Raw genomic sequence first — 57,671 nt, 5'->3', positions numbered from 1 at the left:
CCTGGTGACACCATTGTTGCATAACCCCGTAATCAGGACGTATGCAAAAAGTGATTTTCAATGGCATGGCCTTGAAGCGAGAAAACTCGCGATTGATCTGAAACTGTCCTTATATCTTGTTCCACTTTTTGGGCATACATTGGGGCATTGTGGTGTTGCGATAGAATCACAGGAAGTAAAGTTGCTCTATGTGGCTGACGCGTATTACATGAGAGTTGAGTTGACAGACGAAACACATCCTGTAAATAGCTTAGCCAAAATGAGAGCGGAAGATAACCGTCAACGACTGGCTTCGATGGATAAAATTCGTGAATTTGTAGCTGATCATTCCGAAATAAAGGTATTTGGTTACCATGATATTGAAGAATTTAGCGAGTTTATGGATTGAAGTAGTCCAAAAAGTTGATAAACGGAAGTGATAAAAAGGATTGACAATATTTGAAATGTTGCCAATCCTTTTGATTAAGGGGTCGCCTTATCTCTACGTCAAATAATACGACCGATTATTTTGGTTCTGTGTGTGTGGTTGGTGTGTGTATAATATCGAAATAAACGGACTTATTGTCATTGTTTGGATAAATCCGGTACGTAAATTCCTCTTTTGTCAATACAGTAATATCAACGATACGTGTGAAAAGCGTTTCTCCAGCAGCGTTTTTAGCAACGATGGTCCGTGTCTTTCCATCCGCTGAAACCGACCAGTCGCCATGCATTTTGGGAGAGTCATCAAGATTGAACATGGTAAAGGTGCCATCAGATTTAAAATAGGCAAAACCTACAAAATTTGAAACGTTTGCATCTGTCAGGACCACATTTTCACCTTTGTTATTTTTGGCATTGGTAGTTTCCCAGGCTGTACTTGCTAATATTTCGCTGGGCGTCAGCTGAGGTTCGGGTGTTACCTCATCATCCTTACTGCAGCTACCAAGTAATAAAGTGCAAATGACCATGTAACATAGCATTGCAATCATTTTTAAGTTTTTCATGTTATTGAATTTATTGTCTCACAAAAATAATTGCATGATTGTGATTGCATTTGTCCCTTTTATTCCAAGGTTTGAAGTATTTATAACTGTGGCAATCGTTATGCATGAAATTGTAATGGATAGGGCGAAGATATCGGAGTCTCAATAGGGGGAGATCAAGTAGGAGTAGGAGTAGGAGTAGGAAAGTCCAAACTTAGCGGAAACGGTAATAGGTCAAAGATGTTGCTACCAAAAATAAGACAGGAGACCCTCGCGGTCCCCTGCCTCCCAGATATGTGATATAAAATTAGAAAAATTGCACTTTCGAAAATTAGTTATTGCTCCAGCCGCCACCTAAGGAGCGATAGAGATCTACTACAGCTGAAAGTTCGGCTTTTTTGACTTGCGCGAGCTCCAGTTCACTCTGCAATATATTGCTTTGCGCGGTGATTACTTCTAGGTAAGTAGCCATACCCGTCTCAAACAGTAGGTTGGCATGTTTTGTAGCCTCTTTCAAACGATTGGTTCGATCCAAAGTAATCTGTTGTTTTTCTTTTAGTTTTTGGATCGAGACCAAAGCATCGGAAACCTCGCCAGCCGCAGCAATGACCTTTTGTTTGAAAATCATCACATTTTTTTCTTGTTCTATACGAGCAAGTTCATATTGTGTTTTCAACTCTCTACGCTGAAAAATAGGCTGTGTAATACTTCCTGTAATAGCACCAAATAGCGAGCCTGGCAAATTAAACCAGTTACTTGCTTTGAATGCATTAACTCCAGCCTCGGCACTAATGACCAAGGACGGATACATTCTCGCTTTGGCGGATTTTTGATAGGCCTGAGAAGCTGTGACAGCAAGTTCAGCCTGTTTCACATCCGGACGGTGGCTTAATAAGTCTGCCGGTATCCCTGTAGCCAAATCTTCGGGAAAACGAACATTGACCAATTGCTCCTGTGTTTTGATTTCCGCAGGGAGTTTACCACTAAGGATTTGGATCGCATTCTCTTGAAGTCGGATCTGCTGCTCGAAATCAGGGATAAGTGCGGCCGCAGATAAACGCTGTGCATCGACTTGTTCTAAGGCGAGCAATGTAATATCACCAACTTCGTATTGTTGCTTAACGATGCGGAGTGTCGTATCGCTCAACTGTAAATTTTGCTGTGCGATATCCCGCAATTGGTAGAGCATCAAAAGTTGATAATAGCCTTGTGCTACCTGGGCAATCAATTGTGTTTGTATGACTTTTTTTGCTTCTTCCGTCTGTAAGTACGATGCTAAAGCAGCGGCGTTCTGGTTTTTGATTTTTCCCCATAGGTCAGCCTCCCAGGACACACCCACTGAAGCCGTATAGTCTTCAACATGGTGCTGTTTTAGAAATTGGCCCAAACTCAATCCGTTCATACTGTTATTGGAGGGGTTGGTGCTGTTTCCCCTGATCTGCAACTGTGCCGAAGGAAGATAATTTGCCTTTGCCTGCCTTAAGCTCAATTGAGATGCCTCGATATTTTTAAGAGCCAATTGCATATCCAGGTTATGTTGGATAGCACTGTCGATCAAACTTTGTAAAACCCGATCTTTAAAAAAGTCGCGCCAGGGAATAGAACCAATATTGTTTTCTTGTGACGCTTTTCCCTGATCACGATATTGCTCGGGCAGATTTGGCACAAGGTTTTTATTGCTGACCAATTTATCTGTTTTACAAGACCACGCTGCAAAAGATAAGATGAAAATAGTCAGTAGCTTTGCTTTTCTATTCATATATTTCGATGTTGTCATTGTTCACTAATTATTTGTGTGTACAGGAATTTCCAAAGCAATGGATTCATTTTCCCGTTGTTTTTCGCCTGGCGTGCCGCTTACTTTCTCCTGTATAAATTGGAAAACAATAAAGAGGATAGGAATAATAAACAGTCCTAATACAACGCCACTGAGCATTCCACCAGCTGCTGCAATACTTATTGAGTGGTTACCCTGTGCAGAGGGGCCTACTGCGCTCATCATAGGAATCATACCTACAATAAAGGCTAGGGAGGTCATGATGATAGGACGCAGACGTAAGCGTGCTGCTTTAAGCGCCGCACTAGGTATTGAGAGTCCCTGTTTCCGACCCTGAATAGCAAATTCGACAATTAAAATGGCATTCTTTGCCAACAAGCCAATCAACATGACCAGAGCTACCTGAACGTAAATATTATTGGCCGTATCGGTGAGACTAATTGCTGCAAAGACCCCGAATATCCCTGTTGGAATAGAGAGTATAACCGCTAATGGGATAATATAACTTTCATATTGTGCTGCAAGCAGGAAGTAAACAAAGATTAAACAAAGAATAAAAATAAGGGTCGACTGACCTCCCGAAACAATTTCTTCCTTGGTCATACCCGAAAATTCATAGGTAAATCCAGTAGGTAAATGTTGCTTCGCCACTTCTTCCACCGCACGGATCGCATCCCCAGAGCTATAGCCGGGTTTTGGGATTGCATTGATTCCGATCGAATTAAATAGATTGTAACGCGAAGCAGTCTCCGGTCCATATACACGTTGCAATTTGACCAACGTGTTGATCGGTACCATGTCACCTAATCTGTTTTTTACAAAGATTCCGTCCATGGAAGTTGGTTCGCTACGATCTTTTGCATCCGCTTGGACCATAACACGATAGTACTTTCCGAATCGATTAAAATCTGACGCCTGCGCACTACCAAAATAAGCTTGCATGGTTTGTAAGATACTTTTGGTACTTACACCAAGTTGTTCGGCTTTGATGTCATCCACTTGTAGCTCGTACTGCGGGTAGTCGGCTTTGAAGGTTGTAAAGGCCATCATGATTTCAGGACGCTTCATGAGTTCTCCTATGAACCCTTGACCTATTGTACTGAATTTACCAAGTTGTCCACCTGTCCGATCTTGAAGAACCATATCGAGACCATCCACGTTACTAAATCCAGGGACTGTAGGGAAGGTAAACACGAAGAAGTTGGCGCCCTTGATACTTGCTAAACGTTGGTTCACATCGGCCATAATAGCGTTGATGTCCTTGATACTGCCACGTTCTTCATGTGGTTTCAGCAAAATAAATGCTACACCTGCTGATGGACTGGTTGATTGCGTTAAAATATTAAAACCAGCCAAAACGTTTAGTGTCTTGGTGAAGTCAGCATGTTGAAGTTGTTTTTCAGCTTCAGCTAATGCTTCCGAAGTCCGATCCAAAGAGGCACCGGCTGGCATAGAAAATGATATAGCGATAAAACCTTGGTCTTCGGAAGGGATAAATCCTGTTGGTGTACGACGAATCATAAAAATTGTCAACAACAAGGTGATACCTAAGCCTGCAAAAGCTACCCATTTGTAACGGACCAGAAAACGTAAGCTGCCTAAATAGTTTTTGGTCAGGCGGTCAAAACCGACATTGAATCCTGTGAAGAAACGTTCTTTGAAATTAAGTTTCTTGGTCTCGTCGTGGTTATGGTGCGTAGGTTTTAAAAATAGGGCACAGAGCGCCGGACTTAATGTCAGTGCATTGATCGCCGAAATCACAATTGCTATGGCCAATGTAAAGGCAAATTGTCGATAGAAAACTCCTGTCGAACCTTCCATAAAACCAATAGGGAGGAAGACCGCAGACATGACCAGGGTAATGGAGATAATGGCTCCCGTAATCTCACTCATGGCAGAGGTCGTTGCTAATTTAGGTGGGAGATTATTATGCTCCATTTTGGCGTGTACGGCCTCGACCACCACGATCGCATCATCCACGACGATACCGATTGCCAGTACAAGCGCAAATAAGGTCAATAGATTGATGGAGAAGCCAAAAAGCTGCATAAAGAAAAATGTTCCCACAATTGCCACTGGTACAGCAATGGCCGGTATCAGTGTTGATCTAAAATCCTGAAGAAATAGGAAAACAACTAAAAAGACCAGAATAAATGCTTCGATCAATGTGTGTTTAACTTGATCAATGGATTGGTCGAGCGCATCTTTAGTGTTGTATAAAACGAGATATTTTACACCTTTTGGAAAGCTTAACGAAGCTTTTTTCATAAACTCCTGTATGGCAATCTGAATTTCATTCGCATTGGATCCCGCTAATTGCATTACACCGATGTTGAGACCAGCTTTTCCATTGATGCGGGTCTTACTGGCATAAGTATAAGATCCTAACTCAACACGAGCTACATCTTTCAGTTTTAATACAGAACCGTCTGTGTTTGAGCGGATAATGATATTTTCATAATCGCTCGGCTGATTAAGTTTACCTTTATACTTAATGACAAATTCAAAAGCTTCACGGCTACTTTCTCCAAATTTTCCGGGAGCGGCTTCTACGTTTTTATCCTGAATAGCTGCCATTACCTCCTCAGGGGTCAGTTTGTAAGCAGCCATTTGGTTTGGATTAAGCCATACGCGCATGGAATAATCTTTACTACCGCCAAAAACCGATGCTTGTCCCACTCCGGGGATACGTTTCAGCTCCGGAATAATATTGATCTGTGCATAGTTGGTAATAAACGTTTGGTCATATTTACCTTCATCCTCAGTATATAGATCCAATACCATGATCAAGCTATTTTGTTGCTTGGCTGTTGTAATTCCGGCCTGAACAACTTCGGCAGGAAGTTGACTGGTGGCCTGTGCAACACGATTCTGCACATTGACAGCAGCCTGATCCGGATCCGTACCAAGTTTAAAATATACGGTAATCATCAATGACCCGTCATTACTGGCGGTAGAGCTCATATAGCTCATGTTTTCGACCCCATTGATAGACTCTTCCAGCGAAGGAGCAACAGCACGAAGTACTGTTTCGGCATTTGCGCCTGGATATAATGCCGTGACCTGTACCGCAGGCGGGGCGATGTCTGGAAACTGCTGTAAGGGCAGCTTTAGGATACCGATTACTCCCAATATCACAAGTAATATGGAAATTACGGTGGCAAGTACAGGCCTTTCTATAAATTTCTTAAGCATAAGTTTGTCGTTATAATATTAATTGATGCTGTCTTTTGATAAAGGTTGTGGTGTAATTTTTTGGCCGTCTTGCAGTAAATCAATACCCTTATAAACAATGCGGTCTCCTGCATTGATTCCTTTACTTACAAGATAGTTTGAACCACTTTTTCCGATGACAGTAATAGGCTGCTGTACAACTTTATTTTCTTTTCCGACAGTATACACAAAGATCTTGTCTTGCATTTCAAGTGTAGCAAGTTGTGGCACCAATAGAGCCTGATCGTATTTCTTTTGTAGTCTGACACGGCCAGTATTTCCATTACGTAATACTCCTTCGGGATTACTGAAAGTCGCGCGTAACGTAATCGCGCCTGTGTTTTTGTCAAACTGACCATCCACCATATCTATTTTTCCTTTTTGATCATAAATAGTCTGATCAGAAAGCACCAAGCTGATCGGGGGAAGGTTGTTTAATTTTTGTTGCAGATTACTACCTTCCGTATTGTTTTTGAAGGCAATAAAATCATTTTCTCCCAATGAGAAATAGACGTGAAGATCTCTGATATTTGACAGTGCAGTTAAAGGTTGCGGATCTGCTGGCCCTACTAAACTTCCTTGTTTCCGTTGCAGCCTTCCGATATATCCATCGGCCGAAGCACGGATCAAGGTATAGCCCACATTGATTTTTGCGGTCTCTACAGCAGATATTGCCAATTGCACATTCGCCTTAGCAGCATTGCGCGCACTGATCGCTGTTTTTAATTGAAAATCAGTCAGGACTTTGGTGTTAACCAACTTTGTTTTCTTTTCAACTTCCAGTTCTGCGTTTTCCAATGCAGCTTTCGCAGCTAATAAGTTGGCCTTAGCTTGATTCAATTGTTCTTGGTATGGGCGGTCATTAATTTTAAAAAGTGCCTGACCTTTACTGACCTTCGCACCCTCATCGACATAGATCTGTTCCAAAATGCCCTCAACCTGAGGTCTGATTTCAATATTGGCAGAAGCTTCGATTGTTGCCGGATATTCCTGATAGACGATCTCGTTGCCATTTTCGATGCTGACAACAGGGAGGCTAACTGGTGGTGGATCATTAGGTTTGCTTGTTCCTGTCGAACAGCTGTACAACAAGATTGCACTAAGCACATATGCAGTCTTTACGATATTAATTCGTTTAACACTGTTAAGTGCAGGAACGTAAATCTTCTTAAGACTTGGTGATACATTTGTTTTCATGTGATATTAAAAATTGAAGTTTTGGTATATTTAACGGTGTTAGATTCTTTAACGTTGTATTTTTTGATGCAAAAAAAATTAGTCAGTAAGCGAACGGGTGATTCCGTAGATCGCATCTTTTAGTACCTCCTGGTTGGTATTATCTCCGTTGCCTTGATTAACTAAATTGATGGATATGAGTCCATGTATAATAGACCAGTACGTGAAATATTTTCTACAGATCAGGTCTTCTGACGGACTTTTATCCTTCATGATCTCACGAATTACGTCACTGATCAATCTGCCATGAGATTCAGCACACTTATAGGTTTTTTCAAACCCACAGCAAGCTGTACCTACCCCAAACATGAGTTGGTATAATTCGCGCTCTTCAAATGCAAAATCCCAATAACTGAACCACATTGCTTCCAATTGTTTCTCCAAGTCGGTTTGAGTTGATTTGGCTTGTCTGACTTTTTTGGCAAGTAAGAGATAACCTTGGTTGGCAAGTTCGTTTAAAATTGCATCTTTGTTTGCAAAATACTCATAAATCATGGGGGCGGTATATTCGATGATATCCGCAATTTTGCGCATACTCAATGCCTGCCATCCCTCTTCTTTTACGATTTGAAGAGCGGCATCGAGAATATTTGTTCTATTCTCATCTTTAAGGCGTTGTATGCGTTCTTTACTACCCATGCTTAATGCATAAATGATTTAACAGTGTTAAGCAAAATTCTAACTTTTTATTTTATTTAATGACATTTGAAAGTCATTAAATAAAAATGCCGCTCAAATGTTCTCAAATAGCCCCTTTTTTGAGCGTATTGTGGGGTATTAGGATCTGTTTTATCCGGCTTCTCTCTTTGTCCGACAATGGAATTGCCTTTTCTAGTATGGTCAGGATGTCTGTGCTTTTCTCTGTTTGTAGTAGGAGATCCAGGAAACCTAAATAGGTACGGATCAGGTCAGTTTTGACACCAAAGAAGATGCGCGGGTCTATGATGTAGATTTCTTGCAGCAATGCGAGCAATGTTTCTTTTCTTTTTTTGTCGTTGTCTGTTTGCCCGTAACCGGGTAGAAAACCTTTCTTTTCCAATTCACTGAGTTTGACAGCTACAGCATTTTCACGAACGTATTTTTTTTGTTTGCGATCCAGAAAATCGCGCAACTCAGCAAGCAGATTACGGTACACAACTTGTTTCTCTTTGCCAGTGAAGAGATTGACGTCCGTTGAAATGCTAATATCTTCTTTTTCAAAAGCGTCAAAAAAATCGGATGTTACATATACAGAGTGATGAAAATCTATCGCATTATTGTTAAAGCTGCTGAGTACTTTGGCAATTTCTCTTTTATCGCTATTGCGCAAATAATAGTAATATCGGTCCCCGATCTGTTGGTTCCAACGAATGTAATTGACCTGAAACGTGTAGGAGGGACCTTCTTCAGGGCTATATAAGGTCCATGACAGTAGATCCGTTTCTTGAATCAGATGATCATAGATTAATATGGCGCCGTTGATTCGTATGGTGTAATCTAAATCGCGGTTAAGGTATAGAAACCAGCCAAATTCCTGCGCCATGAAATCTATAAATTCTTTCGATTCCAAATAGGATGAATTTAGCCCGAAAACGCCCTCTAATCTCACTTGGGTCCCCGTCTTTTGATTTTCTATACGGGTACTTTCGCTAACGTCATATTGTTCTTTGCTGTCCCTATCGATCTGTATGCGGTATGTTTTTAAAACTCCTTCTTCTTTCACAATTGTATTCCAAATCGCTCTTGTCGCAAACAACGAAAAAGAAAACCTGCCTTTTCCTTTCTTTCCTCTTGTATAGGAACTTCGTCTGATGCTATTTTTCTTTACTGAATCCAGAAAATTACCAAATGAATAGGGGAGTGTATCGAAAACGATACCCTCTCCATTATCGTTGATGCCAATACTGTTTATATAACCGAGTTCATTGCTATCAATTACAATATCAACTTCAGTAGCTTTTGCGTCAAAGCCGTTCCATATATATTCAGCAATGACCAATTTTGGATCTTTAGGTAAACCAGCAGATTCTATACTTAGGTTGGTTATCTGTGTGTTTTTTTTCATAATGATAGCAATTCTAGCAAGTAAATTTAATCGGTAAGAACTTCATTTCCCAATTATATGTTGTTTAATTTGTACTGTTCGCGCTATTTTCTTTAATCTTTTATTTTCTGATTTTTTTTATTGAATAACTTAATAGACAGGCGATCCCAAAATAGACGACAAGGTTCAGAAGAAGATATATGCCGTTGAAATATGTTCTGTCCGGTGGTTCTGGGTAACGTTTCCCGCCTAAATAGGTATAAAAGGGAAAGGGAAAACCAAGGACATCATTGCCATCCGAAGGACTTTCGCATTTCGAAAATAGCAGGTTGATCGTCACTGTTAGTATGAAGAAGATGATCCAGGTCGTTCTTGGAAATTTTGGAAACATACGTATGTATTACTTTGTTGATACAAGTAAAAATACGATATCTTATGAATATTTAATGGATGTACTTTTCAAGAGGTTTAGATCTATCTGTTCAAAATTACAGTCAGTTGAGGCAATTTTTTCTTTTTCTTCTTCACATAAAGAACCAATTAATATTGTGAAATTGGTAGTTTTGATTAAGAAATGCTAATGGTATTATACTAAAAATTAGATTATGCTTGTAAAAACATTGAAAAGTCTTTTTTATAGAGATTTGAATAGATTGAAAACAGAAATTGCATCTTATGGACAAGAAGAGAATATCTGGATTGTTGATCATGGTATTGCGAATTCAGCGGGAAATTTATGTTTACATTTAATTGGCAATTTACAAACTTATATTGGAGCGGAGATCGGAAAGACAGGCTATATTAGAAATAGGGAGGCTGAGTTTACCCTGCGGGATATTCCAAGATCAGTACTTTTAGATGGTATAGACAATACCATTAGTGTCGTTGATCTAGCTTTGGATAAGCTTAATCAGGAGGACCTTGCCGCAATATACCCCATATTAGTGTTTGAGGAGAAGACAACAACGGAATATTTGTTGGTGCATTTAACGACACATTTAACCTACCATTTAGGGCAGATCAATTATCATCGTCGTCTGTTGGATCTATAATATTTAACGATGGAATCGGATTTAAAAAAGACATTAAATAAAAATCTTGTTGGCAAAGGGCTCCGAAATACGAGTGTAGACTTGTCTGTTTTAAAATACTATAAGCAATATGCCAAAACTTATGCCGAGATCCATAATGGCATTGTTGTACTAAGTGATTTGACGGCGAATTGGAGCTTTACCTTTATGGGGGCGATAGCTGAACGTCTGCACCTGTCTTCGCCTGATAGAAAATTGGAGATCAATAGTATTTGGGAAGACTTTCTCTTAGCACGCGTACATCCTGAAGATCTGGCTGTCAAACACAGGCTTGAACTGCAGTTTCTTGATATGGTTAAGAACATAGGTCCCAAAGAACGTTTTCAATATCAGGCAAATAGTGTGCTCCGTGTGGTAGGGAAAGATGGGAAGAATATGCTGATGTCACATCAGATCGTCTATTTGGATACCTCCGGCAAAGAGTTTCCCCAGTTGGCATTGTGCTGTTATACCTTATTGCCCGACAGAGAAGACCAACAAGGGAACAATAACTATATCTTTAATCAGGTAAGCGGTGAGGTCTATTTACTCCATAAACAAGATGTCAAGGATGTCATGAGTCAACGTGAGAAGGAGGTATTGAATTGCGTAAGAGGGGGGATGATCAGTAAGGACATTGCTGAAAAGTTAGGTCTGAGTGTCAATACCATTAACCGGCATCGGCAAAATATTTTACAAAAACTGCGGGTTCGAAATCTGCACGAAGCGATCAGTATATACGATAAAATGTATAAGCAAGAAGATGATTCACAATAATAACAAGTCTGTCAAAAGCAACTCTTTTGACAGACCTGATGATACTGATCAATTGGAACTATTTTCTTTTAACCATTTTGTTCGACGCTGGTCGGGAAGATGCTTGATGCTAAAGTGCTCAAAATTAGCCTGGAAGCCATCACCATCTGGTGATGCACCCATCAATCCAACTAATACGGGATGGTTGTCTTGTAACCATGCATTTCTCATCATCGTATATTGCTTATCATCAAAAGAATAAAAGAATTCTACGGCATCAAGTCTCCGGATAGCCTTTATCCATATAAAAGGGATTTCTTTGTCTACCGGTATAATGCTCCAGTCACTGGTCCGATGTGTGACAACAGTACTCAGGTTATACTTTCCATCGACAAATTCTATTCCTGCTTTTATATAATTTTCATGATCTATGCGTAGCATAAGACCTGCTTGATCAAAACGAGTTTTATAGTTAGCCGAAATCTTGACCTTCACTTCAAATTCACCACCGCGCTCTGTATAGAAGAAAGGTGCATCATCCACAGTAAATCCATAATGTGATATTCGCCAGTAGTCACTTTTAGGCGTAACAAACATGGACAGCGCGTTGTTGCTGATTGTCCACTCGGTAGGTTCATTAAACCAGATCATCTTGTCCAATTTCTGTGCTGTGACCTGCATGGTAAAGAAAGGAAGCAACGAGGTCGCAAAAAATGTTTTTATGTTTTTCATGATTTTCTTTTAGCAAAGGGTATATTCTTTTTTCTGACGACAAAGATATCGTTGACATACAGTAATTTTCAATACTGATATATAACCATGATTTGAGCCAAGATCTTTAAATGTAATTTATTTGCAATTTAATTGCATTTAAATCTATTGCTACATAGTTGCAATAGTAAAAAGACTTACCTTCGTTTATCTTTATTGTAATTACCAGATTATTGTTAGCTGAATTCAATAAATGCAAGATATTAAAATAAAAAGTCTAAAGACATGGAGTTTTGGGAACGTAATTTTGTGGAAAAAGGAGAGATGTGGGGCGGAAGTCCTGCTCATTCAGCTCAAATAGCAAAAGATTTCTTTCTGACGAAGAATATAAAAGAAATCTTAATTCCGGGATTTGGTTATGGCCGGAATGGTCATGTATTTCTAGAAAATGGAATAGGTATTACGGGAATAGAGTTGTCCAATACAGCAATTCGACTCGCGCGAAAACGTTTCGGATCTCAAACGATTATTTATCATGGGTCGGTTGTTGATATGCCTTTTGATACCAAAAAATACGGTGGAATATTTTGCCATGGGTTAATTTACCTACTCGCCGCTGACGAGCGGATCAAATTTATACATGACTGTTATGAACAATTATCCGACAATGGTTATATGATCTTTACGGCAGTATCAAAACAGGCAAGTATCTATGGACAGGGAACGGCCATAGGCGAAGACCGTTTTGAAATGTTTGGAGGAGTTAATATGTTCTTTTATGACTTGGAATCTATTCAAACAACATTTGAAAAATATGGATTAATTGAAGTCAGGGAAGTGGAAGAGAATTATCCCTTTTATTTTATTACTTGTAAAAAGTAAAACAAACGAAAACAATCCTTGATGAAATTATCCTGATTTATTCAGATGAATGGGTGGGCTAGGGAAATAAACATCAAACTTACGAACTAGCCTAATAAATCTGGTTGTATCATTAATATTTAAAATCAAATTTATAAAGATGGAAAACGATAAAAATTTTGACGCAATTATTATTGGCGGAAGTTATGCAGGGCTCTCAGCAGCCATGGCTTTGGGGCGTTCGTTACGTCAGGTATTGATTATAGATAGCGGTTTGCCGTGTAATAGGCAAACACCACATTCACATAATTTCATAACGCATGACGGCGAAAAACCATCGGTAATAACACAAAAGGCTAAGGAGCAGGTTTTAAGTTACCCAACAGTACGTTTCCTGCAAGGGCTCGCTATAAATGGAAAGAAAAACAATGATGGCTTTGAAATAAGCACAGCAGATGGCGAAGCTTTTAACGCGAAAAAAATAATTTTTGCAACTGGAATAGAAGATGTCATGCCCGACATTCAAGGTTTTTCAGCTTGTTGGGGTATTTCAGTTATCCATTGTCCATATTGTCATGGATATGAATTCAGCGGTAAGAAAACTGCAATTATGGCCAATGGAGAAAGAGCTTTACATTTGGCTTCTCTGGTCAATAACCTCTCAACAGATCTGACAATATTGACCTCGGGAAAAGCTAATTTTGAAGCTGAACAGGCTGCGAAATTGGAAAAGCATGGCATAGCTGTTATTGAAGAAGAGATTGTCAAAATACAACATAAGAATGGATGGCTGGAAAAAGTAGTTTTCGGGGATAACAGCACAAGGGCATTTGATGCGTTGTATGCAGCAACTCCTTTTAAGCAACACTCAGCTATTCCTGTCGAATTAGGCTGTGATCTAACAGAACAGGGGCATATTGTTGTCGACAATTTTCAAAAAACTTCGGTTAAGGGAGTTTTTGCTTGTGGCGATAATGCCAGTATGATGCGGTCTGTTTCCAATGCAGTCGCCGCAGGTAATCTAGCCGGAGCTATGGTCAATAAAGAATTGGTTGAAGAAAGCTTCTGATAAGATTTCTGCAGATAGCAGCTACAATCAATCTACTTCAGTTTTAATCGGGAAGCAAACTGAGATGGAAGCTTCCTGATTAAAAACGCTTTTGTCAGCCTATGTTACTTAGTCAAAATCGGCCGATTATTTTACCTGTTGAATCCCTGCAGTTCTAGTTGCAGTCTCTCTACCCCAAAGTGCAATGGATTCCAATAGAGGGATCAGCGTCTTTCCAAATTCTGTAAGCTCATAATCTACCCTTAAGGGAGCTTTATCGGTATGTACTGTGCGCTTAACCAAACCGTCAGCTTCTAATTCCTTCAGCTGTAGGCTCAATGTACGCTCTGTAATCAATGCACATTCTTTTCTCAGCTCATTATAACGTTTTTTTTCAATTAAATGGATAAGGATGACTGCCTTCCACTTGCCGCCTATATATTTCATTGTCAGGCTTGTACTGCAGGGGTATTGTTTGTTGTCTATCAAATACATCTGTTACTATCAAATTTGACCGTTATTGCAAATATATAACACTATATTTAGTTTTGTAACTATAAAAAATATAGTTAATTTAAAATTGTATGTTATGGCATTTTTAGAAACAGCAAAAGAACGTTATACAACAAAGAAGTATAATTCGACGGAAAGAATCTCAGCGGACAAGATCGCTGAACTAAAAGAAATACTTCGGTTGAGTCCTTCTTCCATCAATAGCCAGCCTTGGAGGTTTTTCTTTATTTCAGATGGGGAGACAAAAACGAAACTGGCTGAAGCATCTTATTGGAATGCGGAAAAAATTAATGAGGCGAGTCATCTGGTAGTCTTTAGTGCCCTTCATGATGTGGAACGATTTGAAGAGCAGATCAACGGTACACTACCCGAAGGTTCGATAAATTACTACCATCGTTTTTTGAAATCACAGGGAGAGCAGCATGTGCAATCCTGGATGAAACAGCAAGTGTATCTTTCTTTAGGATTTTTTCTCGCAGCATTTGCCGCGAGTCATATTGATGCTACTCCGATGGAAGGTATTGAAAATGATCGTTATGATCATATATTAGGACTTGAACAATATCATACTTTATTTGCTGTTGCTATTGGTTATCGAAATGCGGAGGACTCAAATCAGCCTAGCATAACAGCCAAGTCGCGTTTGAATATGGAGGATATTATTCGAGCAATATAACTTGTTTGATCGTGATAGGGATGCCCAAAAAGTGCAGTAGCACCAAAAGTTGAACGGATTAAAGCGGATTAATGGAAATAGATCTTTTGCAGAAGAGCTCGGTATTCTACCGGGCTCTTTCCGTCCGCGCTAATTCAATGTTATTGTACTAGCGAAATATTGCATATTTGAAATCCGGAAATATTAAACAGAGGGATATCTATAGACTAATTCACAATTAGGCTTTATACCTTGCATGTTCGCTTTGACTTTGGATAAATCATAGTTTTTTGCAAAAAAAAAATAATAATATGGCTCAAAACGTGTTGCTAGAGAGGATGTTGGGATGATTTTTGTTGTGTACGTAAATTATGAGGCAGGAATTGGCAGACAAGATAGCAATGTATAGTAAACGATACGGACTGTTTATGCATCCGGACTATATTAGTTTCGCGCGTGATACCACGAGGTTGTTGCTCCGCAATGAATGCCTACGTATAGGAGATATAAAAATTTATCAGGACTATGTCGCCTCCCACTATCCAGAAGATCTCCCTTGGGAGATGAAACAATATCAAGAAGCAGCCAAGGCACTGATAAGAATGGATAAGGTAGCTGCCATTGCCTGGGTCTCTGCGCATCAGATTAATCTTTTCGAGTCAGATATTTTTATTGATGATGAAGACGCAATTTTACGCCCTATCCAATTCAAGAACGATGATATGCTGCGCTACAACTTTAATACGTTGGAAGAGTTGATTTATAATCATCAGATACCTGAAGATCTATTCCGCAAAAATCAGGCTTATTTTTGGATAGATGCGCGTATTGATTTGCGATAACTTTTTGTTTTTTTTAAATTTTAATTCTGAGATACCTTGTGCGTAGTGAATTTGGTTATAATGGGTGCAAGTGAAATTGATAACGCTGATTTGTTTGAGTATCCGGGCCTTTTTTGAAAACTAACAATTATTTTGAATCTTCCAGTATCTTTCTTACGTAGTCCACCCATTCTGGATTTTGTATAGTTTGGTCAATATAATAATCTGGTTGTATCCCTTTATTGTCTATAGCCATATTGGGGATTCGGTAACTTTTGCTGAGTGCATAGCCTAATCTATATTCTTTACAAGGTGACTCTACAAAATACATATTCGATATATCCAGTACACCTGAAGTTGTTGTACCAAAGAGCTTTACTTTTTTACTTTGCTTAGCCTCAAGTAAAAATTGCTCCGCAGTACTTCCATTTCCACCATTAATGATGATAGCCACCTGCCTGGGATAGGGGAGTGTTGAATAGCCGGAATCAATACGGACCAATTTTCGGTCTGGCCTAAGATTGACAAATTCCCCCAAATGGTTATTTAAACTATCATATGCAGCCCTGTAGAAAGGGATTTCCATGGGATCAATACCATATTCTTTATAGTTTTTGCAAAAATCCAACATCCGTTGGTTGTTTAATTTTGTGGAGTAAAATGTTACTCCAATGGTACGAATGGGGTTTGTATATAGAAATGGGATAATTTCAGCATAGCTGCCGTCACTGCCACCACCGTTATTTCGGATATCAATAATTAAGTTCTCTATTTTTTCCAACTGCGGTCTATGGATGGAATAAGGCTATCAATCGTTTGTTTTTGCCTACCGTTAAAGCTAGGGATACGCAACAGAATTGTTTTTGCATTAATCTTTTGGAGATAAGGTTTACCTGTTGAATATGATTTTACAAAATCAGCCTCTAAAGGAGTGTTTTCTACTATTGGATATATTTTTGTATATAAATAATTGCCCAGTTGAAACATATTTTTGCCAATAGGTAGCGTAGACGATATTTTTTCCGGAGTTTTATCTCTAAGATAATAGATACCTTCTGATAATTCATTGTTTAGGGTGAATTTAACGTCACCTAACATCCAATTATCTGCGGTAGAGCTGACTATAATCCCCTTATACCCCTCAGGATACTTTTTGATAGCTACTTTGTAGGGAGGAGAATCCCATATCCCTTCTAGATTTTGTTCTTTTTTTATAGTAAGGTAATTCCTGAACTCGTCTTCCGATATGCTCACAGTAGGATGATCGTTCTTAGTGATAAAACCAGCATCAGAAACTAATGAATCAACATCTTTTCCGTCGATTCGGTTTATTGACAAATGCCCTTTGCGGATAAACTGTAGCCATTCTGACAAGAGCTTTGTGCAATCTAAGTTTGATTTAATTCCCGCTAATTTCTGCTCAATTTTCGCGTTATGCGCCTGATATGCATCCTGTCCTTTCTGATCTAAAGCATATTGAAAACCAGCATCATTTTCCTCAATAATTTTTTTGACCCATTTAAGATTTTCAGCACAATTGCAATTTTGCGCTTGTAGATTGCAGCTGAAAATTAAAATAAAAGCAAATGGCAGAATAAGCTTAAACATATTATTATAGTTTTAAATAACAGTGGAATTACAATTATTTAGCCAAATTCATAGTTTCTTTGTTATGAATTAGATACGTTTTTTATAAATTTTTGAAATGTCCGATGACGGGCATAACTGTTCATTTTCGAACAGTAAATGTAAAATTTTTCCAAGGTACCAGGTAAAATGATACCCAGTGTCGAAACTAAGAGTGATTGTAAATCGCGATGAAATCACTTGGACTTTATTCGTAATTTCTAATGTTCAGATAAGGGCTGAATAACCAAATAGTTTGGACGAATAGGCAATATAAGCCACAAAAAAGTCCTTCGTNNACGAAGGACTTTTTTGTGGCTTGCATTAGATACGTTACAGCTGTTTTATTTTTATATTTCTAAAGGATACACCTCTTGACCAGTCCTGAAGGGCAAGCTTTCCACTCGTATGTTTACCGAATTCTGGAAAATCTTTGAAGGTACTGTGTTTCACCATGTCTTTCCACTTTTGTGAATTGAAATCCATTTCTGCTGTAACTGCACCATTCAGATAGAATGTGATTTTACCATCTTTCTGTACAATGCTCGATTGGTTCCAATCATCTTTTGCTTTGGTATTGACAAAATTTTGCTGCGGTAAAAACATGTAGAGACAACCCGCGCGTTTCAACGGTTTATCAAAGTCGGGATGTGAGTCAGCAAGTAACTGATATTCTGGTCCTGAATGATAAGTTGCATTGATGTCAGGCCGCTCTTGTACGTTGACAAAAACACCACTATTGCCTTCTTTTTCAAGTTTCCATTCAAATTTAAACTCGTAATTTTTATAATCGCTGTTGGAAATAAGGTCATATTTTTGACTTTCGTTGTTTGGATCACAGTAGATTGTGCCGTTTCTTACCAGCCAAGCGGTCGGTGCTTTTTTTTCATTGTTGTACGTATGCCAATTGTTCAATGTTGTACCATCGAATAAAAGTTGCCAGCCCTCTTTTTGTTCTTTCTCAGTTAAGGTGTTTGGGGCATTCGCCTCATTTTTACACGAATAGAATAGGCAGCCGATAAAGACAGCAACAACAATTTTTTTGAATAGGTTTAAGTTTATCATTGTTTAAAGTTTGTCGTATATGAAAGTGTTCTTAGGAATTTGATTTACTAAAATAATTTTTAATGTTTACTTTCTTTTATAAATGCAGACACTTATGTGAATTTGTTACATGAAATGCCCATGTGGTTTCTATTTTTCAGCAGAAATAATCAACATCATGGGCCTTCTCAACTCATCTTTCATTGTTGGGAAATTCTCTAGCATTTCTCTACTCGGTTCAGGCTCCACACAAGCGTTTATTTTAAATCCTCTTTTTAGGATACTGCCAAGGTAAGACGTAACAGTTCTGTGGTATTTCAGGACAGCATTTCCCAAAAACGTTGTCTCTCTGGAACCTATTAAAAAGTAATTGTCTACCGGCCAATGGAGTTTCTCTCCGTCATTCTTGTACATCCAGTCCTGTTTGCCCTGTGCAGTAAAAATTGGGTGTTCGACCGAGAATAAAAATTGTCCTTCGGGTTTTAGCCAGTTATAAATATTTTGGCAGCATGTTTCAAAGTCGTTTACATAATGAAAAGCCAAAGAACTTATAACAAGATTAAACTGCTCCGGTTTGAAAGTTAGCGACTCAATTGCATCACGTTGATATTCAATGCTGTCCAGGTTATTGATCTGTCGGGCCTTTTCCAGCATTTTTTCAGATAGATCCACACCTATAACAGATTTTGCGCCATTTTCAATCACATATCGACAGTGCCATCCATATCCGCAGCCTAAATCGAGAACAGTCTTGTCCTTGAGATCTGTGAAAAGTTTCTGAAATTCATGCCATTCGCCAGCTCCTTGTAAGCCCTTCTGTGAGCGATACATTTTGCTATATTCTTCAAAGAATTTAGGGTTGTCGTAGTTATTTTCCTGCATCTATTTTATATCAGCTTACTAGTTAGCCTTTATGGTCCAATTTACATATTATTGCTGTTTTTTAATCTAATTTTAACAGCTAATTCTACACATCAATTCTCATTTTGATAAAATAAGCCTATCATTTTGATAAGGTCTTATCAGTTTAATTTTTACTATTTTATTTTCAATATACTGTTTTTTAGTTGTTTATGTATTCTTTGGAAACTATGGAATACCGTTTGGCCTATAGGGACAAAGCATATAAAATGGAAATGATTAAAAAAATAACAGAATCGTCAAAGAGCCCACCCACCTTGGAGCAGATCTATGGATCAGGGATGACATAATATCCCTGAGAGCGACAAGAAATAGTTTACAAATCTTTACTATTAATCCCCACAATAATGATAACACTCGTACTGATAATCACTGGACTGCTTGGCTTTTGGTTGTTTTTTAAAATGGTTGATTTCTTCGAAAAAATTTAAGAAAACACAAAATAGAACAACGCTTACATTAATGTTAGCCATGAAAAATTTAAAAGAAAATAAGGAGTATTCATCTCCAAACAAATGGTCTATGGACCGCATCGCGAAGGTTGTAATGATCATCTTGATACTTATTATGATCTATCAACTGTATCTCGGTTAAATTTTGAAAAAAAAACATGCAAAAATTAAATCAATACCGGGTAGGTATGTACCTTATACTTCACTATAGGGAGATTCGTTCGGAAATTAACCTTCTGATTCGTAAACATAATTTTGCCGGAGCATTACAGGCAGTGGTCAACCACCTTCGTGTATTGAGCGCTGATCGTAATATCGATAAATTGTGCCGGCATATCCATTTTCTGGGGACATTATATAACCGAGGTAATCATTATGTCAAATACATGATGGAGAATTTATTTGTACGATCCTTGGCGGGGCTAAAGCGGATCTACTCGGCAGAAGAATGGACAAGGATTGAATACCGACTTCCCTTGTCTTTTCTGGAAATTCAAAAAAGACAGCAACAGGCAATATATTAATAATAAGACAAATGACAGCTTTATTTATAGTGGCGCTATTGGTTTTTGGATACATTTGTTACGTACTCCTCAGACCCGAAAAATTTTAACAGTACTAAAAAATACCGTAGACGAATTCAGTTTTATCCAAAAGTTCGACAGATTTCTGATGGAAAGAAGGAGATTTCGAATAAGGTAGACAATAAAATCTTTCAAACAACAATTACACAACTGAAATGAATACAGAAATTTTTGGAATCGTTGCAATGTTTATCATCACATTGCTGCTGGGACTTCCACTTGGCAGGTATATCGCCAAAGTATATGCGGGCGAGAAAACGGGGCTTGATCCTGTTTTTCAACCCTTGGAACGTTTATTTTATAAAATTAGCGGTATAAATCCGACCGTACAGATGACTTGGAAGCAGCATTTGGTTGCTCTTTTAACCATAAATTTTGTTTGGTTCCTATTGAGCATGGCCGTATTGATGAATATGAGCCATTTACCTTTGAATCCCGATGGCAACCCAAGTATGTCGGCTGATCTTGCTTTCAATACATCAATATCTTTTCTGGTGAACTGTAACCTACAGCACTATTCTGGTGAAACTGGGGTGAGTTACTTTGGGCAGATCTGGCTGATGTTTCTTCAATTTGTTACGGCAGGTATTGGAATGGCGGCAGCTGCGGTCATTTTTAAAGCATTTAGAGATAAGACCACAACGCAGCTCGGCAACTTTTATGAGTTTTTTCTTAAGTCATGCACGCGGATACTACTTCCAATTTGTCTGCTCATTGCAGCAATTTTTGTCTTTCAGGGAATGCCGATGACGATGGAGGGGAAGGACACCATGATCAATATGCAAGGGGATACTGTGCAGGTGAGCAGAGGACCGGTTGCTGCATTTGTTCCCATTAAACATCTTGGGACAAACGGTGGTGGATTTTTTGGTGCAAATAGCACACATCCATTGGAAAACCCTAACTACCTGACAAACATGGTAGAGATGGTCGCTCAGTTTCTAATCCCTATGGCCATGATTTTTGCATTTGGTTTCTTTATCCGCAAGCGCAAGTTTGCATGGATGATGTTCGCTGTAATGACCATAGGTTTCCTGATCCTGACAATTCCAAATATCAGGATGGAGATCGCCGGAAATCCAGCAGTGGCACATATGGGAATTGACACTTCTCTTGGCGCCATGGAAGGTAAGGAAGTTCGCATTGGAGCTGCTGCATCTGGTTTCTGGAGTATTGTAACGACCATGATTTCAACAGGGTCGGTGAATTCCATGCACGATAGCTATATGCCATTGTCAGGTATGAACGAACTTATTGCAATGATGGTCAATGCATTTTATGGTGGGGTTGGAGCGGGAATCCTCAACTTCTTTATTTTTATCATATTGGCCGTATTTATCAGCGGATTGATGGTCGGCCGTACCCCCGAATTTATGGGCAAAAAGGTGGAAGCCCGTGAGATGAAGATAGCCATGATCGTGGCGTTGGCCCATCCCTTTCTTATCCTTGTCGGTACAGCATTGGCGACCGCTTTTCCAGCGCAGGGAGCATCTACATTAAACAATCCGGGATTCCACGGTTTTAGCGAAATATTGTATGAGTATACCTCTTCGGCTGCAAATAATGGAAGTGGCTTCGAAGGGCTGGGAGACAACACCTTATGGTGGAATATTTCTACGGGTATCGTGCTGTTGCTCGGACGTTTTATTCCGATCATCGGTCCAGTGGCGATCGCCGGGCTTTTGGCCGAGAAGAAATTTATCCCGGAAGGTGAAGGTACACTGAAGACCGATACAAGTACATTCGGGATGATGGTATTTGCTGTGATCGTTATCATAGCAGCACTATCCTTCTTCCCGGCATTGGCATTAGGGCCGATCGCTGAATATTTTTCCATGCAATAATTAAAATAAAAAAAATTTAGAAATGAGCAATCAACAAACATTGTTTCAGAAAGAACTTGTACAACAAGCGTTAAAGCAATCTTTTGTGAAACTAAATCCTAAGGTAATGTTCCGCAATCCAGTGATGTTTACGGTGGAAATTGGAACGCTGATTATGGCCGCAGTTTGTGTTTGGATAATGGCCGGGGAAACCTCACAGGGTGGGCTCGGTTATAATTTCACTGTATTTGTCATTCTGTTCCTGACCTTGCTTTTTGGGAATTTTGCGGAAGCGATAGCCGAAGCCCGTGGAAAAGCACAGGCGGACAGTCTTCGTAAAACCCGTGAGGAGACGCCTGCTAAACTGCAGGATGGCCGGGTAGTTTCTTCTGCACAATTAAAGAAAAATGATGTCTTTGTGTGTCAGGCAGGGGACATCATACCACTTGATGGAGAAATTATAGAAGGGTTGGCGACGATAGACGAAAGTGCCATCACCGGTGAATCTGCCCCTGTCATCCGTGAGGCCGGTGGGGATAAAAGTTCCGTTACCGGGGGAACGAAAGTCTTATCCGACAAAATTGTCGTGCAGGTGACGACAGAACCGGGTGAAAGCTTTCTGGATAAAATGATCGCTTTGGTTGAAGGTGCCAGTCGCCAGAAAACACCGAATGAAATTGCGTTGACGATACTATTAGCGGGGTTCACACTGGTTTTTATTATCGTTACGGTGACCCTCAAGCCATTTGCTGACTATGCCAATGTAGGTATCACGATCGCTTCTTTTATATCGCTTTTTGTCTGTTTGATACCAACGACTATTGGTGGTCTCCTGTCAGCTATTGGTATCGCCGGAATGGATAGAGCATTGCGTGCGAATGTCATCACAAAAAGCGGTAAGGCCGTGGAAACGGCGGGCGATATTGATGTACTGCTCCTTGACAAAACGGGAACGATTACGATAGGAAACCGGAAGGCGACTAATTTTTATCCAGCAAATACGGTTGAAATGGATAGTTTGGTACGTGCCGCTGTTTTAAGTTCTATGGCCGACGAAACGCCTGAGGGAAAATCCATTGTCGAATTGGCGGCAGTAAAACCAGCGAGTTACGGCGTTCAGGAGCCTGTATTTATCAAGTTCACTGCCGAAACACGCAGCTCAGGAATAGACTTTGCCGGCACACGTATCCGCAAGGGTGCGACAGATGCGATACGTAATATCGTGACCAAAGCGGGGAATTCGTTTCCCATCGAAACAGACGAACGGGTGAAGGCCATCTCGCAAAATGGGGGAACACCATTGGTCGTGGCCGAAAACGAACAGGTACTTGGCGTGATCGAATTGCAGGATGTGATTAAACCCGGCATTCAGGAGCGCTTTGAAAGACTGCGTAAAATGGGAATTAAGACCGTGATGGTAACCGGCGATAATCCGCTGACCGCAAAATATATCGCTGAAAAAGCAGGTGTGGATGATTTTATTGCCGAAGCCAAACCCGAAGATAAAATGAATTATATCAAGAAGGAACAGGGCGATGGTCGATTGGTTGCCATGATGGGGGACGGTACCAATGATGCCCCGGCTCTTGCACAAGCAGATGTTGGTGTAGCAATGAATAGTGGTACCCAAGCCGCCAAAGAAGCGGGCAACATGGTGGACCTGGACAATGACCCCACAAAATTGATTGAGGTAGTGGAAATCGGTAAACAATTGCTGATGACCCGTGGTACGCTGACAACTTTCAGTATTGCCAATGATGTGGCCAAATACTTTGCCATTATACCAGCATTGTTTATTACGGCAATTCCAGCACTGCAAGGCCTAAATATCATGCATTTGAACAGCCCTCAGAGCGCTATTCTTTCCGCAGTGATTTTCAATGCGATCATTATTCCGTTATTGATCCCATTGGCGTTGAAAGGGGTCGCTTATAAGCCTATCGGTGCAAGTGCGCTGTTGCGGAGAAACTTACTCGTATTTGGGGTGGGAGGTGTTCTCGTACCTTTTATCGGAATTAAAGTGATCGATCTGCTGGTTGCACTATTTATCTAACATCTTTTAATAAAAATAAAATGAAAACACATATCTATCCAGCTATCAAGATTACCGTGGCGCTCTTGGTACTTCTCGCTGTCATTTATCCAGCTGTTGTCTGGGCGATCGCACAGCTGGCACCCAATCATGGAAAAGGAGCGGTTATAAGCTATCATAATCAGAATTATTATAAAAATATCGGTCAGTCTTTTACCGACGAAACCTATTTCTGGTCCCGACCATCAGCCGTGGCATACAATGCTGCAGGATCGGGGGGAAGCAACAAGGGCCCTTCCAATCCTGAATACCTGACAGAGGTAAAAGCACGTATTGATACCTTTTTGAAAAAAAATCCGGAGGTATCAAAAGCGCAGGTCCCTGTAGACCTTGTCACAGCAAGCGGTAGTGGACTGGATCCCGATATATCCGTGGCAGCAGCAAAAGTACAGGTGGCGCGTATAGCCAAAGCAAGAGCCATAGATGCAAATAGTGTACAGTCCTTAGTGGATGCACATGTGCAAAAGCCACTTTGGGGTATGTTCGGGCCAGAAAAAATAAATGTACTTGAATTGAATATTGCCTTGGATCAGATGACTGAAAAATAAATGCAAAAAGTCTGGCGATACGAAGATCATAAAAGACGATAAAATAATTAAAATAGATGAAGAAAATAATCCTGTTGACCTGCCTTATGTTCGGGTCGACGATATCCATATTTGCCCAAGAAGATACAACAAAAAATAAGACAGTTTCATTCAGTGGGTATGTTGAGGCCTATTATATGCGTGATTTTAATAATCCAATTACCAACACACGCCCTGCTTTTGTTTACAGCCACAACAGAAATAATGAAGTAAATATTAATATGGCATTGTTAAAAGCAACTTATGGTACTGAAAATACGCGAGCTAATGTCGCCTTGGCAACAGGTACCTACATGAACGCCAATTACGCGGCTGAGCCGGGCGTATTGAAGAACATTTATGAGGCCAATGTCGGTGTACGCATTTCAAAAAAACACAATTTATGGATCGATGCCGGTATTTTTTCCTCCCATTTGGGATTCGAAAGTGCCATCGGAAAAGATAACTGGACATTGACAAGGAGTCTTTTTGCCGATAATTCGCCATATTTTGAAACAGGCGCGAAAATATCATACACATCCGCATCAGGGAAATTATTTCTTAGCGGGCTTGTGCTAAACGGTTGGCAACGTATACAGCGTGTCGATGGCAATAGTTTGCCTGCCTTTGGACATCAGCTTGTCTATAAGCCAACCGATAATTTAACCATCAACAGTGGATCTTTTATTGGTAGTGACAAAGCCGATAGTGTCAGACAGATGCGCTATTTTCATAATTTATATGCCATTTATCAGCTCAATAGACAGTTTGGCTTTACAGTCGGTTTTGACATTGGGGCAGAGCAAAAGGAAAAAGGAAGCGGCAGCTATAATGTATGGTATACTCCGGTGCTGATTGCCCGTTATATAGGTTCGGATAAATTTAGTCTTACCGCTAGGGGCGAATATTATCAGGATAAAAAAGGAGTCATTATTTCTACTGAAGCGAAAAATGGTTTCCAGACATTGGGCTATTCACTCAATGCTGATTATTCCATCCTCCCGAATGTACTTTGGCGGATGGAATTACGTAATCTGACAAATAAGGACGCAATTTTCCTCGACCGGAAAAATAATCTGGTAAAAAATAGCACAACTGCCGTGATGGCGCTTGCTGTTAGTTTTTAATTAAAAACAAACCTTGCTGTTGTACGTTGATTCAACAGCAAGGTTAGCGAAATGACACGCAAAAAATGGAAGAAAGAAAAAACGCGGAACATTTTCTGGATCTGATCAAGAAATCCAGACGGGGTAGATTCAAACTCTATATCGGTATGAGTGCCGGTGTGGGGAAAACCTATCGTATGTTGCAAGACGCGCATAACCTACTGCATAGCGGGATTGACGTACGCATTGGTTACATCGAAACACATAATCGAAAGGAGACACACGAGTTGCTGGAGGGAATTCCATTTATTGCAAGGCGCAGCCTTTTCTACAAGGGAAAACAATTGGATGAACTCGATGTAAATGCTGTGCTGAACATTCATCCCGAAGTGGTCATTATTGATGAACTGGCACATACAAATATCGAAGGAAGTAAAAACACGAAACGTTGGCAGGACGTTCTTGAGATTCTCGATGCTGGTATAAATGTAATCAGTGCTGTCAATATTCAACACATTGAGAGCTTAAATGAGGAGGTAAAGGCGATTACGGGAGTGGAAGTGAAAGAGCGTGTACCGGATAGCGTGGTGGATTCGGCTGATGAGGTTGTCAATATAGACCTTACTGCGGAAGAACTTATCACCCGTTTAAAGGAAGGTAAAATCTACGAGTCTTCAAAAATTCAGGCGGCATTACAGAATTTCTTCAAGAGCGAGCATATTCTTCAGTTGCGGGAAATGGCATTAAAGGAAGTAGCCTCGCAGGTGCAGCGTAAAGTAGAAATAGAAGTCCAGCCACAGCGATGGGTACGCAAAGAACGCTTCCTTGCCTGTATCAGTTCCAACGAAATCAAAGCTAAAAATGTAATCCGAAAGACCGCTCGTCTGGCTGGTTATTATAACAGTAGCTGGCTGGTATTGTATGTTCAGGTGCCCGCAGAACGCGCTGATAGGATAGCCCTCAACAAGCAGCGGCATTTAATCAATAATTTTAAATTGGCAACAGAATTGGGCGGAGAAATTGTAAAGATTGAAGCTCGTAGTGTCGCAGATGAAATATTAACCTTATGTGAACAACGACATATTACAACGGTGTGTATCGGAAAACCCAGACTGTCCCTGTTTAGAATTCTACTGTCAACCGACACATTCCGTAGACTTTTGGCGCAATTGTCAAAGAAGGATATTGACCTCATTATATTGTCTTAAAATAATGATATATAGCGTATATGATATCATGAATATAAGTTAATTGACAAACAACGATGAAAATAAAAACGAAACTTACTTTTGGAGTAGGCTCCCTGTTTCTCATGATTTTCCTGCTTGCTACATTGAGCGGTTGGTATGTGTATAGGTTAAAGAAAGATACCGGAAATATATTGAAAGCCAATTATAATACATTGCTTTACGCAAAGAATATGCTATTGGCGCTGGAGGATGTCCCCAAAATAAACGATGCGCTTTCTAGTTTTGAAAACAATCTGAATCAGCAACGGAAGAATGTTACTGAACCTGGAGAACAACAGACTACGGACGCTATTGTTAAGCATTTTGGGCAGCTTAAAAGTAATCCGCAGAATATGATGGTCATATCGACGATCAGGAAGGATATCACTCAGCTGATGCAGCAAAATATGGGGGCTATTTCAGATAAGAGCCTTGTAGCAGATCGTACTGCTGAACAGGCTATCCTGATCATTTCATTTGCCGGGGCACTTTGTTTTATTATTGCTTTTATATTGCTTGTCAATCTGCCATCTAATATTGCTGATCCAATTGCTAAACTGACGGGGAGTATTAGACAGATTGCGGGTCAGAACTATAAGGAACGCTTGCATCTACAGAGCACGGGAGAATTTGGGGAACTGGTCAGGTCTTTCAACACAATGGCAGAAAAACTTGAGGAGTATTCGGAAAGTAAGCTGGAAAAGATCTTAAAAGAGAAGAAACGCATTGAGGCCCTGGTTGACAACATGCATGATCCCGTTATTGGAATTGATGAACATGGACAGGTTATTTTCGCAAACGAAGAAGCGATCAATATCACAACTTTGAAAAAGGAGCAGCTGGTCGGAAGGTTTGCGCCGCTCGTTGCCAACGAAAATGATCTGATAAGGGATATTTTTAAAGACCTTGCGCTTCCACCGGATAAACGGGAAAAATGCCCCATTAAAATTTATGCAAATGAAAGGGAAAGCTATTTTGAAAAGGATATTATAGATATCAATGTATTACCGACGGGCGAAGCTAATCCAACGTTTATCGGCCAGGTGGTGATCTTAAAAAATATCACTACTTTCAAAGAACTTGACCTGGCAAAGACAAATTTTATTGGTACGGTTTCGCATGAATTTAAAACGCCCATCGCTGCGATTCAAATGGGAATCCAGCTATTGGAAAATGAACAGATCGGGCACCTCAACCCTGAACAGGTCGGACTGCTCAAAGGGATAAAAGATGATTCTGACCGCTTGCTTAAAATCACCGGGGAACTACTGAACATGACTCAAGTGGAGAGTGGCGCTATTCAGATCAGTTTACATACAACTGATGTAAGGCCTATTATTGACTATGCCGTGATGGCAAATCAGTTTGCGGCAGATCAAAAGCGGGTAAAATTTGTTTTGGAAATAGATCCCACCATAAATACGGTTGTAGCGGACAATGAAAAAACAGCTTGGGTATTGACAAATTTTCTTTCCAATGCCGTACGTTATTCCTATGAAGATGCCAGTATTCAGATCCGCGTTGAAAAAGTTGAATCGGCGATCCGGTTTTCGGTCACCGACCATGGACAAGGTATTGAACCTAAATACTTAGACAAGATCTTCGAACGTTATTTTCGTGTTCCGGGATCCAAAAAGGGGGGAACTGGGCTGGGGTTGAGTATCAGTAAAGAATTTATTGAGGCGCAGGGCGGTGCAATAGGGGTAAAGAGTGAATACGGTGCCGGAAGTTCGTTTTACTTTTTATTGAGAGCACGCGGTTCAAATAATCCATAACGAATAGTATGGGGTATTTTCAATAAAAAGGCTTCATTATACGGATTGACTTACCAGCTGTAGTTTTATTGTCTGTAAAATGATTTGAAAGACAAATTTGATAAAGCAAATACGGAGTATTAGGTAGTGCCCGGAAACTACCTGTAATACTCCGTATCCGTTAAAGATCGGCTATTAGTTATTGACCAGTGCCATGGCGCCATCACTATAACGTGCGCCTACGTTCGGGTATTTCCGGAGTATATCTTCGATGGTATTTAAATCCGAATCAGATAATTGTACATCGATGGCGCCTGCATTTTCTTCCAGGTACTTTCTTTTTTTTGTCCCCGGAATCGGAATAATGTCATTTCCCTGAGCGAGTACCCAAGCCAGTGCCAATTGTATCGGTGAGCATTGTTTATCTTGGGCCAATAATGCAAACTCAGCGATTAATCGCGCATTATTCACTGCATGTTCGCCCTGATTGCGGGGAAGTGTTCTTCTGAAATCATCTGCTGATAGACCATCTAAATTTAAGGTGTTGGAAAATAAACCTCGGGCCAATGGCGAATAAGGAACCAAGCTAATACCCAGATTACGTACAGTCTGCAGAATTTCTTTTTCCACATCGCGTGTTAGTAGAGAATACTCACTCTGTAGCGCTGCAATAGGATGGACGGAATTGGCTTTGATAATTGAAGCCGGTGATGCTTCGCTTAGTCCCAGGTACCTCACTTTGCCTTCCTTTACTAATTCCGCCATTGCACCCACAGTATCTTCGATAGGTACGTTTGGGTCTACCCGATGAGCATAATACAAGTCTATGGTATCGATGCGAAGGCGTCTTAGGCTATTTTCTACTGCTATCTTTATCCAGGCTGGCGAACCGTCAAAGTAAGTATTTGCAGTACCGCTCGGCCCCGCGGTTCCATCTTTAAAGCGAAAGCCAAATTTGGTCGCAATAAATACTTTATCCCGATTGGGAACGAGAACTTTTGAAATTAATTCTTCGTTGGCGCCATTACCGTACATGTCCGCTGTATCCCAGAAATTTACACCGAGATCCAATGCTTTTTCAAGCGTGGCGATACTCTCTTTTTCGTCAGTGGGTCCATAGGCAAAACTCATTCCCATACAACCCAATCCAATAGCAGATAACTGTTCGTTTGTTGTTCCAAGATTTCTATATTTCATGACTGTTATATTTTGTTCAATACAAAAGTAATGAAGGTATCCCGTGCTTTACTTAAGACAATCAAACAGATAATTATACTATTCAAACAGTCGTTGTCCGCAATTGGTTTGGTGACATTCCAGTATGTTTTCTGAAAAAATTTGTAAAGTAAGAGGGGTATTCAAAGCCTAAACTATAGGCAATATCCGAGATATTCCAATTTGTATGTAAAAGCAATGCCCGGGCTTCTTGGGCAATACGGCCGGCGATATGTGCACTAGTCGTTTTACCTGTTGTTTCCTTAACCGAACGGTTGAGGTGATTGATATGTACTGAAAGAGCGTGGGCATAATCGCCCGGACTTTTCAATTGTAGACCTGTATGAACTGTATTTACTGGAAACTGGCGTTCTAAAAGTTCCAAAAAAAGGCTGGATACCCGGGTAGATGCGTTGGTATATGAACCAAATTCCTGAGCAGGGTTCGATTTCATTGTTTCATGGATCAATAAATGCAGATAGCTGCGCAGGATATCATCTTTATGGGCATAGTCTGAATTCATCTCCGACATCATTTTTTTGAAAATTGTTGAGATTTCATCCAGTTGTTCCGCATTTGGAAAGTAAATAGGGTTGCTCCCTATTTTGAAAAGGGGAGAATCTTTTAAACTCTCTATGCGTTCACTATGCTGGATAAACTCTTCTGTAAAGACGCAATACCATCCAGATTGTGCTGCTGACTCCGGTTCCCAGGCGTAAGGTACGACCGGATTGGCAAACAACATGGCAGGGCGGTCGATCTGTATCCATTTATCAGCGTAATATAATTTGCCGTGGCCTATAATCAGTGAAGTTTTATAAAAATCACGACGATTATAGGGGGAGACCAACGTACAGGATTCTCTGCTAAATACATTGAAATGCCCTATACCTGTATTATTGAGCGGTAAATCTAAGTTTGCAAAGCCCGGTTGCCTTTTGTAGAAATCTGTTACGCTTTCAGCTGAGTTCATAGTACTAAATTATAAAATTCGTTTTACAATCCATGGTCATTTACAGTTCAATTTTTTACTCCGTATGGATGATAATTCCTTTGTTTCTCAGATAAGTATGGAGATAGACGGCCAAACTTACCGTTACCCCCCAATACAGTTTCAATTTTATTGTTTACCATTTATCTTTTTTTGTATTATTGTACAGCTAGAGGATCTTTTGTTAGGTCAACACATCTACTATCACGGGGTAAGTGTTCTAGTTTGATTAAGAGAGGGGTAACGACCCTTATTGCCCCAGCATTTTCTCGAAGATCGAAGATACTTTGAAATGTTAACATCTTTTTCTGAAAACAAATGAGGGCCAACAACAAGCTACCATGATTAAAATATACCATAATAAACAATGTAGCAAGAGCTGCGCAGCGCTGGATTTTTTGCAACAGCATAGCATAGATCTGGAGGTACAAGAGTATCTCGAAGAAGTGCCCAGTAAAGCGGAGCTCATTGAAATATTGTCACAACTCGGACTTAAGCCATTAGCGCTTATTCGAAAGAACGAAGCCTTATTTCTCGAGAAATTTCGACATCTTCAATTGACAGATGAGGAGTGGGTTGAGGTGATGCTGCAAAATCCAATATTGATTGAACGGCCTATCGTTATTAAAGACGGTAAAGCGGTTATCGGACGTCCATTGGATAGCGTCATCGACCTCTTTACATCACGCTCCTTTTAATGGCCTAATAATTGTGCAATTCGTCCTATGAAACATGTGCTAAATATACTTGCAGCGATACTGGATATCTTCAAATTATTTACATAGTTGAAATATCGTTATCCATCTTTTCCAAAAGAGCCGAAATATACTGCCCTTTTTAATGAAATGTATTTTTGAGTCTACAGTGCCGCTGCTTTTGATTAGTCCATTCCGTTTAAATGTAAGTACTTTTTTAAAACGGCAGGTGTAATTAGATCTTATTAATACAGTTATTCCTGTTTTCCTCTTCATCGACTTAACTTCGATAATGATTCTATTTATTCCATTTATCTTCAATCAAATATAAAGTATTCGACTACAAATATAGTGGGACTTCAAACTAATATGGATTTCAAGATAAAAAGTAAATATTTATTTCCAGATTTACAGCAGTAAATTGAAATCTTAAGCTCATAAAGGTGATAATGAGTAGTTAAACTCACTGTGGGGGAGTCTTTTGGGGCTGCGATAAAATTTAAATAGGAATCATTAGCTAAAAATAATATTATAAAACTATGTTTAAATTTTTCAAAGAATTATTGAGTGCAGCCAAGGAGGGAGTAAAAGAAGCGCGGGAGGAACTCGCACAGGAAGCGGAATTGGATAAAGCCAAAAAACAGCAAATTAACAGTAAGGATATGTTGAAAGATATTTCTTATGAAGAGCAATTTGGTACGGCATTGGGAGCGGCATTCCGCGTTATCGTCTTTGGCGATTGGTTTACCGTATTTGGCAGTGCTGGGGACGATAGAACTTATCCGGTTCATCTCTATCAGTTCGGGACTTATCCTAAACAGGCAGAGTACCGTGACGAACTGGCGAAACTATTGAACAGAGACTTCGCTATTGCAGATACCGAAAGCTGCCTGCAGCTATTAGCGGCATATTTTAACTTGCTCGGAATTAAGACAGGGGAGACCGTCCTGGAGGGGCGGGAAAATCAAATCGACAGCGAAAACTGGGATATTGGCAAACCTGGTGTGGATGCACTTGTCATTGCTGTTTGTAGTCATATCACGACTGCTGCAACTGATGTAGGGTATCTGCCAAAATCAGCCGCTTTGGACATACTGAAAAACCTTTCTTCTTACGCAAGATTGCACTTTAAAGATTGGCACTCATTCTCCGAAAAATTTTTAGAAGGAGAACATTATGTTGGGCTGAACAATAAAATCGGGAAATCCTATTTGAAAAGATATATTGGCTATTTAAGGGAAAAAATAGGCAGCCCTTGGAATAATATAGATTGGAACACTCAATCAGTCCAAGATCGTGTGCTGTCGGCTATTGCTTGGACATTTCAGGCCAAATCGTATCATAGTTCCCAGGAATTTGATGCCGATGTTGCGGCGTATCAACGTGATATTTTAGCTGATCAGGCGCAATGGGACGCCAATGAAATTGTGGTGGATGCTCCCGAAATAGAGCTGTGTTATATGTGTTGGATCAAGGATATGGAAGATTTGAATCCAAATGAAACACTATTGGATGATGAAGAAGAGGCTTTTGATGAGGACAATGAAGACAGCGGATACTACCAAGTGGAGATCTGTGCCCGCCTACGCGCATCCAATGAGAAGAATTTTACCGCACTGGATCTATTGTATCAAATGGAGAAACAATTGATAGGCAAGGAATTGGGCGATCACATATTCTTTGAAGGGCTTGACCGTGTCAAGAATCACCCAGGCGATACGCCCTTGTATTATATCAGCTTTGGAAGCTAGTCTTTTTATATCGAGAAACGGAAGTGGGTATCATCCAAAACGGAAGCTTTGATCTCGTTTATTTACCCGTTGGCCATGGAATTCAGCGTATTGAATTAAATTTGGTAATTTTGCGCTGCTAATTAATTACCTTATTATATATTTAGGCGTTTTTTTGATGTCCGGAGAGAAACACAAATGTCGTTTAACAAGAGAAGAATGTATTTATACCTTATATTTTTGGTCGGTTTAGTACTATTTATTGTACTATTTAGCTTGATTTTCAGGAAGTATACTGCTGGATTTAAACCTGAAAATAATCATATCAGTTATGAAGCTTCAGCTGATTTTGTGGGCGAAGAGATCAGAAAGATTTCGTCCCGTCCTTTTCTGTTTGGCATGGAAGATAATCTTGTCAGCGATGAAGATTTCTATTTTGATGATATAAACTTTTATGCTATCGATAATAAACAACAGAGAAAGGCGGTTTTCCCGCTGACGGATATAATCGAACTGAGCAAGACTTCGATAACAATCACCAATGATAGGGTCTGGCAAGTCATTATTCAGAAGGCTGACGATCACAAGATAGTATTTAAATTTACCCATAACTATACCCTATGGAATAAAGATTTCTATAAATTTTATAAGAAAATAGAGGAAGTAAATCCTGCTGCGGTAAAATCAAAATGGAGTCTCTGGACAATGTAAGCAAGATCAGGTATCACGAAAACAAGGATGCGTTGAGACTTGTTATATCGGGTAAAAAGTCATGAATAAAGTATTATCAGCGATTCTGATCTCAGCAGCACTCATCGGACAGACCGCTTGTCAGTCCCCGTCAGACCAGGATAGAAATATGCGAGATAACTCAGCTGATCTGAAATCAGCAGAAAAAGCAGTTTCTTTTGACGATGGCCGTTTGGTAAAGCATATGGAAATAAAGTCAGGACATACTGATACTATTTTTATTTTCGTTCATCGAGCAGATTCTGTTCGGGTAAAAATCAAAACTCCCTCAGATACGGCTAATATTCGGATTAGCCAGCTATTTTCTCCAAATGGAACAGCCGACGGACCTTTTGGGAAAGAATTGACCCATCGTTTTATTGATAGCGGACAATACTATATTACTGTCAATGAAAATAGGATGGTTGGCAATCGGTATACAGGTCCCTACGAAGTGGAGATTATTCCAAATTGAGAACGGCCTTATCATTTTGATAAGGCCGTTTCTTTTTTATGTCTCTTTAAATAAAATTATCTTTCTGTATATCAGTTTATTAATCGCTTTTTTGTTGTTTTGGAATATTGTTTGGTTCATCCCGTGTACAGTGAAACCTGTAAACATAAAAAACGATACAATGGATGTAAGAAAAAAAATGGATGAAGGACAGACAGTGGATTTTATTGCCGCTGTAATCCCTGAGTTGAATCTAAGATTAAGAAAATCCGAACTTAAAGGAGACTACAAAAATATTATAAAATTGATCTCACAGTTTGCAGAAGATGTCATTTATGTCAAGGATTTGCATCGTTTTGAATGGATTATGCAAGTCATGGCTTATGTGCATGATCGGGGAACCTCCGAACTTCAGTTTGTGATAAACGGATTACTTCCAAACACCTTCTCCAGAGTAAAAAAAGCATGCAACTCGATTGAATGGAATTACCTTGAAGCCCGCTTGCCACTTTCAATACAACGGCTTGTTTTGCCCGAAGGTACTTATGATAAAGAAAAAAACAAGCATGCTGAATATCGTCCCTATGAAAACAACTGATGTATTAATTCGGCAGACTATTCCGGCCGATTGTAAATATGCGGTTCGGATCTCCCAGGAAATGGAAGCTTCAGCGCGTGCGCGCGGTATCGGAATTGGACGAAGAAGTCCCGCGTCTATCGCTCATAAAATGTTGGAAGGAAATGCCGTTATCGCTTTGACCAAAGCTGGAGAATGGGTTGGTTATATCTATCTGGAGGTGTATGGACATGCTAGTTTTGTTTCTCATTGTGGCTTGATTGTAGCTCCAGACTGGCGCAGACATGGCATCGCAACCCAAATGAAGGAGTGTATATTTTGGTTAACACGGGAAAAGTATCCAGAGGCAAAGATATTTGGCATCACCACGACATTGGCGACTATGCGAATCAATTCAAAACTCGGGATGCGGCCGGTAACTTTCTCAGAAATAACACAGGATGCATCATTTTGGCGTAAATGTGAGCAATGTGTGAATTATCAGAATTTAAAAAATACAGGATTTAGAAACTGCTATTGTACGGCGATGATGTTTGAACCGGATATAGCATTAAACGCAAGTAAATGATGAATATAAAACAGGCTCAGGAAATAATTGTTTCGGTAGTACCATCGGTTCAAACGGAAATCTTGCGACCCGAAAATGTTGGAAATCCACTTACAATAATCAGGATTCTTACCGCTTATATTGAAAAAATGATCGCACAAGGGTGCGAAGATGAGCTAGGAAAGGCGCTGCATCTGATGGAATATATGCACGAAAAAGGAGAGTGGAGGCTTCAAAATGCGGTGGAAAATATATTTGTTTTTTCATTGGACAGTATTTTGAATGCCTGTCCCGAATCGCGCCGTGGTCAAGTGACCGGCAAGATTCCTATCGGGATTTATACGGCCTATGTCAATCAGATATATAGATCAGGCAGCTAGGCCTGATCTATATGGTCCAAACAAGATAAGAGGATTATAATCACTTAGCAGCAAATGGGCCTAATCTATCAGCACAATTCTCCCATTTATAGATTTCCAATATGCCTGCTGCAATAATTTATCTATTGAATTATTGACAATTATATCAATTTGAGCGCCAGTCTTTGAAAAGCCAAAGGCTCTTGCGGCGGCACGTACAAGATCCTCCCGCAATAGACTGAGGTTGGTATCCATGATCTCGATGAGCGCAATCTCTATTTCTTGGGGAGCAATATCTTCTATTGCCCGTTTTTCCAGACTATTGTCTCTATAGTGGGTCAGGTCGGTAGCCAATTGCCCCTGATCCCAATAAAAACTTTGATGTGAAATTTCCTCCCTTATATCCGGCAGCTTTTTTATAAGCTCACTTAGATATTGGGTAAGTTTTCCGGAGGATCTTGGGAGATCCCATAGGCGTAGTACTTTGCGAAACAGATGATTTTGACCAATTGGAGATTCTGTACGGATGATTTTCAGGATCTGATTGCTCAATGTTGCGCGATGTGTTGCATCATAAATTGATTCCGCACTAGCTGTTGCCATTGAACTGACATTGGCACTTAGATAGGGTTTCATTTTACTTGAAACAATCGCATCATCGGATATCACTGAAATATTTGCCTTTGGTTGTGGTTGTGAGGCGTCAATGATGATAGGCTCTTGTATCTTTGCGTCATTCATGATACGTTGCATTGCCGCTTGGATGTCAGCCAGTATTTTTTCTCTGTTTTTTATCCAGTCTAAGGTCCAGATGCGATAAATATTCCATCCTAAGGATTGTAGAACCTCGGGAATAAGCAACTCTCTGTCATTTGTCGTTTTTGTATTGAAATAGTTTTTTCCATCGACCAAAATTCCCAAAATATACTGTTGCGTATGCATAGGATCAACAATACCAATATCAACACGGTAGCCAGAGGTTCCGATATTTGTTTTTACTTTTATTCCATTTCGATCTAAATGGCCGGCAATAGACTGGATGAGCGTATGTTTTTCTTTATCTGGTGCAACAGTTTCCGTTGTTTGCAATATACCTCTTTCCGCAAAGTTCAAAAAGGCTTTCAGTCCTTGCACACCAGCCGAACTGGTACGGCTTAAATCGATCTGGTCCCCCTTTAGCGAAGAGAAGACACGCATTTGATATCGGGCCCGGGTGACTGCGACATTTAGTCTTCGCCAGCCACCCTCACGATTCAATGGACCGAAATTCATGGAAACTTTCCCTTCTTCATCTGGACCATAGCCAATTGAAAATAAAATGAAATCACGTTCGTCACCCTGAACATTCTCCAGGTTTTTAATGAAAATGGGTTCCTCTCCCTGCAGTGCGGTTTCCTCTAAAGTAGGGTGTTCGGAAAATAAAAGCTGTAGCAAATCTTCTATTAGATTCTGCTGTGTTTGACTAAATGTAACCACACCTAATGAACGATGGGGATGATGTTCCAAATGATGTTTTATGTATTGAATAACAGCTTCAGCTTCGTTCTGATTTGTTCTTGTTTTCCCTTTGTCATAATGGCCGTTTATAAATTGATAACTTACCTTCCTGTCCTGATCGTCATGAGAAGGAAATGTCAGCAATTTGTTTTCATAAAAGTTGGAGTTACTGAAGGAAATCAGACTTTCATGTTTACTGCGGTAATGCCGCAGCAGGTATTTGGACGGAATGGACAAGGCAAGGGTATCATCAAGGATACTCTCGAGATCCTCCAATTCCAGATTGTCTTCATCGACTTTGTTACTGGCAAAGAAACTAGTTGGCGGCATTTGTTTGGGATCCCCGACAATAATGGCCTGCTTTGCCCGTGCAAGAGCACTGATTGCCTCAGATGTCGGTAATTGTGAAGCCTCATCAAAAATAACAAGATCAAAATGATCGGTATTTACGTCGAAATATTGGGCGACCGAAATTGGACTCATCAACATACAGGGTTTTAACCGCGGAAGTAAAGTCGATATTTGGTCAAATAAACGGCGGATACTGACCCCACGCCCCCGGTTACGGATGGCTCGTTGCAAAATACCGATTTCTGAACTATGGACCGCTTCCTGGGAGAGACTCGGAATTTTGTTGCTTAGCTCCAAAATCAATTGATCCCGAACCAGTCGGGTAAATTCTTGATAAAGTGCCTTATACTGTACGATCTGAGCTTCATATACAGCTGCGTCAAAACCATTTAGAATAGTGGACTGATCCAACGATTTTATGAAGTAATTGAGATGCAGTACACTTTCCATATCTCTGCTTAATTCATTTTTATCAATCTTGTTTGATTCAAGGAGGTCAATCAGCCAGGATAATCCAAGTTTTATTCCCTGATCTTTATAATAATTGTACCTGATCCAGTCTTCAAGGCTATCTAAATGTAGTTTTATCTGGTTTAATTCTTCGACGTCCGGAATATTTGTTAAGAATGTCGAAATTTCCTGATGTTTATCCGCATACTGCTGTAGGGTAAGGATAGTGGCAGGGATCCTCAGCTTTAAGTCTACAGCCGTGAGGATGTTGATGAGCCAGGATTGGAAATTTTCAAATTTGAGATATTGCGCCAGACGATTTAGTTCTTCCAGTTCATGCAGGTTCTGTAATAATGTGTTTAAGTCAAACTGGTTACCGACAAGATAATAGCTCGTCGCTTCGTTTATGGTATTAAACTGCGGCTCGCTTAAATTCTTCGTAACGAGATCAAAGGAATTTTTTTGATTAAAGAATTGATCAACTTGTTGTTCGGAGTTGATTTTATTTGTGGCAAAACCATTTAAAAAGTTTTTTACTTTGCGCTGTTTCAGCCACTTGAACAGAAACCAGGAATGCTTTGACTGATTCCAGACAGATTCAATAGGGTTACAGTCTGTGCTGAATATTCGGTTGCCAAAATCTGTGGTAAGTACTTCTTTTAATGCTTGCTTTTGGGTTTGCAATTCAATCCAGTGATCAAGTAAATTCTTTTGACGTGGGTCAAAGTGCACATTCACGAGGGTCTGATGCGCTTGAAAATGAGCTGTTTTTTCGAGAAGTGAGCATAGAGAAGCTTTGTCTACGATCCAATTGTCCGACAGGTTCAGCTGCAGATCCGATTGGGCTTTGGTCACATGAATAGATGCCTGAACGTAATCGTCGATAGATTTTTCGATCTGATTTTTATGGGCAAAGTTCTGATCTTTCAACGGGATCAAACGCAACGGGTGCGTGTCAATAGCGGGCAAATTAGCTGTTAATTGTCCAAAGGGGATTGCCCAGTCCTGCCAGTCATTCCAGGTCTTTTTATCGATAACATCCAGTTGCAAAGGTAGCAGCCATGCTGTGTTGATTGCAATATGGTTGCTGTCTAGATAAGAGACAGAATCATACAGGCTCCATCCTACTGCGAAGGGCTGATGCAGGGCGTCTACGTAGCGACTTAATGCCGCTTTGCGCTGATCGATACGCTGGGCTTCTTCCTGAAAATCAATATGACTTTGATATTTGGGGGTTTCCAGACTCTGCTCCAGTTGCCTTAGCACATCTGATTTTTTGGATTTATTGGAGTGTAACTCCAGACAAAAGGAGCCCAGTCCAATTTTTTCCAACCGGCGATGGACCACATCCAGTGCCGCCTTTTTAGCAGCCACAAAAAGTACCTTTTTGTCATTCGCCAAAGCATCTGCGATAATATTGGTAATGGTCTGGGATTTACCCGTACCGGGAGGTCCATGTAAAACAAAGCTTTTATTTGCGTTCGAGTGCCGGACAGCTTCCAATTGCGAATTATCGGTTGGTATCGGTAATGTTAACCGCGAAGATGGCATCAGTTCCAGGTTTTCCGAATCGCCGCTAATATCCAGCATTTCTGAAAGCCTCCCGTCAATCAAGCTCTTTACAATCTTACTTTTTTCAATTTCTTCAGCATATCTGGATAAATCTTGCCATAAAATCAATTTGTTAAAAGAAAAGTTCCCTAAAACAACCTGTTCCAGGATATCCCAACCTTCCAGATTTAAAATAGACTTTCTTAAAATGGCGAGTACTTTCTGCACATCTACTCCCGATTCATCCATCGGTAGTGTCTCCAATGTACTGAGATTAAGTTTGAATTCCTGCTTGAGATATTCCAATAAGGTAATATTGATCATAGCCTCTTCCTCACGGCTTCGGAGTGTAAATTTCGTGTTAACGGATCGACGGGATAATTCTACCGGAATCAATAGGATAGGAGCGAGTCTGGCCTGCTGCTTGGTTTTGGGTTCAAACCATTTCAATAGACCAACACCCAGATACAATGTACTTTTCCCGTTTTCTTCTTCGGCTAATTTCGCATTACGGTACAAGTGTGTTAAAATGATATCCAGGTCATCCTGATGGTAATGGGTCAGCAGGCGGTTGTAGCGAAATGCGTCATCTGCGAGCTTAAATAATGGCTCGGAGAAGTGTAAAGGTGCTGAATATAGATTATAACGGCGTAAGAGCTGTTGATTGTTATTGGGGTGAATTGACAGTGATTTCCCGTTCGAAAGGTGATCTTCCAGATGGTCTATTTTCAGATCCACGATTTGCAGCATGCTTTTGGTGAACCGTAGATTTAATAGATTATTTCTGAGGGAGAGATCGAGCAACTTCCTTTCCCATATTTTTTGTTTGGTTAGCTCTTTAGCGTCACTAAGAGCTAGGTCCAGCTTGTTGTCATCTAGCGTAAAATGATCGATAGCCTGTTGTTTAGGTAGGCTTGAAGAGTTCTTTATACCTGCATTGTCCAGCTCTTCTTTTCCCGTAAAAGGTAAGGGAAGAATACCATGTGAACGGGCATGTTTGATATCGAGAGATAAGATAAAATTGTTTGCATGCAAGAGCTGTGTTTCGGCGTTGTTCATTGCCTCGCGCATGGTATACGCATTTCCACGGCACAGATGAGTAGACTCAATTAAAGCAATATCATCAATCCCATGAGCGATCCGTTTTGAAATAGCGGCCTGATCATAGTTGATTACCGCCTCTAACCGTTGGTCACTGAGCCAGACACCAATAAATGCATGACCATGCGTAACAATAAGAATCGGATTCAGATCGATCGCTTCCAAGCAGGCCGCAAATAATAGAGAAATATCAATACAGTTTCCGAATTTGGTTTCATAAATCTGATCGACCAGACGAATCCGCTGACCTTCAGTTTCGAAGCTCGGGGGCATGGCACTGTAGGTAATATTGATATTTAAAATTGCTTGGTATATCGCCGTTACTTCCTGTAGGACACGCTCCTTGCTATTGGATTGATAGCCCAAAAAGGCCGGCTTTAATCTATTTTTTTCAAGAATCTTGACCGCCTCTGCTTTAATTGTATAAATTAAATGGTGATTGGGTAAAACATAGGACGCTAACAACTCCGGATATTTACTTAATCCGCCAAAATAATCCATGGGTAACACCTTTACGGCAAACTTTTGCTGATGTAATATTTCATTTTTAGAAGAAATAGTACAGGTAATGGTGTCCATATCTTTCTCCACGAGATTCCGGATATATGGAATATTGTAGTCGAAAGCTAAATTTTCCAGCGTTACTGGAATTCCCTCCAAAAATTTATCCATATAAAATGCATAAGGGCTGAACAGCCCTATTTCAGAAGTCACCTCAATTTTAATGTGCTCGATATCTCTCGTGACCGCAGTGATTTTAATTTTTTCCACCAGGGACAGGCTATGGAAACAGAAGCTATAATTAAAGTGGGAAGCCTTCTCTATTGCAACTTGAAAACACGCATTAGTTTCGATCATTTTAAAAAAATATATTACTTTAAAGATATTGAAAATTTATTTACTCCCAATTGCTTTATGCACGAATTCGAAATGTTGTTTTAAATGTAATTTTTGGCAAAAAAGATAAAGGAGCATGCCCCTGCAACTTTTGGTGCGTCATCTTTACCCATAAATTCATCTGTTGAGGTATAGGCAATCTTCGAGATTGATTAAGTAGACGCGCTATGTAGGCATCCTTGTCGGTCAAAAAGTTTCAAAAGGAGATATTGCTCTTTGTAAGATAAATAAAAAAATGCCAATGTGATAAACATTGGCATTACCTTTACGTCCTATAAAGTTTCAGGGATGTTATTCAACTTCACCTTTATATTTGACTGTACCATCGACATATAAATCTGATTTTTTTGCATCATATTTGTAAATATCCTTTTGGTACAGGTTGTCTTCCGTTTTATCCAAAATAATGGTTGTTTTATTGTCATCTGGCAAAAATAGCTCCATTTTCGATTTATCATCGTTTACGACAACAAAAGCACTGATGACAGCATCCCCCTCTTTGGTATCAACAGGATTTAGTCGCATTCCGACATTGAACACCTGAATACATCCCTGCTTAACCTCACTCCAGGTTTGACCTGCACCTACAAGACACCCATGTTCATCTTTATCTCCGCCAATAGATGGCGTTTCTTCTTTGGCCTTATCTTCTGTGTTCTCAGCAGATTTTGATTGCTGTGTATTGTTACATCCGGCAAATAGGATCACACTCAGTGCTAGAATCGCTATTTTTTTCATTTGAATCGGTTTTTCTATGTGTTCTGATTCTGCTGTGCAATAAATATACCATATTTGTCAAATTGTACTTTTTATCTAAAAAAATTAAACGTTGCATAAATATTGTCATAGGGCAAGTTAATTTAGTACGCTGTTTATTAATATTGTCTTTCAATTGATAGGTTGCTATTCACTTGCGACGGTCAGATCTGCCGGACGCAGCAGACGATCGGAATATTAAATAGGAAAGACAATGATCAATAGATAGAATGTATTTAACCTAAAAATATAAAATATGGAAGCTGCAGACTCAAACAGAAATACCCTAGTCTCGGTTGTTTTGGTGGAAAGGCCGATTGAAGATGTCTGGGAACATTGGACCGGTGCCGGATCCATAAAACAGTGGAACATTCCATTTGATGATTGGCATTGTCCAGTAGTGACAAACGATTTCAGGGAAGGAGGGCATTTTAATTTTCGAATGGAGCGAATGGAAGACGGAGAGGGCTTTGACTATCGCGGCGTGTATGACCGAATTATCCCATTCGAATATATTGAAAGTACCAGTGCAGGGAGAAACTGCATTGTCGAATTTCAGGCAATAGATAACAATACAATTCTAAGGGAAACATTTGAACCGGATACAAAAACTCCTTTAGACCTTCAACAAAAATTCACAGACTCTGTTCTGGTCAATTTTAAAAAATTTATGGAAAGCAGATAAATTTTCCTCCTAAATAAGCCAAACTAATTAATATTGAATTATGGATATATTGAGCAATCATTCAGGCTATTCTCCAGCCAATGGAATAAAATTATATTATGAGATCTATGGAACAGGAAAACCGCTGATACTTATTCACGGCGGCGGTTCTTCTGGTTTTTTTGATTTTGAGGAAACAGTGAAACGGCTACAGAATCAGTACCAATTGATTCTGTTGGATATGCAGAATCACGGAAGATCGGCACATAGAAGAGTTCCCGAAACATTTGAGCAGGATGCAAAGGACATTGTAGCAGTATTGGATCATCTCGCCATAGCTAAAGCTTCATTTTTTGGTTTCAGTAATGGTGCGACCACTATTTTGAAACTCGCTTCTCTTTTTCCAGATCGGGTAGACCGATTGATCGCAGCTTCCGGTAATACAAAAAGGGCGGGTTTGTTAGATGGTTTTTTTGAGGGGATGTCGGCTTCAACGATCGAGGTGATGCCGCCATCGCTGAAAGAAAACTTTTTGAAATTAAATCCGGATCCCGAAGATTTTAGAAATATGTATGAAAAAGACAGCCAACGAATGATAAATTTTCGCGATTTTGAAGCCGGAGCTTTAGAAAATATATCATGTCCGGTATTTCTGATCGGAGGGGATCAGGATGTGGTGAAGGGAGAGCATTTAGCTGAAATGCAAAAACAGATCCCAGATGCCCGTCTCATGATCTTACCCGCCAACCATGGAAACTATATGATGAAAGATTTCAACGGTCAGACTGATGAAGGATTAATTGATTTTACCATTTTTCAGGTTCGAAAATTCCTGGAGGCCTAATAGCACTCTTTTGTGGCGGTGATGTATACATTAACGATCCGATTTTAGGACAGGTGATTGCTACACTTAATGGCGCATACTTCGTTCCAGACTTCGTATACGTTGTTTATTTTTTCCGTCAACGCGCGAAGCAACCGCCCAAATAGCAGCTGGTAACCAGCCCAAAATAGTGAGCTGAAGGATTAAACAGATAATTCCACTGAAAATTTTTCCTCTTAAAAAGAAGGATAACCAAGGTAGTAACACTGCGATCAAGATCATAACAATTGATTTATAAAAGAGTAATATCTTATGTTAAAATAATCTACGTTTATCTGGCTATAGATAGCTTAGATGTTCAAAGCAAAAATCGACAATAATAAGAAAGAAAGCAAATAAGAATGGTGAAAAATTGCTGCTACTTGCTTCAATATGAATGCTGTTACCAACATCGCCACTGTCGGCGTACTGAATCATTATTTGGCAAATTGATAAAAATGTTAAGAAATCTTAAAGTTTTCTGTTTCCAATCTTCTTTTGAAAATTTAGTTGAGGAGTGGCACCAATGTTGATGTTCCCCTGTCGAATATTTTTAGATGCAGTTTACAATCGAATAAATGACGGAACAAATGAAAGATAGCAAAAACATAATTGAGATTTTGGACAATAAATATAAGGCTTATTTAGAAGATGAAGGAAAATGGCTCAATGAAGGGTTCAGAAATATTTTTACCGAAGGTGAAGCCAACAGAGAAAATCTAAAAACACCAGTTTACCTGATGTTGCCCGAAGAAATTAGGGAATATGTGGATCAATTGTTATTAGATCATTTAAGTTAACAGGGAAGGGGCTAATTTACAGCAGGTTTTTCTAAATATTTAAGGTATCCTTTTTCCTTTCGGGGTTTGACGGGATTCCTTATTCCGAATCTTTTAATAGTTTGATAAATCTGCTGTTTTTCTTTTCTGCTCAGTACATTCAGCATAGTCAGCATCTCTTTGCCTTGCGTGGTTTCTAGTTCGAGTCTCGTTCCCGTCCAGATACTCGTTGTTATCCGGATATTGACAATTTGCACAAATGGAACAAAAACCAATAAATCCAAGTCCGTTATAGCCTTTTTTAATACCGGGCTACCACACATTCGCTTGAAATAAAAACCATGTATATCTGTTTTCGCTCGAATGGTCCTCTTCTTGTTTTTCAAAACCCAAAAACCGGTAAGAATACAGATAAGTTTCAATGGAATTGCTACCATGGAATATAACAAAGAGGAAATATCGATGCCTAATGGTGCTAGACCAATGAACACTAAAATAACGGCGATAGTGGCACTTTTCCTTTTTGGTCGATAATAAATCTTTTCAGACTGAACCTCATTAACCATAAGCTCTTTATCATTTTTGATAAATATAAAGGTGTAAAGTACTCCATGTATGCTGCTTTTACAACTCGTCCGAAAAGATTTTATATGTGATCATACATCAAATTGTGTTAAACTGATTGCTGATCAAGTCATTATGAACAAATGAAATTTTATCCGTCGATTGAAGAATGCAACACGACTGAACTCCTCCCGTCTTCGTTTAATGACTTTAATCAGCGGTGGTAACATACTGGACTGTCTGACATCGCAAATCTGGATGATGAGGCGAATTTCTTTTACGAGTATTTTTGCCTGTATAAATCAAAATATTTACTAAAATGAATTATCAAATTAAAAAAGCTAGCCTCGAAGACCTGGAACAGACTGCAGAACTGTTTAACCTCTACCGGATTTTTTATCGCCAGGAATCGGATCTGGAAAAAGGGAAGGTCTTTTTAAAAGAACGGTTTCTGAATAGCGAATCGGATATTTTTCTAGCGATGGTGGACAGTAAAGCGGTAGGATTTGTACAATTATATAAACTGTTTCATTACACCAAATTAGAAATGCAATGGCTGCTGAGCGACCTGTTTGTTCATCAGGACTATCGTGGTAAAGGACTCTCTGTCGCACTGATAGACCGAAGTAAACAATGGTGTACGGAAACCGGTGCCTGTGGTTTGATGCTAGAAACGGAAAAAACAAACGACATCGGCAATACGCTATATCCACGTTGCGGATTTGAATACGACGGAGCCCACAACTATTATCATTGGTGGAGTAAGAAGTAAACTATATTTTGTCTAGTCCTTAGAATCATTTGATTATCTGGACTAGACCTTCTTTATGAATTTACAATTAAGCTAGTATTTGATGCCGGTGATGATTGAGGTGGGTTACATAATCTGCCATCAAAAACGCCAATGTTAGATCATTACATTTTCGTGCTGTCAGATCTCTCGCAATCAGCGTCCTGAATAGAAATAAAAGCTGCTTGTTGAGCGATAACCATAAGTCCGTGAGTTGTTTAGTCTCTGACTGCTGATAATTTGCATTTTCGCAAAAGTCATCCTGTGCGTAAAAAATCTGCGGGTTTTCTTCAGATTGTGCTCTTATAAACCGGAGATAGTTTGTCATGGCGCTATCGATCAAGTGTCCTAAAATTTCCTTCTTGCTCCATTTTCCCGGAACTGACTTTTCATTAAATGCGACTGTATTAATGGCCGAAAGTTCAGCTGGAAAAGTATCAATGAGAACTTCAAATTCATGTATAAAATCGTTCATTTTTATTGAATATTAATATAATGCTAGTTTTATGTTATGTGATTACATGGCTTGTCACTTTTTCAAAAAAAATAATATTTTGTTTGAAATTTGATAAAAAAAATACCGAAAGTTGTATTTAGAGATAAGCTGTTATCGCTAATTTATAAATAAAAATTTACGAACAGAAATCAATTTGTTCTTACTTCCATTTCATGGTTTGGATTAATCGCATCCCTTTCTTCGGATAACGATCAATGTTTTTAAAACCAGTTTGCACGGATTGTAAATAATATTGTCAACCTAACGCTGTACTCCTTATATTTGACTATCTTTTGCCGCTGGTTTAAGATTGAAAATGAAAAGATAATTTGAGCAATTTTCCCCATGAAGCTATTTAGTTCTATACATAAAAGTCTCCTTTTTTCACTGCTTTTATCGACGTTGTTATATTCTTGTCAATCTCAGGATCCGGATGTTGTATTCTTGGATAAGTTGGATAAGTCGTTCGATGTTTCAAAGTTTTATGCTCCGAAAATAAAAAAAACGGAGTCTATATTAGCTTCTGATGTGAATAACATGGACAAGAAAGCATTAAAAGAGGTTTTTGAAACCGCCATGTTCAAAAAAGATACCATGGCAATTTTTGATAGCGAAGGAAGTTTGCCGACGCCATTTTATGTGGAGTCTACCTCGGGCTGGGGTACGAAGAAATTAAAACCGAAGAAATATTATGGCTATCGCTATACAACGGTGTCCTACAACGAAGAGAAGGATACCTTGGCCATGCTGAATGGTGTCGCTTTTCCCTCACTGGCTATGGGGGAAAATAACGATGGTAAATTCGCTTATTTATCGGCGAGCAAAACCTCAAAAAATATGGCCGATTTCCAAAATCTTCAGAATTTTCTACAAAAAGCATACACGCCTCTCAACCTATCAAAAGAAGCCGGGTTTGGGGTAAAAGGCTGGGAAAGTCCGGATTTCTATTATTTTTTAACTAAAAAAGATAGAACGGAAGAACAGATTTTCTCTTTTGGTGAATCCGAAGATGAAGGTCCGACTACAACAGCCATTTCTGATATACTTTTGGAAATTTTTAGTAAAGAATATATTCAGGATATGCGGAAAGAACAGGTTTATTTGAAGGATTATATTCCTGTTGTTAAATGATAAACGATTCGTTTGAACGGCAGCGATAAAACGTTTTTTCAAATTTGTTTATATTTACGTCCTTGCTTTAGGAAATCAATCAAACTATTCTTATTATTTCTATGTCTAATACAGCAGTTTCTACTTCCGCGTATGCCGATACCAAACCACATTATACTGTGCTCGACGGCCTGCGTGGTGTTGCAGCTATCACAGTCGTATGCTTCCATATTTTTGAAGCCTTTGCAACCAGCCACCTGGATCAACGTATTAACCACGGTTATTTAGCAGTCGATTTTTTCTTTATGCTCTCTGGATTTGTTGTCGGTTATGCTTATGATGACCGTTGGAGAACGATGACGACAATGGATTTTATCAAACGCCGGATTATAAGGCTTCATCCCATGGTTGTTATGGGGGCGATCATTGGCGCTTTGATGTTTTATTCTCAGGGCTGTTCGGTGTGGGATGTATCCAAGGTGACTGTTTCGGCTTTATTGCTGGCTACGGTATTGAACGCACTGTTGATCCCTGCTCTGCCTGGACATGAAGTAAGAGGCCTAGGGGAGATGTTTCCACTTAACGGCCCGAGCTGGTCTTTATTTTTTGAATATATCGGTAATGTTCTTTATGTTTTGGTCATCCGTAAATTTTCAACAAAAGCACTTGGCGGGCTCGTCGTCGCTGCAGCATGTGGATTGGCTGTTTTTGCGATCTGGGGCCCATTGGGTGATATCTGTGCAGGGTTTTCGCTGACAGGAATGGAGTTCACAGCCGGATCATTACGTCTTTTATTTTCTTTTACCGCAGGTTTATTTCTATCTCGAGTATTTAAACCTGTTCGGATAAAAGGGGCATTTTGGATCTGTAGTATTATCCTTGTTTCACTTTTGGCGATTCCGCGTATCGGGGGAGCTGAAAATCTCTGGATGAATGGACTCTATGATACGTTGTGCTGTGTGCTGGTTTTTCCACTGCTGGTTGTTCTGGGGGCTTCCGGAAAGGGAGGTATTTTTACGAACAAACTGTCTAAATTCTTGGGAGACATCTCTTACCCTTTGTATATGGTGCACTATCCCTTTATCTATTTGTATTACACTTGGGTAAAAAATGAAAACCTCAGCTTTGAGGAATCATTGCCCGGTGCAGCAGCGGTTGTAATCGGTAGTATTGTGCTCGCTTATATTTGTTTAAAACTATACGATATCCCTGTGCGAAAATATCTGACCCAGCGATTTTTAAAATCAAAGGGAAATCATTCGAATTAAACGCAAGATAGGCCAATAGACAATTTCGTGTCAACTGGCCTATTTTCTTTTTAAACGATTATTTTTGAAATGCTCCAATGGAAATGCGATTTGCCTCAATTCTTGCCTGTCCACTCAAATCCAATTCACCATGGATTGCTTCACCAATAAAATTCCCTTTGGCAAGGGCAGGAGATGAGTGCCGTAATCCAAAATCTGCTTGTGTCGTTGATATAAACCCCGGGTCCTGTCCAAAGATTGTATGTGTATCGCCAATAAGGGTTGATTTCCAGGTTTGTTGATCCCGGATGACTTTCCCATTCCATATCCACTGACCTTCTCCGGTACTGAAGTATAAATTGTAGTCAATCGCATTGGATTTACCCGTATTGGTATATTTATGAATAAATACACTATTAGGATGTGCTACAATAATATTATTTTGGATGATGTTTTCTGTACAGTTCTCAACAAGTCGTATTTCACCTTCAATTTCATCAAAATACCCTTTGTCGATATTGTTGTGAAATAAGGTATTATTCACAACATAGCACTTCAGCGTACCACCACCGGTGTAATTTAGGTAACCGCCTAAGCTTATCCCCGCGAGTGAATTGTGATAAACTTTGTTATTTCTTACGATACAGTCACGTGTCGGAAAATGATCAGTTTCACTGACTAGCCCGATTCCGCGCCCACAGCGATAGACACTGTTTCTTTCAACAATGATATCCCGGGCTCCGTCGATGTAAATTCCAATGGCCCCATTGTGCTGGGCAAATGCAGGGATAGGACCAGTTCTACCATCGATATCATAAACTTCGTTTTGGCTGATCAGTCCATTACGTACATAGTTCAGGTTTGCTGTAGCATTGGCGGCATATCCTCCGGCTGCAACAATACCAATATTTTCGCCATTGTATACCTTATTCCGTCTGATAATAAAGCCATCGACATATCCATTGATGGTGAGATTCTCGGAATAACCGGTATTGCAGTCATGGATCGTATTATCCTCCACAATAATATCCTGTAACGCCTCGTTGGTATTGCCGATGACCAGAATACCATGCCCACTTCTGCCATCCTGTGGGCTGGTATTGTTCTCGATATGATGAACCCTGTTATTTCGTATGGTTATGTTTTTTGAACCCTGGTCAATAATAATCCCATTCACATCATTGCCCTTGGCTTGTGTTTTAAAATTTCGGATTTCAAAACCGTCAAACTGAATAAATCGGGCATTTCTGATCGTTACCAATGCTTCTGTGCCCGAAATGGATAGTCCCTCGCCATCAATGGCCACAGCTTCGTTGGGATAGGGCTTTATCGTAATGAGTTTTGCTGAACTTCCCGATTTTGAAATCAGTACTTTCTCATGGTAAGCACCTTCACGCACAAAAATGGTGTCGCCCGGTGATATTGCATCTAAAGCGCGTGCGATAGTACGAAAGGGCTTGCTCTCGGTACCCTTGTTCTGGTCATTACCGGTGACCGAAACGTACCTGCTTTTTTGAAGGGTTGAGTCGGTCTGAATAGGTTCGGGATGATCAGCATGATTGCATGCCGCGCACAATAGCAAACCTTGCAATAGTGCGTAGCTCAACGAAAATAGAGGCTTAAAAATCATATAAAGTCATTTGAAATTTGAAGAAGCTGTCGAAGGCATAAAAGCGGAGCTTCTGAGGATGCATGAATTGAAAACATGTTGTCGGGGACACAAACAAAAATCAAGAAAAAGAGGGGTGTCCGATGGTTCTATTTCGGACACCCCTTAGGTTATTCAGATATGATCTTTCGGACACTATTATTTTTCTTGTCGATGACATAGACTGTACCATTTTTATCTACAGCCACACCTTCAGGCACATTAAATGAGGCGGCCTCGCCGACGGCGTTTGTAAAACCTGCGATGTTAGATCCCGCAAATGTGCTTACCTGGAATGTTTTGCCATCCACAAAACGAACGCTCTGATCGGGAGAACCGCTATCGCCGCCTGCAGTACCGTTTCCGGCAACATACACATTGTTTTGGCTGTCAGCCGCAATACCCCAAGGGAGTGCAAATTCAGCCGCCGTACTAACACCATTTTTATAACCATATTTACCGGAACCGACAATGATAGTAGGCTTCCAGGTTTTGGGGTCATATTTTCTGATTTGGTTGTCGCCATGTAGACAGATGTATAGGCTGCCATCCGGACCGCAGGCCATACCTGCTGGAAAATTCAATCCATCAATGACGGTCGTTACTGCTGTACCATCTGTATTTAACTGATAAATAGGAGCAGGGGAGGTCACAGAATTATAATATAGCTTTTTTGACACTCGGTCATAAGCAATAAACCAAGGCTCTCTTGCGGCCCAGGCGACGACCTTTGCCGTCCCATCGGGTGTTATCTTGCGGATATCCCAGTTTCCCGGATCAACAGCGTATAAGTTCCCCTGTTCATCGATGGTTAATCCATAAGGAAGGCTGAAGCGTGCCTCTCCACCTTTTCCGTCCGCCATACCGGCATTACTTGGGGATCCGGCTAAAGTACTGACGTTTCCGGCAGGATCGATTTTACGGATACAGTGGTTGCCAGGGTCAGTGACATAGACATTTAACGCATCATCTACAGCAATACCGCCACTGCGATACCAGGACTCACCACCAAAATTGAACTTCGCATCAGCACCTTTTCCGTTGAGGAAGCCTGCTGTACCATTGCCCGCCAAGGTACTGACCGTTCTTTTGTAGATATAGCTGTAGCTATCTTTGGATGTCCCAGTTTTCCCCCCAATAGTGACTTCAATAGGTCCGCTACCAGCTCTTTTAGGGATTATGGCCATGATTTGGGTGCCATTTGCGCCAATGACTTTTAACGGTATACCATTGAGTTTAACGGAAATCGCAGCTGTGTCCGTTGTAAAGTTCTCCCCATTGATCAGAACTTCTGTTCCATAGACACCTTGCTTTGGAAGGAAATCCGTGACAACAATGGCCGCATTGGGATCATGTGTTGCACCCATATGATCTTTCTTACATGAAAATATTCCCGCCAATATCACAAAGGAGAGGAGGGGGAAGAATAAAATCCTTTTATATATTAATTTCATAAATAGTAAAAATTAAAATTCAAACCTTAATTACCAGCCTGGATTTTGAACAAGCGCCGAGTTCTTGTCGATATCATCCTGTAAAATAGGGAATAGATACATTTTATCATCCCAGTATCTGTTTTGTAATAAGTTTCTCTTATAGAAGTCCTGATAAAAAAATCCCTGATTGTTATCGTTTGACGCGATACTCATCCGGTATATTGCCCGGGAGGCTGGGTTTCCCATCATCAGTCGACGAATGAGCGTGAAATAACGGTCGCCCTCAAAAGCCAGCTCAATTTGTCGCTCGCGAAGAATCCATTTACGTTGTTCGTCTTTATTGCCTACCACCTGCGGATAGACTGCTTCCAATTTAGGTAAACCGGCCCGTTGACGTATCAGGTTCAGATAGGTCAGAATATCAGGATGGCTCGGATTAACTTCATTTAGCGATTCGGCATAATTTAAATAGATTTCGGCCAAACGGATATGAATATACGGACGATATGCGGGACGATCCTGGCGAATATTAGTGGCTGGACTGATATTTTTCTGTGCAAGGTATCCTGTTTTATCGGCACTATTTGAATTCTGGACCAAACCGGCTTTTCCCGAATAATAAAACTCGGCTCTTCCGCGTCCATCCTTGTTGCCGTCCGACGAAAAGAAGTTGCGGTCATCGGCTGTCGGTGCGGGTAGGATAGGCTTACCATTGTAGAGAATATTGACGTAAAATCGCGCTTCCCGGTTTACATACATATTTGAATTGCCAGCGATGTAACCTCTATTGACGCCATCGCGGCTCTTGCCCCAGTCGGCTGGATCATCCGTTGCTACAAAGCCATCCTCCCGATAACCAGAGCTGGGATCGTCAATAGTCTTGCCATTACGCATCAGGTGGGCATCTACCACATTTTGTGTGGCATTCATCATCGCAATCCCAGCGGGTTCAGGTGCACTTCGTTTCTCATGTCCCCATTGCCAGGTGTCCGCTTTGTGCGTGGAAAAAATAATCTCACTATTCCAGTTGGTTAAAAAGAGGTTACGGAAAGACAGGTAAGGATCGAATTTTGAATCTCCTTCATCCAGATTGGTAAAGAGCTTATAGGCATTTAAGTCAATAACAGCTTTTGCGGCATCAGCAGCCAATTGCCATTTATTGGCATCGTTCTGCAGTGGGGCAAGTGCCTTACCATCCTTGTTTTTGAAATTTGCAAATCGTGGATTTCCATTCCATAAGGGACTTGCAGCCCATAGCGCCACCTGTGATTTTATGGCCAAACAGGTTCCTTTGCTTGGACGACCATAATTGGAGGAGGCGGACCATACCACAGGAAGGTCTGCTGCAGCAAGATCCATCATGCTATTGATGTAATCGACACATTCCTGAAATGAATTGCGGGGATATTTGTTGAAATCTTCGTTCAAACCCAATGTCCCTTTCAACAATACCGCTGGGCCATATTGACGTAGCAATTTCCAATAGTACCAGCCCCGTAAGAACCTAGCTTCGGCTTTGTATTGTACTTTAAGTTCTGTACTCAATGCGCCTTCAGGAACCTTGTCGATGTTTTCCTCAAAAATAAATGACTGCCTAATGGCAGTGTATGCGTTATTCCAATAATGCTGCCAGTACATGCTTTGTGGATTCCAGTTCCCGACAGCCATTTGCCGAACGTTCACAACGGGTATATTACAGGAGGTTTCATCGCTGGCACCAAGGGTCGTAAAATCGTCTACCGGTGTTTCGATATAACTATAGATCTGGTTTAAGTAAGATTCTGCATTGGCCCGGGTCTCCCAAACCATGTCTGAAGTGAGGAGGTTATCCGGTTTTTTGTCTAAATAATTACAGCTTTGCATATTTTGGCATAAGGCTAGCGCTAATAGACCTGATGCAATATATTTTGGTGATATCTGTTTCATGGTTATTGTATAGATTTAGATTAAAACTGTGCCCGAACGCCGAAGGTGATCATACGATTTAATGGATATTTGGCACCGTTGCTTCCCAATTCGGGATCCCAGAGCTTGAATTTGCTAAATGTTAGGAGGTTTTGGCCCGATGAATACACATAAAGTGACGTGAAACCAAGTTTGTCCAATCCTTTTGCTTTAATAGTATAGCCCACAGAAGCCTGTTTCATGCGTATATAAGCCCCATCTTTTAACCAATGTGTACTGTTGATGTAATTGTTGTCACTGCCACTGGCCATTGTTAGACGTGGGTAGTAAGCATCCTGACGTGGATTTTCTGCGGTCCAACGGTCTTCAACAATGGACATGGTATTGTTGGGGTAGATTCCCAGACCCGAAAAAGGGAGGACTCCGACACCATTGACGCCCATTCCTTTTCCGGGAATTTCGCTACCATTGGCCATGATACCTACGTCAGCAACCCCTTGAAAGAATAGGGAAAGGTCAAAGTTTTTATACGAAACAGAAAAACCGGCACCATATAGCCATGAAGGAAACCAGGATTTTCCAAGGTAGGTTCTGTCATAAGGATCAATTATATTATCGTCCTCGGCATTTAAGTTTTTGTAACGGATATCTCCGGGTGATACTGGGCTAAACTTTTGCTGCGGGGCGGATTCTATCTCTTCTTTACTCGTAAAGTAGCCCAAGGCAATATGCCCCTGATATTCGCCATAGCGTGTTCCTGTCTTGGACTGATAACCGTAGCGTCTGAGGGGTTCATCCGCATATACTATTTTATTGCGGCTATAGGTGACATTACCAAAAAGGCGTAGCCCAACATCCCCAAAGTTATCGTTATACTCAACACTGGCGTCCATGCCTTTATTGTCCATCTCACCTATATTGGCATAAACAAGAAGACTATTATAACCGGCTATGGAAGAAATGGATTGTCTCTCGATAAGAATGTTTTTTCGACGCTCGGCGAAACCATCAAAGATCAGGTTGAGCTTGTTCCATAATCCGATTTCAAGACCGATGCCGGTTTTATAGGATTTTTCCCAGGTGAGATTCTCGACACCCAATATTCTCTCCGTTTTTCCGCCGACCAAATTTCCATTGAGACCAAAACCTGTAGAGCCGCCACCACCGATCTGCGTTAAGTAAGGGAAGCGATTTTCAGCATTACCAATATTATCGTTACCGACAACACCATAGGATCCCCTGATTTTTAATAAACTAAATGTCTTTTTCAAAGGCTCAAAAAAATCTTCATTGGAAATCACCCAGCCAGCCGAAGCGGAAGGAAACAGGCCAAACTTATTGCCCTTCTCGAAATTTTCAGATCCCGTATAGCCCGCGTTAACTTCTACAAGGTATTTATCACGAAATCCGTAGTTAATCCTTCCGGCGAGACTTTGATTGCGATAGGGGATGGATCCAACAACGTCACCTGCCAAACTGACCAAACGGTTACGCATATTATAAAGAAACATCCCACCGATTTTGTGATCATTGAAGGTCCGGTCATAATTTAAATTACCTTCAAGATACATAACGCGTTGGCCAAAAGATTCTTTACTATAGTCCAAAAATTGCTGACCGACTCTGCTTTGGTTAAAAATGAATTCCCCTTCAGGTGTTCTGCCCGTCGCCTGCCATAAATCATTTTTCCCTGAGCGACGGTTGTTGAATTCACCATAACTGTCAAATGAGAACCGGGCATAGGCGGATAATCCTTCCGTAATTGCGTCTAATTTTTGATTAATGGTCAGTACCGACTGCACAATGGGTTTAAATTCGCTGGAATAACCATTGTTTTGTACTTCATTTAATGGGTTTGCGCCACCACCACTCAGTGGTCCGGCCCATTTACCGTCCGGATATTGAATCGGATAGGCAACGGGCGTCGTCGCATAGGCCAAATACCACAAATCACCGGCACCGATACCGGGGTAGCGGGAGTTAACCAACATTCCCGTTAAGTTGAGCTGAACGGAGGTGGTTTTTGATAAATTGACATCCACATTACTCCGGAAATCATAGCGTTTGAAATCGAGATTCGGATTGTAATTGTTTAAGTTGCTTACCTTATAAGGGCCTGTTTGATTATAGTACGATCCCGAAATATAATATTTCATCGATTCACCACCACCGGTAATATTGATGTTGGCATTGGTGAGCATGGAATTCTTCTTATAGACTTCATCAATCCAGTTTACATTCGGGTACATATAAGGATCCAGTCCACTTTTCGTTTTTTGGATCAACTCATCAGAATAGGTTGGGGTCGAGCCCATATTTTTTCTTGCTTCATTCTGTAGTTCCATATATTTTACGCCATCCAGCATTTGTGGCGTTTTTGTAAAACCTGAGAAGCCTGTTTCTGCCTTAAAGGAAATCTTTGGTTTACCGGCAACACCTCTTTTGGTGGTAATAATCAAAACACCGTTGGCGCCCTTAGCTCCATACATGGCCGTAGATGAAGCATCTTTCAATAGGGAAATACTGGAAATATCTTCGGGATCAATATTATTGAAAGATCCACCGAAACCGCCATTGACATCATCACGTTGCACACCATCGATGATAATTAGTGGAGACGAATTACCGGCGTAGGTCCCGATCCCACGGATTGTAAAATTTGAATTATCATAACCGGGTTCACCACTGGACTGCACGGAGATAATACCGGCGACTTTACCAGCTAAAGCATTTGATAAATTGGGAACCGGTGTACGCATATCGGCCATATTTACCGAACTTACGGCACCCGTAACATTGATTTTTTTCTGTGTACCATAACCTACAACAACAACATCATCCAGATTATTATTGGCCAATGCCAAGGTTATATTTAAATGGTCCTTGTTATCTGCTGGTCGTTCAATAGGTTCATAGCCTACGTATGTAAATGTCAAGATCACCTGGCCGGATCCGGATGGTGGGGCGATGGTAAAATCTCCCTTGCCGTCGGTTGTCGTTGTGATCTGGGTATTTTTTATACGTACGGTAACACCGGCTAATGGGTTTCCCTGTTGATCTTTGACTGAGCCATTGATGGCTTTTTGATTTTCGGTAATCTCTGCGGTACGAGCTACTCCCGTCGATTCTTTTGGACGTATTATTAAGGTCTTTTTGATGACTTCAAACTCAAGTGCCTGATTTCGAAACAAGGCTGTCAGCGCTTCATTTAACGTGGCATTCTCCAGATTGAGGGTGACAGGGCTTGCTTTCTTGATCAGCTTTGAATCATAAAGCAGGTCAAGCTGCGCCTGTTTGCTGATTTCTGCGAGAACAAGATCGACCTTACTATTTTTAAAATGTAGGTTCATTTTTTGGCTATAAACCGGAGTTTTAGCCTGAACAACGCCAAAAAATGCGAGCAGTAGATAGAACTTCATAATCA

The 57,671-nt window shown here is 40.3% G+C and carries 53 protein-coding genes (2 of these 53 only partly in view); 29 read left to right on the top strand and 24 right to left on the bottom strand.

From position 1 onward, the window contains the following. Positions 1-388, top strand: partial view of an MBL fold metallo-hydrolase gene (locus B4G94_RS06865; RefSeq protein WP_286857923.1) — the 3' portion only. Its footprint begins 374 nt before the window's first position; only the last 388 of its 762 coding nucleotides appear in the window; its start codon lies off the left edge, out of view; it ends in the stop codon at positions 386-388. Between the two features lie 115 nt (positions 389-503). Here the strand turns inward: B4G94_RS06865 and B4G94_RS06860 are convergent, their stop codons facing one another. The 7 genes from B4G94_RS06860 to B4G94_RS06830 form a co-directional block, all read right to left on the bottom strand. Then, positions 504-986 carry a DUF4822 domain-containing protein gene (locus B4G94_RS06860; protein ID WP_108632160.1) on the bottom strand — a complete coding sequence of 161 codons (483 nt, stop codon included), beginning with the start codon at positions 984-986 and terminating at the stop codon, positions 504-506. Positions 987-1,296: 310 nt separating this feature from the next. Continuing rightward, complete coding sequence (locus tag B4G94_RS06855) at positions 1,297-2,724, bottom strand: efflux transporter outer membrane subunit (RefSeq protein WP_286857920.1); 1,428 nt, start codon at positions 2,722-2,724, stop codon at positions 1,297-1,299. Between the two features lie 24 nt (positions 2,725-2,748). Continuing rightward, a complete protein-coding gene (locus B4G94_RS06850; RefSeq protein ID WP_286857919.1) occupies positions 2,749-5,937 on the bottom strand; it encodes an efflux RND transporter permease subunit in 3,189 nt (1,062 codons plus the stop codon). A gap of 18 nt (positions 5,938-5,955) precedes the next feature. Beyond that, entirely contained in the window at positions 5,956-7,152 is a 1,197-nt protein-coding gene (locus B4G94_RS06845; protein WP_286857917.1) for an efflux RND transporter periplasmic adaptor subunit, read from the bottom strand. A gap of 78 nt (positions 7,153-7,230) precedes the next feature. Further along, positions 7,231-7,830: a TetR/AcrR family transcriptional regulator gene (locus tag B4G94_RS06840; RefSeq protein WP_108632157.1), complete on the bottom strand. Its 600-nt coding sequence runs from the start codon at positions 7,828-7,830 to the stop codon at positions 7,231-7,233. A 103-nt stretch (positions 7,831-7,933) separates the two neighbouring features. Further along, positions 7,934-9,235, bottom strand: coding sequence for an ATP-binding protein (locus B4G94_RS06835; protein WP_286857915.1), 1,302 nt, complete (start codon positions 9,233-9,235; stop codon positions 7,934-7,936). Positions 9,236-9,335: 100 nt separating this feature from the next. Beyond that, the gene (locus tag B4G94_RS06830; protein ID WP_286857914.1) at positions 9,336-9,605 is read right to left on the bottom strand and encodes a hypothetical protein; all 270 of its coding nucleotides are present in this window, start codon (positions 9,603-9,605) and stop codon (positions 9,336-9,338) included. A 214-nt stretch (positions 9,606-9,819) separates the two neighbouring features. Between B4G94_RS06830 and B4G94_RS06825 the strand changes: the two genes are divergently transcribed. Both B4G94_RS06825 and B4G94_RS06820 read left to right on the top strand, forming a co-directional pair. Beyond that, positions 9,820-10,266, top strand: a complete 447-nt coding sequence (locus B4G94_RS06825) for a DUF1572 family protein (protein WP_108632154.1) — start codon at positions 9,820-9,822, stop codon at positions 10,264-10,266. Positions 10,267-10,275: 9 nt separating this feature from the next. Next, positions 10,276-11,061 carry a response regulator transcription factor gene (locus B4G94_RS06820; protein WP_286857912.1) on the top strand — a complete coding sequence of 262 codons (786 nt, stop codon included), beginning with the start codon at positions 10,276-10,278 and terminating at the stop codon, positions 11,059-11,061. A 48-nt stretch (positions 11,062-11,109) separates the two neighbouring features. On the opposite strand, the gene B4G94_RS06815 is transcribed toward B4G94_RS06820, so the two are convergent. After that, entirely contained in the window at positions 11,110-11,772 is a 663-nt protein-coding gene (locus B4G94_RS06815) for a DUF1349 domain-containing protein (RefSeq protein WP_181390435.1), read from the bottom strand. Positions 11,773-12,036: 264 nt separating this feature from the next. On the opposite strand from B4G94_RS06815, the gene B4G94_RS06810 reads away from it, so the two are divergent. Both B4G94_RS06810 and B4G94_RS06805 read left to right on the top strand, forming a co-directional pair. Next, entirely contained in the window at positions 12,037-12,633 is a 597-nt protein-coding gene (locus B4G94_RS06810; RefSeq protein WP_286857909.1) for a class I SAM-dependent methyltransferase, read from the top strand. A gap of 139 nt (positions 12,634-12,772) precedes the next feature. Further along, positions 12,773-13,681 (top strand): NAD(P)/FAD-dependent oxidoreductase, encoded by a 909-nt coding sequence (locus B4G94_RS06805; RefSeq protein ID WP_286857907.1) that lies wholly within the window; start codon positions 12,773-12,775, stop codon positions 13,679-13,681. A gap of 126 nt (positions 13,682-13,807) precedes the next feature. On the opposite strand, the gene B4G94_RS06800 is transcribed toward B4G94_RS06805, so the two are convergent. Beyond that, positions 13,808-14,107: a winged helix-turn-helix transcriptional regulator gene (locus B4G94_RS06800; protein ID WP_286857905.1), complete on the bottom strand. Its 300-nt coding sequence runs from the start codon at positions 14,105-14,107 to the stop codon at positions 13,808-13,810. Positions 14,108-14,249: 142 nt separating this feature from the next. Here B4G94_RS06800 and B4G94_RS06795 point away from each other — a divergent pair, with 142 nt between their 5' ends. Together B4G94_RS06795 and B4G94_RS06790 are read left to right on the top strand one after the other, a co-directional pair. After that, positions 14,250-14,849: a nitroreductase family protein gene (locus B4G94_RS06795; protein WP_286857903.1), complete on the top strand. Its 600-nt coding sequence runs from the start codon at positions 14,250-14,252 to the stop codon at positions 14,847-14,849. A 350-nt stretch (positions 14,850-15,199) separates the two neighbouring features. Next, a complete protein-coding gene (locus B4G94_RS06790; protein WP_108632149.1) occupies positions 15,200-15,670 on the top strand; it encodes a hypothetical protein in 471 nt (156 codons plus the stop codon). Between the two features lie 127 nt (positions 15,671-15,797). On the opposite strand, the gene B4G94_RS06785 is transcribed toward B4G94_RS06790, so the two are convergent. From B4G94_RS06785 to B4G94_RS06770, 4 genes are all read right to left on the bottom strand, one after another. Next, positions 15,798-16,430 (bottom strand): S41 family peptidase, encoded by a 633-nt coding sequence (locus B4G94_RS06785; protein ID WP_286857902.1) that lies wholly within the window; start codon positions 16,428-16,430, stop codon positions 15,798-15,800. Continuing rightward, positions 16,418-17,257: a hypothetical protein gene (locus B4G94_RS06780; RefSeq protein WP_286857900.1), complete on the bottom strand. Its 840-nt coding sequence runs from the start codon at positions 17,255-17,257 to the stop codon at positions 16,418-16,420. The genes B4G94_RS06785 and B4G94_RS06780 overlap by 13 nt, the downstream gene beginning before the upstream one ends. Before the next feature lie 351 nt (positions 17,258-17,608). Further along, the gene (locus B4G94_RS06775) at positions 17,609-18,340 is read right to left on the bottom strand and encodes a 3-keto-disaccharide hydrolase (protein ID WP_108632147.1); all 732 of its coding nucleotides are present in this window, start codon (positions 18,338-18,340) and stop codon (positions 17,609-17,611) included. Positions 18,341-18,469: 129 nt separating this feature from the next. Next, positions 18,470-19,201, bottom strand: coding sequence for a class I SAM-dependent methyltransferase (locus B4G94_RS06770; RefSeq protein WP_286857899.1), 732 nt, complete (start codon positions 19,199-19,201; stop codon positions 18,470-18,472). Between the two features lie 510 nt (positions 19,202-19,711). Between B4G94_RS06770 and B4G94_RS06765 the strand changes: the two genes are divergently transcribed. The 9 genes from B4G94_RS06765 to B4G94_RS06730 all read left to right on the top strand — a co-directional run bounded on the left by B4G94_RS06765 (position 19,712) and on the right by B4G94_RS06730 (position 28,867). Next, positions 19,712-19,834: a hypothetical protein gene (locus B4G94_RS06765; protein ID WP_286857898.1), complete on the top strand. Its 123-nt coding sequence runs from the start codon at positions 19,712-19,714 to the stop codon at positions 19,832-19,834. 16 nt (positions 19,835-19,850) lie between these two features. After that, positions 19,851-20,216, top strand: a complete 366-nt coding sequence (locus B4G94_RS06760; RefSeq protein WP_146190961.1) for a DUF7674 family protein — start codon at positions 19,851-19,853, stop codon at positions 20,214-20,216. Positions 20,217-20,227: 11 nt separating this feature from the next. Next, the gene (locus tag B4G94_RS28065) at positions 20,228-20,305 is read left to right on the top strand and encodes a potassium-transporting ATPase subunit F (protein WP_104383366.1); all 78 of its coding nucleotides are present in this window, start codon (positions 20,228-20,230) and stop codon (positions 20,303-20,305) included. A 126-nt stretch (positions 20,306-20,431) separates the two neighbouring features. Further along, the gene (gene kdpA, locus B4G94_RS06755; protein ID WP_286857896.1) at positions 20,432-22,120 is read left to right on the top strand and encodes a potassium-transporting ATPase subunit KdpA; all 1,689 of its coding nucleotides are present in this window, start codon (positions 20,432-20,434) and stop codon (positions 22,118-22,120) included. A gap of 22 nt (positions 22,121-22,142) precedes the next feature. Then, on the top strand, positions 22,143-24,152 hold the full coding sequence (gene kdpB, locus B4G94_RS06750; protein WP_286857894.1) for a potassium-transporting ATPase subunit KdpB: 2,010 nt from the start codon (positions 22,143-22,145) through the stop codon (positions 24,150-24,152). Positions 24,153-24,172: 20 nt separating this feature from the next. After that, entirely contained in the window at positions 24,173-24,739 is a 567-nt protein-coding gene (locus tag B4G94_RS06745) for a K(+)-transporting ATPase subunit C (protein ID WP_108632142.1), read from the top strand. 56 nt (positions 24,740-24,795) lie between these two features. Further along, the gene (locus B4G94_RS06740) at positions 24,796-25,884 is read left to right on the top strand and encodes a porin (protein WP_286857892.1); all 1,089 of its coding nucleotides are present in this window, start codon (positions 24,796-24,798) and stop codon (positions 25,882-25,884) included. Positions 25,885-25,949: 65 nt separating this feature from the next. Continuing rightward, positions 25,950-27,071: a sensor protein KdpD gene (locus tag B4G94_RS06735; RefSeq protein ID WP_286857891.1), complete on the top strand. Its 1,122-nt coding sequence runs from the start codon at positions 25,950-25,952 to the stop codon at positions 27,069-27,071. Positions 27,072-27,127: 56 nt separating this feature from the next. Beyond that, positions 27,128-28,867 (top strand): ATP-binding protein, encoded by a 1,740-nt coding sequence (locus tag B4G94_RS06730; RefSeq protein ID WP_286857889.1) that lies wholly within the window; start codon positions 27,128-27,130, stop codon positions 28,865-28,867. 174 nt (positions 28,868-29,041) lie between these two features. Here the strand turns inward: B4G94_RS06730 and B4G94_RS06725 are convergent, their stop codons facing one another. Together B4G94_RS06725 and B4G94_RS06720 are read right to left on the bottom strand one after the other, a co-directional pair. Continuing rightward, positions 29,042-30,043 (bottom strand): aldo/keto reductase, encoded by a 1,002-nt coding sequence (locus tag B4G94_RS06725; RefSeq protein ID WP_286857888.1) that lies wholly within the window; start codon positions 30,041-30,043, stop codon positions 29,042-29,044. A gap of 82 nt (positions 30,044-30,125) precedes the next feature. Continuing rightward, positions 30,126-31,034, bottom strand: coding sequence for a helix-turn-helix domain-containing protein (locus B4G94_RS06720; RefSeq protein ID WP_286857887.1), 909 nt, complete (start codon positions 31,032-31,034; stop codon positions 30,126-30,128). A gap of 359 nt (positions 31,035-31,393) precedes the next feature. On the opposite strand from B4G94_RS06720, the gene arsC reads away from it, so the two are divergent. The 7 genes from arsC to B4G94_RS06685 all read left to right on the top strand — a co-directional run bounded on the left by arsC (position 31,394) and on the right by B4G94_RS06685 (position 36,164). Continuing rightward, positions 31,394-31,750 (top strand): arsenate reductase (glutaredoxin), encoded by a 357-nt coding sequence (arsC, locus tag B4G94_RS06715; RefSeq protein WP_108632136.1) that lies wholly within the window; start codon positions 31,394-31,396, stop codon positions 31,748-31,750. Between the two features lie 536 nt (positions 31,751-32,286). Continuing rightward, the gene (locus tag B4G94_RS06710) at positions 32,287-33,498 is read left to right on the top strand and encodes a DUF1266 domain-containing protein (RefSeq protein ID WP_286857886.1); all 1,212 of its coding nucleotides are present in this window, start codon (positions 32,287-32,289) and stop codon (positions 33,496-33,498) included. A 198-nt stretch (positions 33,499-33,696) separates the two neighbouring features. Next, entirely contained in the window at positions 33,697-34,188 is a 492-nt protein-coding gene (locus tag B4G94_RS06705) for a hypothetical protein (protein WP_286857885.1), read from the top strand. 61 nt (positions 34,189-34,249) lie between these two features. Further along, entirely contained in the window at positions 34,250-34,681 is a 432-nt protein-coding gene (locus B4G94_RS06700) for a hypothetical protein (protein WP_286857884.1), read from the top strand. Positions 34,682-34,841: 160 nt separating this feature from the next. Next, positions 34,842-35,258, top strand: a complete 417-nt coding sequence (locus B4G94_RS06695) for a hypothetical protein (RefSeq protein WP_286857883.1) — start codon at positions 34,842-34,844, stop codon at positions 35,256-35,258. Then, the gene (locus B4G94_RS06690) at positions 35,245-35,805 is read left to right on the top strand and encodes a GNAT family N-acetyltransferase (protein ID WP_286857882.1); all 561 of its coding nucleotides are present in this window, start codon (positions 35,245-35,247) and stop codon (positions 35,803-35,805) included. Before B4G94_RS06695 ends, B4G94_RS06690 begins: the two co-directional genes overlap by 14 nt. Then, on the top strand, positions 35,802-36,164 hold the full coding sequence (locus B4G94_RS06685; RefSeq protein WP_286857881.1) for a DUF7674 family protein: 363 nt from the start codon (positions 35,802-35,804) through the stop codon (positions 36,162-36,164). Before B4G94_RS06690 ends, B4G94_RS06685 begins: the two co-directional genes overlap by 4 nt. 60 nt (positions 36,165-36,224) lie before the next feature. Here B4G94_RS06685 and B4G94_RS06680 read toward each other — a convergent pair whose 3' ends face one another. Both B4G94_RS06680 and B4G94_RS06675 read right to left on the bottom strand, forming a co-directional pair. Continuing rightward, positions 36,225-41,864 (bottom strand): DUF3320 domain-containing protein, encoded by a 5,640-nt coding sequence (locus B4G94_RS06680; protein WP_286857880.1) that lies wholly within the window; start codon positions 41,862-41,864, stop codon positions 36,225-36,227. 417 nt (positions 41,865-42,281) lie between these two features. Continuing rightward, positions 42,282-42,728, bottom strand: coding sequence for a hypothetical protein (locus tag B4G94_RS06675; RefSeq protein ID WP_286857879.1), 447 nt, complete (start codon positions 42,726-42,728; stop codon positions 42,282-42,284). A gap of 274 nt (positions 42,729-43,002) precedes the next feature. Here B4G94_RS06675 and B4G94_RS06670 point away from each other — a divergent pair, with 274 nt between their 5' ends. Together B4G94_RS06670 and B4G94_RS06665 are read left to right on the top strand one after the other, a co-directional pair. Further along, complete coding sequence (locus tag B4G94_RS06670; protein WP_286857878.1) at positions 43,003-43,431, top strand: SRPBCC domain-containing protein; 429 nt, start codon at positions 43,003-43,005, stop codon at positions 43,429-43,431. Between the two features lie 40 nt (positions 43,432-43,471). Continuing rightward, positions 43,472-44,254, top strand: a complete 783-nt coding sequence (locus B4G94_RS06665; RefSeq protein ID WP_286857876.1) for an alpha/beta fold hydrolase — start codon at positions 43,472-43,474, stop codon at positions 44,252-44,254. A 66-nt stretch (positions 44,255-44,320) separates the two neighbouring features. Here the strand turns inward: B4G94_RS06665 and B4G94_RS06660 are convergent, their stop codons facing one another. Continuing rightward, positions 44,321-44,515 (bottom strand): YqaE/Pmp3 family membrane protein, encoded by a 195-nt coding sequence (locus B4G94_RS06660; RefSeq protein WP_108632126.1) that lies wholly within the window; start codon positions 44,513-44,515, stop codon positions 44,321-44,323. A 347-nt stretch (positions 44,516-44,862) separates the two neighbouring features. Between B4G94_RS06660 and B4G94_RS06655 the strand changes: the two genes are divergently transcribed. Then, positions 44,863-45,072: a hypothetical protein gene (locus B4G94_RS06655; RefSeq protein WP_146190958.1), complete on the top strand. Its 210-nt coding sequence runs from the start codon at positions 44,863-44,865 to the stop codon at positions 45,070-45,072. 11 nt (positions 45,073-45,083) lie between these two features. Here B4G94_RS06655 and B4G94_RS06650 read toward each other — a convergent pair whose 3' ends face one another. After that, positions 45,084-45,617: a hypothetical protein gene (locus tag B4G94_RS06650; RefSeq protein ID WP_286857874.1), complete on the bottom strand. Its 534-nt coding sequence runs from the start codon at positions 45,615-45,617 to the stop codon at positions 45,084-45,086. 317 nt (positions 45,618-45,934) lie between these two features. Here B4G94_RS06650 and B4G94_RS06645 point away from each other — a divergent pair, with 317 nt between their 5' ends. Further along, the gene (locus tag B4G94_RS06645; RefSeq protein ID WP_286857872.1) at positions 45,935-46,387 is read left to right on the top strand and encodes a GNAT family N-acetyltransferase; all 453 of its coding nucleotides are present in this window, start codon (positions 45,935-45,937) and stop codon (positions 46,385-46,387) included. 67 nt (positions 46,388-46,454) lie between these two features. Here B4G94_RS06645 and B4G94_RS06640 read toward each other — a convergent pair whose 3' ends face one another. After that, a complete protein-coding gene (locus B4G94_RS06640) occupies positions 46,455-46,880 on the bottom strand; it encodes a DinB family protein (protein WP_108632122.1) in 426 nt (141 codons plus the stop codon). A gap of 558 nt (positions 46,881-47,438) precedes the next feature. On the opposite strand from B4G94_RS06640, the gene B4G94_RS06635 reads away from it, so the two are divergent. Continuing rightward, the gene (locus tag B4G94_RS06635) at positions 47,439-48,032 is read left to right on the top strand and encodes a hypothetical protein (RefSeq protein ID WP_286857870.1); all 594 of its coding nucleotides are present in this window, start codon (positions 47,439-47,441) and stop codon (positions 48,030-48,032) included. A gap of 101 nt (positions 48,033-48,133) precedes the next feature. Beyond that, the gene (locus B4G94_RS06630) at positions 48,134-49,279 is read left to right on the top strand and encodes an acyltransferase family protein (RefSeq protein WP_286857868.1); all 1,146 of its coding nucleotides are present in this window, start codon (positions 48,134-48,136) and stop codon (positions 49,277-49,279) included. Between the two features lie 58 nt (positions 49,280-49,337). Here B4G94_RS06630 and B4G94_RS06625 read toward each other — a convergent pair whose 3' ends face one another. The 4 genes from B4G94_RS06625 to B4G94_RS06610 form a co-directional block, all read right to left on the bottom strand. After that, positions 49,338-50,888, bottom strand: a complete 1,551-nt coding sequence (locus tag B4G94_RS06625; RefSeq protein WP_286857867.1) for a DUF1565 domain-containing protein — start codon at positions 50,886-50,888, stop codon at positions 49,338-49,340. Positions 50,889-51,037: 149 nt separating this feature from the next. After that, positions 51,038-52,360: an IPT/TIG domain-containing protein gene (locus B4G94_RS06620; protein ID WP_286857865.1), complete on the bottom strand. Its 1,323-nt coding sequence runs from the start codon at positions 52,358-52,360 to the stop codon at positions 51,038-51,040. Between the two features lie 30 nt (positions 52,361-52,390). Then, complete coding sequence (locus tag B4G94_RS06615; protein ID WP_286857863.1) at positions 52,391-54,268, bottom strand: RagB/SusD family nutrient uptake outer membrane protein; 1,878 nt, start codon at positions 54,266-54,268, stop codon at positions 52,391-52,393. A gap of 20 nt (positions 54,269-54,288) precedes the next feature. Beyond that, positions 54,289-57,671: the 3' portion of a TonB-dependent receptor gene (locus B4G94_RS06610; RefSeq protein WP_286857862.1), read on the bottom strand. Its footprint extends 52 nt past the window's final position; only the last 3,383 of its 3,435 coding nucleotides appear in the window; its start codon lies off the right edge, out of view — the gene reads right to left on this strand; its stop codon occupies positions 54,289-54,291.

Source organism: Sphingobacterium sp. UBA7625, assembly GCF_002484085.1.
GTDB lineage: Bacteria > Bacteroidota > Bacteroidia > Sphingobacteriales > Sphingobacteriaceae > Sphingobacterium > Sphingobacterium athyrii.
This window is presented reverse-complemented; position numbering and strand designations above follow the sequence as displayed.

Bases quoted from the DNA above. Each gene is read 5' to 3' on its own strand.
- B4G94_RS06860 (WP_108632160.1), bottom strand. From the start codon at position 986: ATGAAAAACTTAAAAATGATTGCAATGCTATGTTACATGGTCATTTGC.
- B4G94_RS06855 (WP_286857920.1), bottom strand. From the start codon at position 2,724: ATGAATAGAAAAGCAAAGCTACTGACTATTTTCATCTTATCTTTTGCA.
- B4G94_RS06850 (WP_286857919.1), bottom strand. From the start codon at position 5,937: ATGCTTAAGAAATTTATAGAAAGGCCTGTACTTGCCACCGTAATTTCC.
- B4G94_RS06845 (WP_286857917.1), bottom strand. From the start codon at position 7,152: ATGAAAACAAATGTATCACCAAGTCTTAAGAAGATTTACGTTCCTGCA.
- B4G94_RS06840 (WP_108632157.1), bottom strand. From the start codon at position 7,830: ATGGGTAGTAAAGAACGCATACAACGCCTTAAAGATGAGAATAGAACA.
- B4G94_RS06835 (WP_286857915.1), bottom strand. From the start codon at position 9,235: ATGAAAAAAAACACACAGATAACCAACCTAAGTATAGAATCTGCTGGT.
- B4G94_RS06830 (WP_286857914.1), bottom strand. From the start codon at position 9,605: ATGTTTCCAAAATTTCCAAGAACGACCTGGATCATCTTCTTCATACTA.
- B4G94_RS06825 (WP_108632154.1), top strand. From the start codon at position 9,820: ATGCTTGTAAAAACATTGAAAAGTCTTTTTTATAGAGATTTGAATAGA.
- B4G94_RS06820 (WP_286857912.1), top strand. From the start codon at position 10,276: ATGGAATCGGATTTAAAAAAGACATTAAATAAAAATCTTGTTGGCAAA.
- B4G94_RS06815 (WP_181390435.1), bottom strand. From the start codon at position 11,772: ATGAAAAACATAAAAACATTTTTTGCGACCTCGTTGCTTCCTTTCTTT.
- B4G94_RS06810 (WP_286857909.1), top strand. From the start codon at position 12,037: ATGGAGTTTTGGGAACGTAATTTTGTGGAAAAAGGAGAGATGTGGGGC.
- B4G94_RS06805 (WP_286857907.1), top strand. From the start codon at position 12,773: ATGGAAAACGATAAAAATTTTGACGCAATTATTATTGGCGGAAGTTAT.
- B4G94_RS06800 (WP_286857905.1), bottom strand. From the start codon at position 14,107: ATGAAATATATAGGCGGCAAGTGGAAGGCAGTCATCCTTATCCATTTA.
- B4G94_RS06795 (WP_286857903.1), top strand. From the start codon at position 14,250: ATGGCATTTTTAGAAACAGCAAAAGAACGTTATACAACAAAGAAGTAT.
- B4G94_RS06790 (WP_108632149.1), top strand. From the start codon at position 15,200: ATGAGGCAGGAATTGGCAGACAAGATAGCAATGTATAGTAAACGATAC.
- B4G94_RS06780 (WP_286857900.1), bottom strand. From the start codon at position 17,257: ATGTTTAAGCTTATTCTGCCATTTGCTTTTATTTTAATTTTCAGCTGC.
- B4G94_RS06775 (WP_108632147.1), bottom strand. From the start codon at position 18,340: ATGATAAACTTAAACCTATTCAAAAAAATTGTTGTTGCTGTCTTTATC.
- B4G94_RS06770 (WP_286857899.1), bottom strand. From the start codon at position 19,201: ATGCAGGAAAATAACTACGACAACCCTAAATTCTTTGAAGAATATAGC.
- B4G94_RS06765 (WP_286857898.1), top strand. From the start codon at position 19,712: ATGAAAAATTTAAAAGAAAATAAGGAGTATTCATCTCCAAACAAATGG.
- B4G94_RS06760 (WP_146190961.1), top strand. From the start codon at position 19,851: ATGCAAAAATTAAATCAATACCGGGTAGGTATGTACCTTATACTTCAC.
- B4G94_RS28065 (WP_104383366.1), top strand. From the start codon at position 20,228: ATGACAGCTTTATTTATAGTGGCGCTATTGGTTTTTGGATACATTTGT.
- kdpA (WP_286857896.1), top strand. From the start codon at position 20,432: ATGAATACAGAAATTTTTGGAATCGTTGCAATGTTTATCATCACATTG.
- kdpB (WP_286857894.1), top strand. From the start codon at position 22,143: ATGAGCAATCAACAAACATTGTTTCAGAAAGAACTTGTACAACAAGCG.
- B4G94_RS06745 (WP_108632142.1), top strand. From the start codon at position 24,173: ATGAAAACACATATCTATCCAGCTATCAAGATTACCGTGGCGCTCTTG.
- B4G94_RS06740 (WP_286857892.1), top strand. From the start codon at position 24,796: ATGAAGAAAATAATCCTGTTGACCTGCCTTATGTTCGGGTCGACGATA.
- B4G94_RS06735 (WP_286857891.1), top strand. From the start codon at position 25,950: ATGGAAGAAAGAAAAAACGCGGAACATTTTCTGGATCTGATCAAGAAA.
- B4G94_RS06730 (WP_286857889.1), top strand. From the start codon at position 27,128: ATGAAAATAAAAACGAAACTTACTTTTGGAGTAGGCTCCCTGTTTCTC.
- B4G94_RS06725 (WP_286857888.1), bottom strand. From the start codon at position 30,043: ATGAAATATAGAAATCTTGGAACAACAAACGAACAGTTATCTGCTATT.
- B4G94_RS06720 (WP_286857887.1), bottom strand. From the start codon at position 31,034: ATGAACTCAGCTGAAAGCGTAACAGATTTCTACAAAAGGCAACCGGGC.
- arsC (WP_108632136.1), top strand. From the start codon at position 31,394: ATGATTAAAATATACCATAATAAACAATGTAGCAAGAGCTGCGCAGCG.
- B4G94_RS06710 (WP_286857886.1), top strand. From the start codon at position 32,287: ATGTTTAAATTTTTCAAAGAATTATTGAGTGCAGCCAAGGAGGGAGTA.
- B4G94_RS06705 (WP_286857885.1), top strand. From the start codon at position 33,697: ATGTATTTATACCTTATATTTTTGGTCGGTTTAGTACTATTTATTGTA.
- B4G94_RS06700 (WP_286857884.1), top strand. From the start codon at position 34,250: ATGAATAAAGTATTATCAGCGATTCTGATCTCAGCAGCACTCATCGGA.
- B4G94_RS06695 (WP_286857883.1), top strand. From the start codon at position 34,842: ATGGATGTAAGAAAAAAAATGGATGAAGGACAGACAGTGGATTTTATT.
- B4G94_RS06690 (WP_286857882.1), top strand. From the start codon at position 35,245: ATGAAAACAACTGATGTATTAATTCGGCAGACTATTCCGGCCGATTGT.
- B4G94_RS06685 (WP_286857881.1), top strand. From the start codon at position 35,802: ATGATGAATATAAAACAGGCTCAGGAAATAATTGTTTCGGTAGTACCA.
- B4G94_RS06675 (WP_286857879.1), bottom strand. From the start codon at position 42,728: ATGAAAAAAATAGCGATTCTAGCACTGAGTGTGATCCTATTTGCCGGA.
- B4G94_RS06670 (WP_286857878.1), top strand. From the start codon at position 43,003: ATGGAAGCTGCAGACTCAAACAGAAATACCCTAGTCTCGGTTGTTTTG.
- B4G94_RS06665 (WP_286857876.1), top strand. From the start codon at position 43,472: ATGGATATATTGAGCAATCATTCAGGCTATTCTCCAGCCAATGGAATA.
- B4G94_RS06660 (WP_108632126.1), bottom strand. From the start codon at position 44,515: ATGATCTTGATCGCAGTGTTACTACCTTGGTTATCCTTCTTTTTAAGA.
- B4G94_RS06655 (WP_146190958.1), top strand. From the start codon at position 44,863: ATGAAAGATAGCAAAAACATAATTGAGATTTTGGACAATAAATATAAG.
- B4G94_RS06650 (WP_286857874.1), bottom strand. From the start codon at position 45,617: ATGGTTAATGAGGTTCAGTCTGAAAAGATTTATTATCGACCAAAAAGG.
- B4G94_RS06645 (WP_286857872.1), top strand. From the start codon at position 45,935: ATGAATTATCAAATTAAAAAAGCTAGCCTCGAAGACCTGGAACAGACT.
- B4G94_RS06640 (WP_108632122.1), bottom strand. From the start codon at position 46,880: ATGAACGATTTTATACATGAATTTGAAGTTCTCATTGATACTTTTCCA.
- B4G94_RS06635 (WP_286857870.1), top strand. From the start codon at position 47,439: ATGGACAAGAAAGCATTAAAAGAGGTTTTTGAAACCGCCATGTTCAAA.
- B4G94_RS06630 (WP_286857868.1), top strand. From the start codon at position 48,134: ATGTCTAATACAGCAGTTTCTACTTCCGCGTATGCCGATACCAAACCA.
- B4G94_RS06625 (WP_286857867.1), bottom strand. From the start codon at position 50,888: ATGATTTTTAAGCCTCTATTTTCGTTGAGCTACGCACTATTGCAAGGT.
- B4G94_RS06620 (WP_286857865.1), bottom strand. From the start codon at position 52,360: ATGAAATTAATATATAAAAGGATTTTATTCTTCCCCCTCCTCTCCTTT.
- B4G94_RS06615 (WP_286857863.1), bottom strand. From the start codon at position 54,268: ATGAAACAGATATCACCAAAATATATTGCATCAGGTCTATTAGCGCTA.